51 protein-coding genes, 1 tRNA gene, 2 pseudogenes and 1 riboswitch (1 of these 55 running past the window's edge) are annotated in these 57,671 nt (G+C 36.0%); of the genes and pseudogenes, 8 read left to right on the forward strand and 46 right to left on the reverse strand.

The genetic code is table 11. From position 1 onward, the window contains the following. Positions 1–58: 58 nt before the first annotated feature. From FC57_RS03385 to trpS, 16 genes are all read right to left on the reverse strand, one after another. Positions 59–1,033 carry a ribose-phosphate diphosphokinase gene (locus tag FC57_RS03385; RefSeq protein WP_007126721.1) on the reverse strand — a complete coding sequence of 325 codons (975 nt, stop codon included), beginning with the start codon at positions 1,031–1,033 and terminating at the stop codon, positions 59–61. Positions 1,034–1,277: 244 nt separating this feature from the next. Then, complete coding sequence (locus FC57_RS03390) at positions 1,278–2,990, reverse strand: SLAP domain-containing protein (RefSeq protein WP_007126720.1); 1,713 nt, start codon at positions 2,988–2,990, stop codon at positions 1,278–1,280. A gap of 133 nt (positions 2,991–3,123) precedes the next feature. After that, positions 3,124–3,924 (reverse strand): SLAP domain-containing protein, encoded by an 801-nt coding sequence (locus FC57_RS03395; RefSeq protein WP_007126719.1) that lies wholly within the window; start codon positions 3,922–3,924, stop codon positions 3,124–3,126. A gap of 90 nt (positions 3,925–4,014) precedes the next feature. Beyond that, on the reverse strand, positions 4,015–4,233 hold the full coding sequence (locus FC57_RS03400; RefSeq protein ID WP_007126718.1) for an SLAP domain-containing protein: 219 nt from the start codon (positions 4,231–4,233) through the stop codon (positions 4,015–4,017). A gap of 35 nt (positions 4,234–4,268) precedes the next feature. Continuing rightward, positions 4,269–5,081: an SLAP domain-containing protein gene (locus FC57_RS03405; RefSeq protein WP_236695704.1), complete on the reverse strand. Its 813-nt coding sequence runs from the start codon at positions 5,079–5,081 to the stop codon at positions 4,269–4,271. Positions 5,082–5,450: 369 nt separating this feature from the next. Beyond that, complete coding sequence (gene glmU / locus FC57_RS03410; protein ID WP_007126716.1) at positions 5,451–6,836, reverse strand: bifunctional UDP-N-acetylglucosamine diphosphorylase/glucosamine-1-phosphate N-acetyltransferase GlmU; 1,386 nt, start codon at positions 6,834–6,836, stop codon at positions 5,451–5,453. A 48-nt stretch (positions 6,837–6,884) separates the two neighbouring features. Next, the gene (gene purR / locus FC57_RS03415; protein WP_007126715.1) at positions 6,885–7,715 is read right to left on the reverse strand and encodes a pur operon repressor; all 831 of its coding nucleotides are present in this window, start codon (positions 7,713–7,715) and stop codon (positions 6,885–6,887) included. 105 nt (positions 7,716–7,820) lie between these two features. After that, positions 7,821–8,069 carry a Veg family protein gene (locus tag FC57_RS03420; RefSeq protein WP_007126714.1) on the reverse strand — a complete coding sequence of 83 codons (249 nt, stop codon included), beginning with the start codon at positions 8,067–8,069 and terminating at the stop codon, positions 7,821–7,823. 61 nt (positions 8,070–8,130) lie between these two features. Further along, complete coding sequence (rsmA, locus tag FC57_RS03425) at positions 8,131–9,015, reverse strand: 16S rRNA (adenine(1518)-N(6)/adenine(1519)-N(6))-dimethyltransferase RsmA (RefSeq protein WP_007126713.1); 885 nt, start codon at positions 9,013–9,015, stop codon at positions 8,131–8,133. After that, positions 9,005–9,571, reverse strand: coding sequence for a ribonuclease M5 (rnmV, locus tag FC57_RS03430; RefSeq protein ID WP_007126712.1), 567 nt, complete (start codon positions 9,569–9,571; stop codon positions 9,005–9,007). The genes rsmA and rnmV overlap by 11 nt, the downstream gene beginning before the upstream one ends. Next, positions 9,558–10,325: a TatD family hydrolase gene (locus FC57_RS03435; RefSeq protein ID WP_007126711.1), complete on the reverse strand. Its 768-nt coding sequence runs from the start codon at positions 10,323–10,325 to the stop codon at positions 9,558–9,560. The genes rnmV and FC57_RS03435 overlap by 14 nt, the downstream gene beginning before the upstream one ends. Beyond that, positions 10,325–12,301 carry a methionine--tRNA ligase gene (metG, locus tag FC57_RS03440; RefSeq protein ID WP_007126710.1) on the reverse strand — a complete coding sequence of 659 codons (1,977 nt, stop codon included), beginning with the start codon at positions 12,299–12,301 and terminating at the stop codon, positions 10,325–10,327. The genes FC57_RS03435 and metG overlap by 1 nt, the downstream gene beginning before the upstream one ends. A 101-nt stretch (positions 12,302–12,402) precedes the next feature. Then, positions 12,403–15,066, reverse strand: a complete 2,664-nt coding sequence (gene mgtA / locus FC57_RS03445; protein ID WP_007126709.1) for a magnesium-translocating P-type ATPase — start codon at positions 15,064–15,066, stop codon at positions 12,403–12,405. Positions 15,067–15,149: 83 nt separating this feature from the next. Beyond that, positions 15,150–15,313, reverse strand: a riboswitch (M-box (ykoK) riboswitch). Positions 15,314–15,369: 56 nt separating this feature from the next. Further along, entirely contained in the window at positions 15,370–16,011 is a 642-nt protein-coding gene (locus FC57_RS03450; protein ID WP_187364789.1) for a TPM domain-containing protein, read from the reverse strand. After that, complete coding sequence (locus FC57_RS03455; RefSeq protein ID WP_007126707.1) at positions 15,968–16,447, reverse strand: deoxycytidylate deaminase; 480 nt, start codon at positions 16,445–16,447, stop codon at positions 15,968–15,970. Before FC57_RS03455 ends, FC57_RS03450 begins: the two co-directional genes overlap by 44 nt. Positions 16,448–16,471: 24 nt before the next feature. Beyond that, positions 16,472–17,494: a tryptophan--tRNA ligase gene (gene trpS, locus FC57_RS03460; protein WP_007126706.1), complete on the reverse strand. Its 1,023-nt coding sequence runs from the start codon at positions 17,492–17,494 to the stop codon at positions 16,472–16,474. Positions 17,495–17,626: 132 nt separating this feature from the next. On the opposite strand from trpS, the gene FC57_RS03465 reads away from it, so the two are divergent. Together FC57_RS03465 and FC57_RS03470 are read left to right on the forward strand one after the other, a co-directional pair. Further along, positions 17,627–18,226 carry an SOS response-associated peptidase family protein gene (locus FC57_RS03465; protein ID WP_007126705.1) on the forward strand — a complete coding sequence of 200 codons (600 nt, stop codon included), beginning with the start codon at positions 17,627–17,629 and terminating at the stop codon, positions 18,224–18,226. Between the two features lie 41 nt (positions 18,227–18,267). After that, positions 18,268–18,338, forward strand: a tRNA-Gly gene (locus tag FC57_RS03470). A 55-nt stretch (positions 18,339–18,393) separates the two neighbouring features. On the opposite strand, the gene FC57_RS03475 is transcribed toward FC57_RS03470, so the two are convergent. Further along, complete coding sequence (locus FC57_RS03475; RefSeq protein ID WP_040529954.1) at positions 18,394–19,056, reverse strand: CPBP family intramembrane glutamic endopeptidase; 663 nt, start codon at positions 19,054–19,056, stop codon at positions 18,394–18,396. A gap of 78 nt (positions 19,057–19,134) precedes the next feature. Further along, positions 19,135–19,596, reverse strand: a complete 462-nt coding sequence (greA, locus tag FC57_RS03480; protein WP_007126703.1) for a transcription elongation factor GreA — start codon at positions 19,594–19,596, stop codon at positions 19,135–19,137. Positions 19,597–19,811: 215 nt separating this feature from the next. On the opposite strand from greA, the gene FC57_RS03485 reads away from it, so the two are divergent. Both FC57_RS03485 and FC57_RS03490 read left to right on the forward strand, forming a co-directional pair. Beyond that, a complete protein-coding gene (locus FC57_RS03485; protein WP_007126702.1) occupies positions 19,812–20,237 on the forward strand; it encodes an Hsp20/alpha crystallin family protein in 426 nt (141 codons plus the stop codon). Positions 20,238–20,382: 145 nt separating this feature from the next. Next, on the forward strand, positions 20,383–21,699 hold the full coding sequence (locus FC57_RS03490) for a C1 family peptidase (RefSeq protein ID WP_007126701.1): 1,317 nt from the start codon (positions 20,383–20,385) through the stop codon (positions 21,697–21,699). Positions 21,700–22,357: 658 nt separating this feature from the next. Here FC57_RS03490 and FC57_RS11140 read toward each other — a convergent pair. The 4 genes from FC57_RS11140 to FC57_RS03505 all read right to left on the reverse strand — a co-directional run bounded on the left by FC57_RS11140 (position 22,358) and on the right by FC57_RS03505 (position 26,716). Continuing rightward, on the reverse strand, positions 22,358–22,534 hold the full coding sequence (locus FC57_RS11140; RefSeq protein WP_007126699.1) for a hypothetical protein: 177 nt from the start codon (positions 22,532–22,534) through the stop codon (positions 22,358–22,360). Between the two features lie 198 nt (positions 22,535–22,732). Beyond that, positions 22,733–24,535: an FtsX-like permease family protein gene (locus tag FC57_RS03495; protein WP_007126698.1), complete on the reverse strand. Its 1,803-nt coding sequence runs from the start codon at positions 24,533–24,535 to the stop codon at positions 22,733–22,735. Between the two features lie 12 nt (positions 24,536–24,547). Continuing rightward, entirely contained in the window at positions 24,548–25,297 is a 750-nt protein-coding gene (locus FC57_RS03500; protein ID WP_007126697.1) for an ABC transporter ATP-binding protein, read from the reverse strand. 147 nt (positions 25,298–25,444) lie between these two features. Then, positions 25,445–26,716 (reverse strand): TcaA 3rd/4th domain-containing protein, encoded by a 1,272-nt coding sequence (locus FC57_RS03505; protein WP_007126696.1) that lies wholly within the window; start codon positions 26,714–26,716, stop codon positions 25,445–25,447. Between the two features lie 86 nt (positions 26,717–26,802). Here FC57_RS03505 and FC57_RS03510 point away from each other — a divergent pair, with 86 nt between their 5' ends. Both FC57_RS03510 and FC57_RS03515 read left to right on the forward strand, forming a co-directional pair. After that, positions 26,803–27,492: a hypothetical protein gene (locus tag FC57_RS03510; protein WP_007126695.1), complete on the forward strand. Its 690-nt coding sequence runs from the start codon at positions 26,803–26,805 to the stop codon at positions 27,490–27,492. Positions 27,493–27,680: 188 nt separating this feature from the next. Then, the gene (locus tag FC57_RS03515) at positions 27,681–30,323 is read left to right on the forward strand and encodes a calcium-translocating P-type ATPase, PMCA-type (RefSeq protein WP_007126694.1); all 2,643 of its coding nucleotides are present in this window, start codon (positions 27,681–27,683) and stop codon (positions 30,321–30,323) included. 50 nt (positions 30,324–30,373) lie between these two features. Here FC57_RS03515 and FC57_RS03520 read toward each other — a convergent pair whose 3' ends face one another. From FC57_RS03520 to FC57_RS03535, 5 genes are all read right to left on the reverse strand, one after another. After that, complete coding sequence (locus FC57_RS03520) at positions 30,374–30,766, reverse strand: PTS sugar transporter subunit IIA (RefSeq protein ID WP_007126693.1); 393 nt, start codon at positions 30,764–30,766, stop codon at positions 30,374–30,376. Positions 30,767–30,869: 103 nt separating this feature from the next. Beyond that, positions 30,870–31,007, reverse strand: a complete 138-nt coding sequence (locus tag FC57_RS11095; RefSeq protein WP_007126692.1) for a hypothetical protein — start codon at positions 31,005–31,007, stop codon at positions 30,870–30,872. A 95-nt stretch (positions 31,008–31,102) separates the two neighbouring features. After that, positions 31,103–32,095 carry an asparaginase gene (locus tag FC57_RS03525; protein WP_040529951.1) on the reverse strand — a complete coding sequence of 331 codons (993 nt, stop codon included), beginning with the start codon at positions 32,093–32,095 and terminating at the stop codon, positions 31,103–31,105. Between the two features lie 15 nt (positions 32,096–32,110). Beyond that, positions 32,111–32,881 (reverse strand): MurR/RpiR family transcriptional regulator, encoded by a 771-nt coding sequence (locus tag FC57_RS03530; protein ID WP_007126690.1) that lies wholly within the window; start codon positions 32,879–32,881, stop codon positions 32,111–32,113. Between the two features lie 129 nt (positions 32,882–33,010). After that, positions 33,011–34,348, reverse strand: a complete 1,338-nt coding sequence (locus tag FC57_RS03535) for a family 4 glycosyl hydrolase (protein ID WP_007126689.1) — start codon at positions 34,346–34,348, stop codon at positions 33,011–33,013. Between the two features lie 880 nt (positions 34,349–35,228). On the opposite strand from FC57_RS03535, the gene FC57_RS03540 reads away from it, so the two are divergent. Both FC57_RS03540 and FC57_RS03545 read left to right on the forward strand, forming a co-directional pair. Continuing rightward, the gene (locus tag FC57_RS03540; protein ID WP_007126687.1) at positions 35,229–36,068 is read left to right on the forward strand and encodes an SEC10/PgrA surface exclusion domain-containing protein; all 840 of its coding nucleotides are present in this window, start codon (positions 35,229–35,231) and stop codon (positions 36,066–36,068) included. A 496-nt stretch (positions 36,069–36,564) separates the two neighbouring features. Then, the gene (locus tag FC57_RS03545; protein WP_007126686.1) at positions 36,565–37,059 is read left to right on the forward strand and encodes a hypothetical protein; all 495 of its coding nucleotides are present in this window, start codon (positions 36,565–36,567) and stop codon (positions 37,057–37,059) included. Positions 37,060–37,107: 48 nt separating this feature from the next. Here FC57_RS03545 and FC57_RS03550 read toward each other — a convergent pair whose 3' ends face one another. From FC57_RS03550 to FC57_RS03640, 19 genes and pseudogenes are all read right to left on the reverse strand, one after another. Further along, positions 37,108–37,671, reverse strand: a complete 564-nt coding sequence (locus tag FC57_RS03550) for a GNAT family N-acetyltransferase (protein WP_007126685.1) — start codon at positions 37,669–37,671, stop codon at positions 37,108–37,110. Further along, positions 37,671–38,741, reverse strand: a complete 1,071-nt coding sequence (locus FC57_RS03555; RefSeq protein WP_040529947.1) for a CAP domain-containing protein — start codon at positions 38,739–38,741, stop codon at positions 37,671–37,673. Before FC57_RS03555 ends, FC57_RS03550 begins: the two co-directional genes overlap by 1 nt. Before the next feature lie 356 nt (positions 38,742–39,097). Then, positions 39,098–40,078: a serine hydrolase domain-containing protein gene (locus FC57_RS03560; RefSeq protein WP_236695705.1), complete on the reverse strand. Its 981-nt coding sequence runs from the start codon at positions 40,076–40,078 to the stop codon at positions 39,098–39,100. A gap of 172 nt (positions 40,079–40,250) precedes the next feature. After that, positions 40,251–41,126, reverse strand: a pseudogene (gene galU, locus FC57_RS03565) (UTP--glucose-1-phosphate uridylyltransferase GalU). A 145-nt stretch (positions 41,127–41,271) separates the two neighbouring features. Then, positions 41,272–41,979: an MgtC/SapB family protein gene (locus tag FC57_RS03570; RefSeq protein WP_007126681.1), complete on the reverse strand. Its 708-nt coding sequence runs from the start codon at positions 41,977–41,979 to the stop codon at positions 41,272–41,274. 215 nt (positions 41,980–42,194) lie between these two features. Then, complete coding sequence (locus tag FC57_RS03575; RefSeq protein ID WP_040529944.1) at positions 42,195–43,022, reverse strand: hypothetical protein; 828 nt, start codon at positions 43,020–43,022, stop codon at positions 42,195–42,197. 223 nt (positions 43,023–43,245) lie between these two features. Then, positions 43,246–43,626, reverse strand: a complete 381-nt coding sequence (locus FC57_RS10605) for an SLAP domain-containing protein (RefSeq protein ID WP_338043451.1) — start codon at positions 43,624–43,626, stop codon at positions 43,246–43,248. Further along, positions 43,617–44,333: a hypothetical protein gene (locus FC57_RS11220; RefSeq protein ID WP_040529941.1), complete on the reverse strand. Its 717-nt coding sequence runs from the start codon at positions 44,331–44,333 to the stop codon at positions 43,617–43,619. The genes FC57_RS10605 and FC57_RS11220 overlap by 10 nt, the downstream gene beginning before the upstream one ends. Beyond that, entirely contained in the window at positions 44,273–44,893 is a 621-nt protein-coding gene (locus FC57_RS03590) for a hypothetical protein (protein WP_040529938.1), read from the reverse strand. Before FC57_RS03590 ends, FC57_RS11220 begins: the two co-directional genes overlap by 61 nt. A gap of 375 nt (positions 44,894–45,268) precedes the next feature. Next, positions 45,269–45,534, reverse strand: a pseudogene (locus FC57_RS03595) (sugar phosphate nucleotidyltransferase); the annotation flags it as partial. Between the two features lie 183 nt (positions 45,535–45,717). After that, positions 45,718–47,223 (reverse strand): coiled-coil domain-containing protein, encoded by a 1,506-nt coding sequence (locus tag FC57_RS03600; protein ID WP_007126674.1) that lies wholly within the window; start codon positions 47,221–47,223, stop codon positions 45,718–45,720. After that, on the reverse strand, positions 47,223–48,371 hold the full coding sequence (locus FC57_RS03605; protein ID WP_148449490.1) for a hypothetical protein: 1,149 nt from the start codon (positions 48,369–48,371) through the stop codon (positions 47,223–47,225). The genes FC57_RS03600 and FC57_RS03605 overlap by 1 nt, the downstream gene beginning before the upstream one ends. Positions 48,372–48,566: 195 nt before the next feature. Beyond that, positions 48,567–50,360, reverse strand: a complete 1,794-nt coding sequence (locus tag FC57_RS03610; RefSeq protein WP_040529936.1) for a plasmid pRiA4b ORF-3 family protein — start codon at positions 50,358–50,360, stop codon at positions 48,567–48,569. Positions 50,361–50,990: 630 nt separating this feature from the next. Continuing rightward, a complete protein-coding gene (locus tag FC57_RS03615; protein WP_007126671.1) occupies positions 50,991–51,830 on the reverse strand; it encodes an ATP-binding cassette domain-containing protein in 840 nt (279 codons plus the stop codon). Positions 51,831–51,850: 20 nt separating this feature from the next. After that, complete coding sequence (locus FC57_RS03620; RefSeq protein ID WP_007126670.1) at positions 51,851–52,909, reverse strand: ABC transporter ATP-binding protein; 1,059 nt, start codon at positions 52,907–52,909, stop codon at positions 51,851–51,853. Positions 52,910–52,924: 15 nt separating this feature from the next. After that, positions 52,925–53,956, reverse strand: a complete 1,032-nt coding sequence (locus FC57_RS03625) for an ABC transporter permease (protein WP_007126669.1) — start codon at positions 53,954–53,956, stop codon at positions 52,925–52,927. Between the two features lie 8 nt (positions 53,957–53,964). Next, positions 53,965–54,894 (reverse strand): oligopeptide ABC transporter permease, encoded by a 930-nt coding sequence (gene opp3b, locus FC57_RS03630; RefSeq protein ID WP_007126668.1) that lies wholly within the window; start codon positions 54,892–54,894, stop codon positions 53,965–53,967. Positions 54,895–55,067: 173 nt separating this feature from the next. Then, a complete protein-coding gene (gene guaB / locus FC57_RS03635; protein WP_007126667.1) occupies positions 55,068–56,210 on the reverse strand; it encodes an IMP dehydrogenase in 1,143 nt (380 codons plus the stop codon). Positions 56,211–56,367: 157 nt separating this feature from the next. After that, a protein-coding gene (locus tag FC57_RS03640; protein WP_007126666.1) for a peptide ABC transporter substrate-binding protein crosses the window boundary here: on the reverse strand, positions 56,368–57,671 show its 3' portion. Its footprint extends 328 nt past the window's final position; the window shows 1,304 of its 1,632 coding nt (coding positions 329–1,632); its start codon lies beyond the right edge, outside the window; the stop codon is at positions 56,368–56,370.

The following is a 57,671-nucleotide window of genomic DNA, read 5'->3' on the forward strand; positions in this document are numbered from 1 at the left end:
CTACTTGACAGGGAATGTATCAATTTGGCTAGTCGCTTTTCTTATTTTCAAATATTTTTTACTTGTTCTTGTCAGCTTCGTATCTGGTATTGAACAATGGGCTAAGTGCCCTATGGTTTTGAATACACTTAATAGCATCCCCCATAAGTGGGCCAACAGATACCAAAAGCATCTTGTCCAACTTCTTTTCAGCTGGTTGGTTGATTGAATCAGTCAAAACCAAGTTCTTAATTGGTGAATCATTCAATCTCTTAATAGCTGGACCTGAAAGAACGGCATGAGTAGCACTTGCGTAAACTTCAGTAGCACCAGCATTAATCAACGCTTGAGCAGCCAAAGTAATAGTACCAGCAGTATCAATCATATCATCGATAATGATTGCACGCTTGCCTTTAACGTCACCAATAATGTTCATAACTTCAGCAACGTTAGCCTTAGGACGACGCTTATCAACAATAGCAATAGGACAGCCTAAGAATTCAGCCAACTTTCTGGCACGGTTAACACCACCGTGGTCAGGTGAAACAACAACTGCGCCTTCCTCAAGATGATTACATAAGAAGTAGTCAGCAAGAAGTGGAGCACCCATTAAGTTATCAACCGGAATATCAAAGAATCCTTGAATTTGTGGTGCGTGCAAGTCGAGTGAAAGGATACGGTTTGCACCTGCAGTTTGAAGCATATCAGCTACAAGCTTAGCAGTGATTGGTTCACGTGCACGAGTCTTACGGTCTTGACGAGCATAACCATAGTAAGGCATCACAATATTAATTGTGCGAGCACTAGCACGACGTACAGCGTCAATCATAATCAAGAGTTCCATTAAATTATCATTAACTGGAGCACTTGTTGATTGAATAAGGTATACGTCTTTACCACGTACAGTTTCATCAATATTAATTTGAATTTCGCCATCACTAAAACGCTCAACACTTGATTCTGAAAGCGGGATGCCCACGCGATCGGCAATCTTTTGTGCTAAAGGCACGTTTGAGTTAAGGGCAAAAATCATCATATCGTCTTTATAGGACATAATTTCCTCCGTAAAAAAATTTAACCAGCTCTATTTTAGCAAAAGTTGTTTCAAAAAGAACTACATACTCTTTAATTATAACAAGATTTTTGCTTCAATAGTAAAAAACCAACAAAAGCACTAACTATCAAGTCTTAAAAAAGCTAAAATATACTTGTACTTTCTAGTACAACGAAAATATCCTAAAAAAATAAGACGTAGCATCTTCTGGGTGTACGTCTTATTTTTGTTCAATAGTCAATTATTAATTTTGTGCAGTTTGAATCGCGTAATCGTTAATGTTCAAAGCTTGAGTATAACCGTTAGTAACAATTGATAAAGTAGTATTGTTGTTAGTAAATTGAATAGCAGTTTCAGGAACATTATTTACTGAGGCAGCTAACTTAACAATTGCAGTAACTTCATCAGGAGTCAAGTTATTCAAGTTAGCCACAGCAACCTTCTTACCACCAAGTTTTGCCTTAGCAGTAGTAATAGCAGCTATAGCTTCATTAACTTGAGCCACAGTTGCAGTGGCATTATTATTAACAGTGTTAGCATTAGCAATTGTTCTATCATAAGCATTCTGAGCATCTTGTGAAGCAAGCTTGTACGTATCTGAATTCTTAACAGCTGCTGCGTCATTAATGCTTTGAGTCAGCTTCGCCTTGTCAACTGCAGTAGCTACAGTAACATCAGCCTTAGCTTGTTCAATAGTATTCGAGATAAGCATTGTCTTACCACTATATTTAACATCAGAAGCCTTTAAGTATCCTCTACCATTCATTAATTTATAGAACAATTCTGGGGTACTGGTTGCAGAAGTAGCAATGTATCTTAATTCAGAAACTTGCTGTTTTTGGCCAATACCAAATGATCTAGTATTATCTGCTCGACCCTTAATGTTATAAAGTGGCGCAATTTTAATAGTTGTTACGACAGATGATGCATTTGAATCTTCATTACCTGATAAGTTGTCTTCTACAGTTGCTGCACCATCTGGTTCGTTAACTGGATCAAGTTTAGCACCTGAAACCTTACCTACATTAGCTGCCTTAACGAATTGATCATCGCCAATCTTGTAGTAAAGCTTAGTGCCAATGTATCTAGTTTCAGAAGTAGTTACCTTCTTGCCCTTCTTGACAGTCTTCTTCTTAGTATCACCATTTTCATCATAAATGTAGGCATTTTTCTTTAAAGTGATGGTGGCAGTGCGCTTCGCATCAACATTACCAGCCTTAACGAAGGCAGTACCATCTTCATCAAGTTGATAGTAATCCTTACCTTTAATAGTTTCAGTACCGTATGAATTTACAGTAGCACCCTTAGTAAGCTTTGCCTTACCCTTGTACTTCTTGATACGCTTGCCATTTTGATCATAGATATATGCATTGTGAATTAACTTAACTTTTACTGCATCCATATCTGAATCTGATAAAGACGATGAGTTATCGGATGAAGATGCTTTCTTGTTAGTAGTTGCAGCTTTATCGTTTACATTAGCTGCCTTGATGAAGGCTACTTTACCACTAGATTTATCTTTACCAATATTGTAGTAAAGTACACCATTAATCTTTTGAATTTTATTATAGTTAAGAGTTACACCCTTAGCAATCACAGCTAATCTGCCACCGCCTGCATAATTAGTAATACGCTTACCATTTTGATCATAAGCGTAAGCATTATGTGTCAAAGTAATGGTTTTAGCTGATGATTTCTTTGAAGTAGTAGTCTTTGATGAAGTTGACTTCTTAGTAGTTGTCTTCTTTGATGAGTTGTTTTTTGAAACTGTCTTCTTAGTTGAAGTTGATTTCTTTGAAGTAGTTTTGCTAGTTGTAGTTTTCTTAGAAGCAGTAGTCTTGCTTGATGACTTAGTAGTTGCAGCTTGAACGGTAGCATTTTGAGCAGTACCTAAAAGTGGGCTAACACTCATTAATGCAGCTGCTGATACCATGATCAACTTATGATTTAATTTCATCGATAATTTACCTCACATCTAAAACTAAAATTTAATTCATTTATATATTGTAAATCGAAATTGCTGTTTTGCCAATTTTAGGACAAAAAAAGACATCTTTTCTTAACGAAAAGGTATCTTTTTAAGTGAATTATTACTTAACAGTTACATCTGAAGCTTTTACGTAATAATGATTTGGTTGCAAAGCATAATATTTAACACCTTTAATAGTCTTAGTACCTAAGCCTTTAACAGTTACGCCTTTACCAATGTATTTAGTGTTTAAGTAATTCTTTACGCGCTTACCGTTCTTGTCATAAACGTAAGCCTTATTCTTCATGGTAATCTTAACTACCTTTATAGCCTTCTCAGAAGTGCTCTTCTTAGTAGTCTTATTTTCTTCTTTTTTAACTGACTTCTTAGAACTTGCTTTTTTAGTAGTTTTCTTGGCAGTTGACTTCTTTGAAATTTCCTTCTTAGCAGTTTCCTTTGAAGCAGTCTTCTTTAAAGTTGATTTCTTTGACACTGACTTCTTAGAAACACTCTTCTTGGTTGAAGTAGAAGTTACAACTTTCTTACCATTTGACTTAAGAGTGTAAGTAGTATTACCAGACTTGTAAGTTACTGTACCTTCAGTAGCTGCAGCTGGAATCCAGTACTTCAAATCAGTTTGAATACTGTAGTAAACTTGACCATTAATGTTCTTAACATTCCAAATGGTGTATTTACTACCCTTAGTTGCAGTCTTTGAAGTCTTCTTGCCATATCTGTCAACAAACTTCATAGTCTTATTCAATGTAACACGACTATTTTTACCATAGGTGTTGTAAACACCCTTTGCATGTGCAATTGGAGCAGCTTGAACAGAAGCGTTGCCTTCTGCCATACCTAAAACTGGGCTAACACCCATTAAAACAGCTACTGATACCATAACTAACTTATGACTTAATTTCATAATATCTTACCTCTTATTAAAAACCTTAAACTTAGAAATTAATATTACTTACTAACATAGTTAAATAACATAAAATTATCATATAATCTTCTATTTATTGGTAATCTTTTCCACATCAGTAATATTGACATATGCACCATTACCAATATCGTAATACATTTTACCATTAATTTTCTTAGTACCGTAATAATTTAGTACTGTTCCTTTTTTAATACAATTAAAACCTAAATAATTACTAATTCTATTACCCTTAGAATTATAAGGATAGGCAATATTTCTTAAAGTAATGGTATTCTTTCCTCGTGGCATTGACAATGAAGCTTTTACAGATTTTTTACTTCCATCTAATTGTGTAATCTTTTTTCCTTGGCTAATGGAACCCACATTAGAGCCTTTAACATAAGCATCATTACCGACATATAGTATAACTTACCATTAATTTTCTTTTTATTATAAAAATTAATAGTCGCATTTTTCTTAATATAAGAATAACCTAAATAATTATAAATTCTATTGCCTTTTATGTTATACAAATATGTATTTCTTTTTAAAGTTAAATTGGGCTTATTAAAATCTGTCGACATAGATAATGATGTTGTAGCAAGAGGTCTAGGAGATGATTCAAAATTGACATTAGTAACGTTGCTGGTTTTTATATATTGATCGTTACCTAAATTATAGTATTTCTTACCCTTAATAGTTCTTATACCATAAGAAAACAAAACAGTACCTTTCCTAATAAAATATTCGCCCACATTTTTATTAACGCGCTTCCCCTTTACATCATAAACATATGCGTTATGTACCAAAGTTATTTTTCGATTATTCGGTGTAGTAATATCATTTGATTTATTTTTATCATTAGTAATTGTATAGGTTAAATTATCTTTTTTATAAGATACTGTACCTTCTACATCAGAAGCAGGAAGCCAATATTTATTATGTTTTTGTACGCTTAAACATGTTATCCCATTAATATTCTTAACAGCATAAACCATATACTTTCCCCCTTTTTCAGCAACTTCTATTTTTTTGGCTCCTTCTTCAGTAATAAAATTATCATTTTTAACAGCCTTAACTATATTTTTTCCAATAGGTTTATATATATTATTAGTTGCAGCATCAACCAATGAAGTGTTTGTAACTGTAGTAACCAAATTTATCTCCATGAGTGTAATTATGGATATCATGATGACTTTAAAATTTATTTTCATATCTTTTTCCCTCGTTCTTAATTTTAAATATAACCATTAATGCATATTGTAAAGCTTCGTTTTATCGTTATCAACATTAATAGTTATTTAATTAAGATTATAAACAGAGTATTTTTTAGTTACCATATTAAATTATTATACCCAAACAGAATTATTTTTAATACTTATGTTATTTAATTAGATGATTTAAAATAACAGATGAAATTATAAGAACACACTAATCCTTCTATTTCAAGTTGCTTGCTATATACAAGCTATAACTAAAGATCAAAAAATAGCCTTAGTCAGAACGACTAAGGTTATTTTTTGATCTTATTCCCACTCTTTATCTTTAGAAAGTGGAAGCTTATGCCAATAATCTGGTTTATTAACTTGTCGACCACGAGCGATTGCCATATCGTACTTACCAACATCTTTAGTAATTGTTGAATCAGCAGCGATAAATGAATGGTCAGCTACGTTAATTGGAGCAATCAGTGTTGAACCAGCACCAACGAATGAATGATCGCCGACATTCGTATGGAACTTCTTTACGCCATCGTAGTTAGAGAAGATAGTACCGCAGCCTACGTTAATATCCTTGCCTAAAGTAGCATCCCCAACATAAGTTAAGTGACCTACCTTAGTGTTTTCACCAATTTCAGCCTTCTTAATTTCAACAAAGTTACCAATGTGAGCACCCTTACGGATAACTGCCTTTGGACGCAAGTGTGAGTTTGGACCAATATCAGTATTGTCATCCATTTTAGCTTCTTGCAAAGTTGAAGAAGTAATAGTGACATTATTACCGATCTTAGAATCAACGATTCTTGAACCATTAGTAATGTAACAATCATTGCCGATTTCAGTATTGCCTTTGATAACGACATTGCCTTCAATTACAGTATCATTACCAATTTTTACACCAGCATCAATATAAGCAGTATCGGGATCAACAAATGAAACACCATTACGCATATGCATTTCATTGATTCTTCTTTGCATGGTCTTAGTAGCTTGAGCCAAAGCTACACGATCGTTAACGCCTAAACTTTCACTGAAGTCAGGCATCTTGTACGCATCAACGCGTTCACTGCTATTACGCAAAATTTCAAGAACATCAGTTAAGTAGTATTCGCCTTGAGCGTTATTGTTATCAACATGCTTCAAAGCTTCGAACAACTTCTTGTTGTCAAAGCAGAAGACACCAGTGTTAATTTCCTTAACTTTCAATTCTTCTGGATTACCATCTTTTTGTTCAACGATTCTTAAAACGTTGCCTTGATCGTCACGAATAATTCTGCCATAGCCAAATGGGTTAGGAGCTTCTGCAGTTAAAACAGTAGCTGCATTGCCTTTCTTTGCGTGATATTTAAATAATTCATTAAAAGTATCAGTTGTGAAAAGTGGGGTATCACCAGTAACTACTAAAGTAGCACCATCTTTATCGCCAAGAGCTTCCTTGGCCGTCATTACAGCATCACCAGTACCCAGTTGCTTTTCTTGGAAAGCAAATTCAGACTTGTTTGCCAAAACCTTTTCCACTTCTCCAGCGCCCGTACCAACAACAGTAACAATTTTAGCTGGGTTAACGCCTCTAGCAGCGTCAACAACATGTTCAACCATAGTTTTACCACAAACTTTGTGCAAAACCTTGTACAACTTCGACTTCATTCTGGTACCCTTGCCCGCGGCAAGAACAACTACATATTTTTCCATGAATGTTTAACCTCTTAATAATCAAAACTTGAGTCTAGTATACCATTTTTAGAAACGGTCAAAGTCAGTTTCACTTAAGAAGTTTCCAGGTTCTGCCAAAATAAGTTTCTTAGTAGTGTCAATTTTACTGATTTTTACAAGTGAAAGATAATTTTTGATCAATTTTTCTTTATCAAAATCAGCTTCACAAAGCACGCAGACACCAGCAATAGTACCTTTGAATTCCTTAACTAGTTCTTCCATCCCGGTTAAGGTGCCGCCGCCCTTCATAAAGTCATCGACAATTAAAACCTTGGCTCCCTTTTCAAGTGCGCGCGTTGGCAACTCCATTTTTGAAACGCGAGACAGAGATGAAGAAATATAGTTAACTGAAACAGTTGCGCCTTCAGTAACCTTGGATCTCTTTCTTGCAGTAACAAATGAAACATCTAAGTAACGTGCAACAGCTTGAGCTAAAGCAATTCCTTTAGTCTCTACAGTCATTACAGCATCAACATCTTTATAAGCATAATGAGTTGCAATCAGTTCACCGATTCTACGCAAATCTTGCGTATTACCCAAAATGTCTGACAAATATACAAAACCACCAGCTAAAATTCTGCTTGAATCTTCAATTCTTGAAGACAAGTCAGACAAATAATTTTCAGCATGTTTTTTACCTAAAAATGGAATATAGCGTACGCCACCAGCTGCACCTGTTACAGTTTCTAAAATACCATCCTGATTGCTAGCAAGCGTATATTTCAAAATAGCTAAATCTTCCGAAATAGATGATTTAGCTGCACCATAACGCTTAGCAAAGAATGGTAGTGCAATTAATGTATGGGGACGCTCCATCAAATATTTGGTCATGTCCACCAATCTTTCTGAACGTTTCATGATATTTCCTTTCTAATGTTTGATTTTATACTTAATTAATATACTCTAAAGGGCAAAAAAAAGCACTAACATTTTAAAAATGCTAGTGATATTTTCTAATTGTGTTTAGGTTTCAGCTTTATCATCAAATTTTAATGCAATATTCTTAGTTAACAAATCTGTATAACTATAAGAAACATGCTTAAAATTATTCTGGCGTTGGTCTAAATCGACCACAAACACTGCAGGGAATGTTTCTCTCAAAACTCCCCGTCTCTTAGTAACTTTCTTACGACCCGCTTGAGCTACTACTGTTAAGGTATCACCTAAGTGAGAATCCAACTTGTGCTTTATAGTAATAATTGATGTTGGCACTAAGCAACAACTCCTTTGGTGACATTTTATCACAAATATATAATAAAATCAATATTATACACTAATTGCTAGGAATATTTCTAGCAATTTCAATAAATTGTTCAATTGATAAATCTTCTGGTCTGATCCTTGGATCAACATCTAACTTTTTAATTAAGTCTGCTCGTTGATCTGTATCGGGAATTAAAGTTTTTAAGTTGTTGTTAAGTGTCTTTCTTCTTTGAGAAAAGCACATTTTGACTACCCAAATAAAGTGTTTACGATTTTCAATTGCTGGCTTGTCTTTAAGCGGTGTTAAAACGACTACGCTGGAGTCAACTCTAGGCCGAGGCATAAATGAAGTATTTTTAACTTCCAAAGCCAATCTTACATTCATTTCAGTCTGCACCGAAATAGTTAGCGGACCATATTCTTTATTGCCTGGCTTAGCCTCAAGTCGTTCTGCAACTTCTTTTTGCATCATTAAGGTTAAACTTGTGAAATGCAAATCTGATTCAGCTAAGACAAAAATAATTGGGGTTGTAATATAATATGGCAAATTGGCTACAACTTTGATTGGCTTTCCCATGTCAAAAAAGCCAGTCAGATCTTTTTCAAAATTAGCTTTTAGCACATCCTTAAGCGTTAGCTTAAAACGTGCCTCCAGTGGCTCACCATCAATTTTCTTAGGCAATTCATTATGCAAAATTTCAGGTAAACTATCGTCAACTTCATAAGCAAATACCTTTGCTCCAGCTAAAAGGAGCTGCTCAGTCAAAGAACCAATACCTGGTCCAATTTCAATTACTTGATCACCAGATTGAATATTAGCTGCTTCAACAATACCCAAAATTGCATTTTGATCAACTAAGAAATTTTGTCCTAAATTTTTCTTAGCTTTAACAAAATATCGATTAATGATTGCTCTAGTTCTAACTGGTGAACCAATTGGAATATTATTTGCCATTTTTTGCCTCCTCAACCGCTCTTTTAAGTTCATTGAGTGAAATGCCAAAGGTATGCAAGCGGCTGTAGAACTGCTTGGAATTTCCATAGCCTACGCTCAATTTAATGCCAACTTGCTCGCGTAATTTACGCGAACCACTACCGCCTGCTAACCCTAATTTATGATACTCCAGTTCAGTCAAATCACTCTTTTGCGGAGCCACTTCGTGCAAATCGCTTAGCGCTCTTTCAAGTGCTTCTTTTGAAGCATGTTCTACACCAAGACTGCCCTTTTTGTGCGGCTCGCCTTCTTTGCGCGTGATAAAAGCTTGTTTTGCATTGGGCACTGCATTAGTAACAATTCGCCGAATACGCTCTCCATTAAAGTCCGGATCCGTAAAAACAATAATTTGTCTTGTTTGACTTAGCTTCTTCAACTGTGCCAATACTTCATCTGACACAGCTGAGCCATTGGTTTCAACTGTCTCAATACCTGGGAAAAATTGTTTCAAACGGATAGTATCGTCTTTTCCCTCAACAACGATTACCGCATCAAAATTCTTTTTATTTAAGACCATAAACTCTCACTGTATTTTTGTAGGTTGCATCTGCCACTTCTTCAAGTGGAATATTCTTCAACTTCGCAATCGCTTCTGCGACATAGCGAACATAACCTGTTTCATTTTGATGACCACGATATGGTTTAGGTGTCAAATATGGTGCATCTGTTTCAACTAAAATACGATCAAGTGGAGCAGCTTTGGCACTTTCGTGAACTTCCGTTGCTTTAGTAAAAGAAACAACTCCAGAATATGAAAAGTAAACGTTTAAGTCCAGGAACTTATTCAACCAATCAACGCCGCCATTGAAGCTATGCAAAATTGCACCATACTCTAAATTGCTATTTTTCAAAATATTGTAGCAATCAGGAAATGCATCCCGTGTATGAATATCAACCGGCATCTTCAAGTCGTGTGCTACTTCAATCTGACGAGCAAAAACTTGACGCTGCACATCACGCGGAGATTCATCCCAATAGTAATCCAGGCCGATTTCACCCATTGCGACAACTTTAGGCATTTTCAACTGCTTAACTAGCTCATCTTCTGCCTTTTGATCATAGTCTTTAGCTACATCGGGACAATAACCAACCATTGCATAAACATTATCAAACTTTTGTGCTAAATCCACTGCTCGCTTGTTAAAATCAGGATCTTGACCAGCACAAATTACCTTGGTAACGCCTAACGCTTTAGCTCGTTCCAGGTAATATTGTTCCTTGCCACGAAAAGGCTCATCATTTAAATGAGTATGGTTATCAATAATTTCCATTAACCTAATTCAGCTCCAACTGCGTGTTCTTCGCCAACGATTGCTAACTTAACCTTGCCATCTTTTTCACTAGACAAAAGCATACCTTCGCTTAAGTGACCCAACATCTTACGTGGCTTCAAGTTAGTAACTGCTAAAACTTTCTTATCAAGCAATTCACTAGCATCTGGATAGAACTTGCGAATGCCACTTAAAATTTGACGTTCCTTGCCATCGCCGAAGTCTAATTTGAACATCAATAATTTCTTTGAGCCTTGAACAGGTTCAACTGACAAAATTTGACCAACTTGGATCTTTACCTTGTCAAAGTCATCAATGGTGATCTCATTGCTCTTCTTTTGTTCGCTTCTAGTAGTCTTCTTTGGCTTAGCTTTAGCCATTTCGTCTTTGATATATTTAACTTCTTCATCAGCTTTAAGTCTTGGGAAAATTGGCTTTGGCTTTTCAGTAACCTTTACATTCCATCCAAAGTCACTAAAAGCAAGCTTTCTTGCAGCTTCATCGTCCCAGCTTAAACCGAGTTGTTCAAACATCTTAGGAGCAGTTTCTGTCATCACTGGTTCAATCATAATAGCAATCAAGCGTAAGCTTTCGGCTAAATTAGACATAACGTGTGATAATTCTTCCTTCTTGCCTTCTTTATTAAGCACCCAAGGAGTAGTTTCATCGATATACTTATTTGCACGAGCAACCAGTTTCCAAATACTGTCCAAAGCTTGAGAGAAGTGCAATGAATCCATGTATTTTCTGTATTCAGAAATCACATTGACTGCAGTATCTTGCAAATCTTTACCAAATTCATCTTGACTAGCGGGAACAGCATCAACATGACCATCTTGGTATTGATTAATCATTGAAACAGTACGGTTAAGCAAGTTACCTAAGTCGTTAGCCAAATCATAGTTGATTCTTTCAACAAAATCTTCTGGCGTAAAGATACCATCAGCACCAAATGGCAATGCACGCATCAAGTAGTAACGCAATGGGTCAACGCCATAGCGACTAGTCAATGATTCTGGGTAAACGGCATTTCCTTTAGACTTAGACATCTTGCCGTTCTTCATCAATACCCAGCCGTGACCAATAATATGCTTAGGAAGTGGCAAACCTAAAGCCATTAACATAATTGGCCAATAAATAGTGTGGAAACGGACTATTTCCTTACCTACCAAATGCACATCAGCTGGCCAATATTTCTTAAATAATGAATCATCATCTGAACCATAACCAAGGGCAGTAATATAGTTAGAAAGAGCATCAATCCAAACATAAACTACATGCTTAGGATCACTTGGGACAGGAATACCCCAGTCAACAGTGGTACGAGTAACTGAAAGATCTTCCAAACCTGGCTTAATGAAGTTATTGATCATTTCTTTTTCACGTGAATGAGGCAAGATGAAGTCTGGGTGTTCCTTGTAGTACTTAACTAAACGATCAGCGTATTTGCTCATCTTAAAGAAGTATGATGGTTCCTTAACTAAACGAACTTCATGACCACTTGGAGCCTTACCACCAATAACGTTGCCATTATCGTCCTTATAAACTTCGGCAAGTTGTGATTCAGTAAAGTATTCTTCATCTTCTACTGAGTACCAACCAGTATATTCGCCTAAGTAAATATCGCCTTGCTTCAAAAGTTTTTCAAAGATCTTTTGAACTGCCTTAACGTGTTGTTCATCAGTAGTTCTAATAAATTTATCGTAAGAAATATCAAGGCTCTTCCATAATTTCTTGTAAGAAGCGGCCATCTTATCTACAAATTGTTGGGGCTTAATTCCTTGAGCCTCAGCCTTTTGTTCAATCTTCAAGCCGTGTTCATCAGTACCTGTTAAAAAGAAAGTGTCATAGCCTTGTGCACGCTTGTAACGAGCCATTGTATCAGCTGCAATTGTTGTATAAGCATTACCAATAGTTAATCTACCGGATGGGTAGTAAATTGGGGTTGTAATGTAAAAAGTATCTTTATCAGCCATTAATTTTCATACTCCTTTATTGTCTAAAATATCTATTCTATATTACCATGAAATCAACGCTAAAAAAGGAATTGAGACAAAACTGCTCAATTCCTTTTTACTTAAAATCTTCCATCTTTCAAATATATTTTTTTGACAATTGTTGTTAACAAAACATAGATTAATTCTAAGCCAAAAATCACAAGCAAAAAGCTAAATGGTAAATCTATCATCCCTAAACTGGCAGCAATATTAGAAGATGGCAATGCTGTTCCCCAAATCGCTAAACCAAAGGTAACTAGAAAGACCACCGGTGTCGCATGTTGCCCAAAGAATGGAAATCTTTCATCCCGCAAAGTATGGATCATCATTTCTCTAGTCCACAAAGATTCAACGAAAATCCCTGAGTAAAACAGTGAAACAAAGACCCAATGATGATAATTTGGTCCAACTAAATGAGGACAAATCACGTAAAACATCAGTGCCATTGTAATGAAGTCAATAATAGCAGGAATAGGGCCAAACGCTATCACAAACTTAGGCCACTTGCGAATTGACCATTTTTGCGGCTTTTTAACGTAATTCTTGGACACGCTATCAAATGGAATAACTAGACAACTAATGCTATAAATTAAATCCAAGATCAATAATTGCAATGGTAACAGTGGCAAAAACGGCAAAACTAACGAAGCTATTACCATAGTAATGATGCTGCCAAAATTGGTAACTAAGAATGTCTTGATATATTTCATCGTATTAGAGAAGACCTTACGCCCAGTAATGATCATCTCTTCTAACAACTGTAAATCCTTTTGCTCAAAAATAATATCCGCCGATTCTTTTGTAATATCGACCGAATTGTTAGAAGTAATTGTAACGTTAGCAACTTTCATTGCTAAAGCATCCTTGTTGCCGTCACCCATATAGCCAACAGTATGACCATTATTTTGCAAAGCTTTAATAATCTTAATTCTAAGCTCTGGAGTTAAATGAACAAAGATATCACATTTTTCAACAATATCTGCTAATTCTTCTGGACTAGCCTTTTCAATTTGTTCACCATCGTAAACAGTATCGACATTTAATCCAACTTGCAAAGCAATAGCACGCGTAACGGCTTCATTATCGCCTGTAAAGATCTTAACGTCTACATTGTCATTTCTAAGCTCCTGTAGAGCTTCTTTCGTGCTTTCCTTTGGTGGATCAAGATATGCCAAGTAACCGATAATAGTCAGATCATTTTCATCTTTAGCAGAAAATTCACCTACTGGAGCAGGATTTAGTTTGTATCCCACAAGAAGCACACGTAAACCATCATCATTTAATTCATTAATTTGATTCAAAATCTTCTTGCGCCAATCATCAGTTAAAGGTTCAATTCTGCCATTGATTTCAACTTTGCTTGAAATATTAAGCATCCCTTCAGCCGCACCCTTGGTTACCAGCAAGTGCTGACCGTGATGTTCATCGTTATCAACCACAACGACGCTCATTCTTTTACGCGTATAATCAAATGGAATTTCATCAATCTTATTGTAGTCACGTTGGATTTCATTAACGTCAAGCTCATCACCAGCAGCATCAATAACTGCCTTATCAATCAAATCTTTCATTCCGGTTTGATAGTAGGCATTTAAATATGAAAACTTTAAAATTCTTGGCGTCTCGTCCATATCCAAATCATAGTGCCGTTCTAGCACAACCTGATTTTGCGTTAAAGTTCCAGTCTTATCAATACAAAAGACATCGGTTGAACCCAGATTTTGAATGGCATTCATTTGCTTTACCACGGCACCTTGCTTGGACATTTCCAACGCACCTTTGGTTAAATTGCTATTAACAATAATCGGTAAAACTTCAGGTGTTAGGCTAACAGCAGCAGCTAAAGCAAAAATTAAGCTTTCGCCCCAATCTCCTTTAGTTACTCCATTAATCACAAATAAAAGTGGAATCAAAACAGCTGCAGTTATAATTAGAAGCTTAGCTAGCTGCTTCATTTCGCGATCAAATAAAGTTGTCTTTACTTTCTTACGAGAAATCTTCTGAACCTTTTTACCAAAAACGGTATGATTGCCAACTGCAAAAACTATCCCACTACCGGAACCAGAAACAATGGTTGTACCTTCGTACAAGATATTAGGATAATTCAAATAATCTTGCATCTTTGGCTTCAAAGACACATTAGCCATCTTTTCTTCCGGTTCAGAATCACCGTCTAAATAACTAGACGAACAAAAGAGGTCTTTACTCGTCAGCAGCTTCATATCAGCTGGAATCATATCACCAGCAGATAAGTTAATCACATCGCCAACTACTACTTCATCAGTTGGCAATTCTACATTCTTGCCATCTCGCCGAATGTTAGTAGTAACGGAAACCATATCCATTAGCTTCTCATTGACTTTAGCAATTCTAATTTTTTGAACAAAATTTACTAATACAGAAATGATCAGCATAATGACCATCACAATGACCGTTTCTAGATCACTGTTGCCTTGCGGTACCAGAATATAACTGGTGAACAAGGTCAAAATAGTCAAACTAATCAAAACAAGAGTAAATGGTGTAGCGATTGACTCCCACAGCAAACGCCACTTGGAAGCATTAGTATTTGTCCTAATCTCATTCTTGCCATATTCTCTTCTATTTTCTTCAGCCTTATTTGTTGAAAGTCCTTCGGCACTTGCCTGCAATCGCGCTAGCGTCTCGCTGCGTGATTCATGCGCAATTCGCTGAATCCTTTGAATGTCAACATTTGACTGCTTTTTGCCAGCTGATTTTAACATCCTTTGCTTCCTCTCATTTCGATTGACAAGCAAACAAAAAAGCCACCTGTATCTCTGCAGGTGACTTATCGCCAAACAAGGCTTCGTCATACTCGTCGTTCAGTTTTAACACTACGTGACGTAAGCACATGCTAGCTATCTGGATCTCGCCTTAAGTCGACGACACCTATTTAACCCGTTGGCATCTCTGGATGTTTCTGGGCGATAGCGTGTGTTCACGTAGGAGTCTCACCTAACAGTTCAATTTTTACTAACTATATTCTACAAAAAGTGTAAGGATTTAATGAGCATAAGTCAAGCCAACTACTTGTGCAATTTAACATTATTGCGTTCAGATTTTTTAAGGAAATAAATGATCCCTGTAATCAAAAATGCTAATGCTAAAGCAATTGGCAAGGCTACACTGTGTGGGTGAGAAATTTTATTTTGTTCGCTAGGACTTAAATCATATTTATCAAGCGCATATTGATATTGTTGATCAACCTTGGTTGCGCATGCTCTAAAGACAAAGTGAATTCCTTTATTAAAAGTCGCATTATTGTGACTACGCAACTGATTTACTTCAGCTCGTAAAATATTGGCTCGTGTATCAGCAGTAAATGCTCCATGTAAGTCTTTCGTTGAATAAATCTGTACATTACGTTTTTTGCCTTTTTGCCCTACCACTATAAAAACTGTACGTTTAGAAAACTCTAAGGCTTTTGGCGTTAGCTTATTCAATTTCTTTACTGTAATTACAGTAATTTGTGGTTGCTCTTTAGTTTGCAAATACCGGTTGTTTTTTTCATTAATGAGAGCTTTAGTTTCTTTATCCAAAATATGGGCATGATCTTCTATATTTGGTTGCACAAAACCAGTAGTTGTCAGAAAAACAGCTAACAGTCCCAGCAACCAAACTATATTAATTTTCGTCTTCTTCAAGTTTATGAGCCAAGCCTTCCACATATTTTCGATCGATTTTAATTTGCTCATATGGTACCCCACAATCATGAAGCAATTTCATTGCCAGTGGATTATCACGATAGTCAAAATAATAGTTTATCTTTTTTACACCAGCTTGAAGCAATGATTTGCAGCAATTATAACAAGGGAAGTGCGTAACATAAATTTCAGTATTCTCTGTTGAAACGCCAAATTTGGCACACTGGATAATTGCATTCATCTCTGAATGTATTGTTCTCACACAGTGACCATCTACCATTTGGTGCCCCACATCATCACAGTGTGGCTGCCCTGATACGGAACCGTTATAACCAGTACCAATAATGCGGTGGTCTTTAACTAAAACACTACCTACTAATGCTCTATTACAAGTAGAACGCTGAGCAATCACTAGCGCCTGTATCATAAAATATTGCTTCCAAGGAATTCGATCGTGCATGAATTTACCTCTTATTCGTCAATATTATCTATTTTTGAAGTAGTTCAGACCAATAGCATCGCGAACTTCTTGCAAAGTTTCGTTAGCTACCTTATTAGCTTTCTTTGAACCTTCTAAAAGCATCTCGTAAACTGCATCTTCATCTTGAATGAATTTTTCACGACGTTCACGAATTGGTGCAAGTTCAGCTTCAAGCACTTTATTCAAATAGCGCTTGATCTTAACATCGCCTAAACCACCTTTTTGGTATTCTGCCTTAAGTTCAGCAACTTTGTCCTTATCTGGATCAAATACATCAAGGTAAGTAAATACAGTATTGCCTTCAACCTTACCTGGGTCTTCAACATGGACATGGTTAGGGTCCGTATACATTGACATAACTTTCTTTTGAACTGTCTTAGCATCATCTGAAAGGTAAATGCAGTTTCCAAGTGACTTAGACATCTTTGCATTACCATCAAGACCCGGAAGACGGCCTTGACCCTTAGGTGGAAAATAACCCTTAGGTTCAACCAAAACATCGGTATGGTAAACGCGATTGAAAGTTCTTACGATTTCACGGGTTTGTTCCAGCATTGGTTCTTGGTCATCCCCTACAGGAACAATAGTTGCTTTAAAAGCAGTAATATCAGCAGCTTGAGAAACTGGGTAGTTTAAGAAACCAACTGGAATTGAATCTTTAAAGTTCTTTTGCTTAATTTCTGTTTTAACAGTTGGATTTCTTTCCAAACGAGCAACAGTTACTAAGTCCATGTAATATGCAGTCAATTCAAACAAAGCTGGGATTTGTGATTGTACATAAATAGTAGATTTACTTGGATCGATACCAACAGCTAAGTAATCTAAGGCCACTTGAATCAAGCTGTTACGGATTTTTTCTGGGTTACGAGCATTATCTGTTAAAGCTTGAGTATCGGCAATCATAATATAAGGATCATACTTGCCTGAATTTTGCAACTTTACTCTGTTCTTTAAAGAACCGATATAGTGACCAATATGAAGTTTGCCAGTTGGGCGGTCACCTGTTAATAAAATCTCTTTTGTCATAATTCTTACTCTTTTCTATAGTTAATTTTTTATTTCTTATATTCATTAATTACCTAATTTTAACAAAATTTAAGCTATGATTAAACTTCTAGTATAAGCAAAATTCTATTACAATAGATACAGGTGATTAAAATGTGTAATCAATTTCGTTTGCCAAACTTGGCTCAAATTAAACAATATCTACGCGAAGAATTAAACTTGCCACTTGTTGATCCTTCCAGCGACTACAAGGCTAAAGACATCTTCCCTAATCAAACAGCTCCTGTTCTGCTTTATCAAAATAACCAATTACAATTAGTCAACAAAAACTGGGGCTACCCGAGTCCTGTCGATGCTAACAAGCCACTCTTCAATGCTAGAATTGAGCGCTTTTATGAACAAAAACCTTCTATGTGGGATGAATCTTTTGCTAAGCAACGCTGCATTATTCTGAGCAGCAAATTCTTTGAATATGCTAAAAAGACTTATCAGGCAGGAAATGGTAAAAGATATCATGAACGATACAGCTTCAAAGCCAATCATCCAATTACAATGATTGCAGGTATCTATGACAAAAATAATTTTGCCATGGTTACTACAAATCCTAATCGAGATATAGCACCTATTCACAATCGAATGCCGCTTGTCATCGAGCCTAGCGAATTGCGCCGCTGGCTATTTCAAAACTTTACTAGCTTAATCAACCGCGATAGCATTAATCTTTCGGTCACAAAACAGCCTAATAAAAAATAATTGTTTTATTAACCCAAAGCATGATAAAATAGGTTCGTATTGCGGGTATAGTTAAATGGTAGAACGACAGCTTCCCAAGCTGTAGATGCGGGTTCGATTCACGCTATCCGCTTTTTTTATACACAAAAAACAGGGATGAGATTTTTCTCATCCCTGTTTATTTTTTATCAGACCATTATCACTGTTAAAATACCACTTAAAACTGATAAATACATTGGTAACCAGAGCGTTTGTGAATACATATAGCTCCAAGCAAAGAGCATACCGTAGAGTGCTTCAATGATAAAGTTTAAAATTGAACTTTGATAATTTAATACGCTAAAAAGCAATCCTGAAACAATAATACCAATAATCGCTACCTGTTTAGTACTTCTCCGGAAAGCATAATTGAACAAAAAGCCTGTAGCCAAAAATTCTTGCAAGATCGGTAATACAATTCCCTGTACCAGAACTAAGAACCAAAACATATTTACCGACTGATTACGAAGATAGATCGTTTGAAAGTCATAATAACCGATCTTACCGTAAGACTGTAAATACGAAATTGAGATACGTGTAGCAGTAATTACCAGTGTCATTAGAACTACCGCGGAAAAATTCCCTAGCCATGGCAACTTAAAGTCACGAGCAAAGAAACGATTTTCACGAATATAACGATATCCATAAAATAATAAAACCATCGCTGCTGTAATCGCAAATAGAATTAAATCCCAAACATGCAATGGCGACTTTCTGGTAACCAGCTTCACTACAGCAAAGACCATGACATAACCGATCAAATATACCGCGTAGCGAATGATGTTGCCCTCTCTTGATTCTGGCGTATTCAAAACCTTTCACTCCTACTCTGGATTGTATCCTACAAAACCAATATTATACCAAAAAAATACAGCTTATTGAAATAGAAGCTACTTTACTTCCACAATCGTTACCTTATATTCTCCAGCAGGTGCTTCAACTGCTACTGTAGTTCCAGCCTCTTTTTTCATAATCGCTTGTCCCAATGGTGAATCAAAAGAGATTTTTCCTGCCGCTAAATCGGCTTCCATTCGACCAACGATTTTATACTGCTCCGTATCATCGTCATCATCAAACTTCAAGACAACGCTCTTGCCTAAGTCGACCTTGCCATCATCTTTAGTTTTTACAATTTCCGCATATTTTAATTGCTTACCTAAATAACGCAAACGACTTTGTAAATGGCCTAGATCACGTTTAGCTTCTGTATATTCAGTATTTTCGGAAAGGTCGCCCAATGCACGAGCAGCTTGCAAGATCTTAATTCTACGTGGCCGATCCTTCTTCAAACGTGCAATTTCATCTTCAATTTGTTTGTAGCCTTCTGGCGTCATCTTTTGAAAATATACCATAGTGTACTCCTTTATTTTCTAATTATACAAAAGTTATCCACAAGTGTTAATCCTTGATTTGATCAACTTTTTTATTAATAATTAGCACTATATACTTTTGAGTGCTAAATAGTTTAATTTTTATTGAAAGGTACTACAATAATCAGTGTAAGGAAAAAGAGAATGAGTCCTTACGAGATAAGAAAGCAAATAAAAATGAAAGGAAGTTTTAGTATATGGCAAACGATATGATGAATCGTCGTAATGATATGATGAATGCAATGAACGACTGGTTTGGTTTTCCAAGAAACTTCTTTGATGACACTGAAATTGAAAACATTATGCAATCAGATGTTGCAGAAAATGACAAAGACTACATGGTTAAGATTGATATGCCTGGTATGAACAAAGACGACATTCAAATTAACTACAAGGATGGTATTTTAAGCGTAGCTGGTACTAGAAAGTCATTTAAGGACACCAGCGATAAAGATAGAAACATCATCCACAAAGAGAGAAGCGAAGGCAGTATCTCAAGAAGTTACAGATTACCAAATGTAGTTGCAAGTGACATTCATGCAAAGTATGATAATGGTGTATTGACCATCACCTTGCCAAAGCAAACTGCTGGCGATGATGGCAATTCTATCAAAATTGATTAATTTATTAGATTAGTTGCAAGAAATCTAATAAGTTGCGGATAATATAATTCTCTAAAGCAGGTTCAGTGATTGAACCCGCTTTTATTTTGGCTTAAAATATAGTTAATTTAAGAAAAAATTAAAATGATAAAAGGAGATTTTTTTAATGGCTCATGAATTAACTGTGCAAGAACTCGAAAAGTTTTCTGCCAATTTTAATAAGAATCCAGAAAACAAAGTTATTGCCCGTGCTGCTCAACGTAGCGGTGTACTTGAAGCATCTTACAACGATCGCGTACAAGGCAAATTAACTCGGGTTTTCTCAACTGAATTAGATACTGACAATGTCACCAATCAAAAGCACTCAGGTCGTTGCTGGGAATTCGCAACTTTAAATGTTCTGCGTCACGCTTTTGGTGAAAAATACAAGGCTAAGAACTTTACTTTCTCTCAAGCTTACAACTTCTTCTGGGACAAGATTGAACGTGCCAACATGTTCTACAACAGAATCATCGCTAGTGCCAACATGCCACTCGATTCACGTCAAGTAAAGACTGACTTAGACTTTGCTGGTACTGATGGTGGTCAATTCCAAATGGCAGCTGCCCTAGTTGAAAAGTACGGTGTCGTTCCTTCATATGCAATGCCTGAAACTTTTAACACTAATGACACTACTGGCTTTGCTACAGCTCTCGGCGACAAGTTGAAGAAAGATGCTTTGGTATTACGTGAACTCAAGCAATATGGCAAAGAGGACGAACTTGAAAAGACTCGTGAAAAGTTCTTGAGCGAAGTTTACCAAATGACTGCTATCGCTGTTGGTGAACCACCTAAGAAGTTTGACCTTGAATACCGCGATGACGACAAGAAGTATCACTTGGACAAAGATTTGACTCCACTTGAATTCTTGCACAAGTATTTAGGCGATGTTAACTTTGATGACTACATTGTTTTAACTAATGCACCTGATCATGAATACAACAAGTTATATGGTTTACCAGCTGAAGACAACGTTGCTGGTTCAATCAGAATCAAGCTTTTGAACGTACCAATGGAATACTTAACTTCTGCTGCAATCGCTCAATTAAAGGACGGCGAAGCTGTTTGGTTCGGTAATGATGTTCTTCGTCAAATGGATCGTAAGACTGGTTATTTGGATACTAACCTTTACAAGTTAAACGATTTGTTTGGCGTTGACCTCAATATGTCAAAAGCTAACAGATTAAAGACTGGTGTTGGCGAAGTTTCTCACGCTATGACTTTAGTTGGTGTCGATGAAGACAACGGTGAAGTTCGTCAATGGAAAGTTGAAAACTCATGGGGCGATAAGTCAGGTTCTAAAGGTTTCTTCGTAATGAACAACGATTGGTTCAATGATTACGTATACGAAGTTGTTGTTCACAAGAAATACTTAACTGATAAGCAAAAAGAACTTGCAGAAGGTCCAATTACCGACTTGCCAGCATGGGATTCATTAGCTTAATGTAAATATTAATCCTCGCCCCTCTTTGGGTGTATGTTTTCGTATCCGGAGCTACATTTGTAATTATTTATAAGATAGGTAATATTCCAGCGGATTGTCCAGTATTAGTCGATCCGCTTTTTTTATCCCTGATACTTTAAAACAAGCAAAAAGTTAACGACATGTTCAGTACTATGTTTATATCAACCTAAATGTGTATTAGCTACTTTATGAATATCTTTATCGCCAAAGTTACATTTTCTAATAAAGATATTACAGTTATCGGCGAGCGTAGCGTACAAAATGTAAGTCTCTTTGCTCCAGTTACTTGTCCATTTTATCTAAGTAAATATTGGACAGTATTGGGGAAAGTGGTCCGCCTTGGTACACCCTTAACTAAATCCTCTTCCATAATCCTGGCTTTAAGAAAAGCGCGGATTAAATGGAGAATAGTTTTGTCATTTACTCTTTTTCTGACTATTGAAATTATTTGTCGTGATTTACTGTATCAAAATACTTCTCAATATTGAGATCATTCACCCATTGAAAACTATCGTTCAAGTATACCAGAACCTACTTGATAGTGGCATGGGCAATGTAGGTCTAAATGGATCATAGCTCTTCATTAGCATTTGAGTGATTGATTGCTGAATTACTTGGTCAACGACCAATGGTATTCCTACTTAAAGGTTGCTTTTTGCCGTTGACTTTCGGTATGTAGACTTTCCTCACAGCTTGCAAACGATATTTCATCTTCATGATTGCATCCTTGAGATTGTTTTAATTTAAAATCTGACCAATTAATTCCATTTCCACTGGTAAATTTATTCATAATCGTCCCGCTTGCTTTCGCCATAAAAGAGTTACGTTCTCTTTGTACTGGGCTATCCTCTTATTTGAATTATCTGACGGGATATACTCTTACAAACATTAGATCAGCTTTATTGCCAACCTTCATCTCTACTATGACCTCAATTGACTTATCATATATTAGATGAGTGCTATGCTTGAGTCATAAAAAAGCTTTCCTCACGGAAAGCTTTTTTCATATCTATTATTTTTTCAAAACAATATTTTCATACAATTTTACCGTTACTGCATAGTAGATGAAGTAAAGTACGATGAAAATCAGGAACGGTAACCAGATACCCATGTATGGTTTAGGCAACAGAGCTTTGAATAAGCGTAACCCGAATAGAACATCAATAATCCCAAGTACGCCAGGAAGAAGGAACAACACGCCAATTTCATTTCTAATTGATTGTTTTAATACCTTTCTTCTCGTGCCAATCTTATAGAGCATTTCGTAACGCATCTTGTCGCTGGCGGCGCCGCTCAAAACCTTGAACATGAGTGTTGATGCGAGCATGGTGAGGAATGCAATTCCGAGGAAGAATCCCATGAATTCGAATCCGCTGATAAAACCCAACATCATTTGATACTGAAATGGTTTAGTATTCATTAATACATTGGCCATCATTGGAACTGCTGCAATTTGGGCTTTTTCAATCTTCATCAAAGTTGGATAGTCCTTGGCAAAGTTTTTTACCGTTAACAAAGTAATATATTTCTTTTGCCCTTTAACTGCGTTGAGTTTGTTGGCAGAAACTAATTTAATCTTCTTTTTACCTGCACCCACTAATAATCCAAAATGCATATTAGCATACTTCTCAGGATTGCTTAAATCCTCAGTCTTCAAAACAAATGGCTTATATGTTGGAAAATTGTTGCCATGAGGGATAAATTTAATATCTTTTATTGAATGTTTTTCTAATTCTGTTTGATTAAAGTAAAGGTCATTTTTAGTTTCTACATAATGATAAGTAGTTTTGGTCTTAATATCGATTTTAGCGATATTTTTCTTAACAGCCGGATTGTTTTCAACGATTGTGGCATCGTAATATGTGCTTTTAACTGCTTGATCTTTTAATGAATTGAAGTTAAGACCAACAGTAATTGCACCAAGCGCTAATGCGAAAAGTAGTGAGATGACTGAGAGAATACGCGTGTAATCACGAATTCTGAATTTTAATTGGCCCAGTGTGAAAACGCGGATGCCATGGTAAACATAGCCTTTTCTCTTAAGCAAGAAGTTGATGATGAGCGTGAATAATGAATCAAATGTGAAGTATGAACCAGCTACGATAGTAACTAAGGCTACAGGGATGATCATGAAAATGTTGCTGGCTGGCAAACCCATGACATAGTAGCCAACTGCTAACAATGCCAAGCCTAAGATGGCTTCAATAACTCTCCAAAAGCTCTTATGACCCAACTTAATTGGCTTTTGACTTTCATGAAGCAAGTCAATTACCTTACTACGGACAAGTTTATGCACGTTTCTCAATGCAGCCAAGAAGAAAATAGCTACAAAGAAGATCAGTGTCCACAAGATGGCGTTAGGTAAAATAATCTGGAAATGCGTAATATGTAAGCCTAAACTGCTAATCAAAAGTTTAGAAACAAGAGCGGTTAAGCCAAAACCAATCACAATTCCTAATATTGTCGCCACAATACCAGTGAGTAGGGTTTCACAGAAGATCAATAAACCAATCCGTGAACTCTTCGCCCCCAGCATCATGAACATGCCGTAATCGTGCTGCCGCATGCTTAGCAGGAATGAATTGGCGTAAACCAAATACACAAACGTGATAATTGCCAACAAAACAATACCGAAGCCAAAGATAAAGCTTAAATATTGTCCAGGTGCGTTAACATCCTTACTCATAAAACCTGGGTTAACGGCTAAAGACAAGAACATGTAAAAAATCATGCTTGCTACAACTAATCCTGAAAACAGAACCGTGTAGTCTTTCAGCCGGCTTTTAACCCCGGTTAAAGATAATTTCCAAATCATGATTTTCTCCCCCTATTCTTCAGTACCTAAGTGAGCAATCAATTCATGGTAGAAGTCAGTCCGTGACTTGTCTCCTTTAATCATTTGTTCACCGATTTTACCATCCTTGATAAACAAGATCCGGTTCGCAAAACTAGCAGAAAATGGGTCGTGCGTAACCATTAAAGTAGTAACACCGTCTTGTTTATTCAAAGTTTCCATCGTGTTTAGCAACTCGCGAGCACTCTTAGAATCAAGTGCTCCAGTAGGTTCATCTGCTAGTAAAATTGCTGGTTCGTGAACCAAGGCACGGGCTGAAGCCACACGTTGCTTTTGCCCACCAGAGATTTCTGCAGGATACTTTTCCAAAATACCTGAGATACTCAACTTAGCTGCAATCTTATCCACAAGTGGATTAATTCGATGAGCTGAGATGCCACGTAAACTCAATGGCAAAGCAATATTTTCACGGTTAGTCAAATTTTCCAATAAATTAAAGTCTTGGAAGATAAAACCAATTTCTTTGCTTCGGAAATCAGCCATTTGGTTAGCATTCAAATTGCTGATGTCTTTATTATTGATAAAAACTTGCCCTGTCGTTGGCTTATCCAGCGTAGAAAGAATATTCAATAAAGTAGTCTTACCAGAACCTGAAGCACCCATGATAGCTACAAATTTACCCGATTGTATCTTAAAATTGACACCTTTCAATGCTTGATATTGTTTTTCGCCCTTTTTACCGTAAGTTTTGGTGATATTGTCCACCACAAGAATTTCGTTCATTTTAAGTTCCTCTTTCTCCGCTTAATATGTTTTACTGTCTTGTTTACTTAATACACTAATATGATATTAAAGCTTTGTCAATCTGTTTTTAAAATAAAAAAGGCCTTTCCACTTTTAAACAGGTGGAAAAGCCTTTTAAATCAAGCTTTAGTTACTAGTTTTAGTTTTTATTAATTTACATTTTCCGAGCGTTTGAATTTCTTGTTTACCATCTACCGCATGGAAAATAGCGTTTTGATAAGACAGTTTTTCTTTCTTTTTACTCTTATCTTGATATTTTCTAATAAAAGTTACTTCATAATCAACGTTACTGTAATTGCGTTTACCTGGAAAAACAGATACTACTTTAACCTCAACGCTGTATTTCTTTAAATCTTTTTTCTTTTTCCATGTCTTAACTTGCTTAGCAATCTTCTGATAGTCAGCATTATCTTTGCCATTTTCAAAATCGTCTGCATCCGGTTGCTTGAAATTATCATAAAGCAGCTTAGCTGCATCCCCTACCTGAACCAGACCTGGCCAGATTGGGTTAACGATATAATCACCTTCCGCATCCTGATAGACATCTTTTTCATTATTGCCTTGATAATTGGCCGTACTGTCGTAATCAGTTACATCATCTTCACTATCGCTAAATTCAGAACTAATCGATTGCGACAGATCAGTAACTTTTTCTGATTTAATCGTTTGACCATCGGCCTTACTCTTAATGTAGATTTCCATTCTTTTAGCAATTGGATAATCCTTAAAAGTATAATTGCCATACTTATTCAGCTTGGCTACTTTACGGTCGTTAACATAAATAATACCATTAGGCACGCTACGTACCTGGAAAGTAGCTGTCTTGATATTCATATCGACAGTCTTGTTTGACCAAATATTAACAATTGAGTCCGCATCTAGCTTACGACCATTTACCTTGGACTTTACCAAAACATGGTAACGGCCTGGGAATACTAATCCCATATCCTGATAATAATTCTGATCGCCACCGTCCATCTCGCCGTAATTTCTCTTATTAATCATTAAAGTTGAACCAGCATGGTTGGTTTTAATCTGTGGCCGATAACATTGCACACGCAGCTTGTATTTGGTAAAAATCAAGAAGTAACGACCTGATTCAACCAGTTGAATTTCCTGACTATCGCGATTATGCCGCAAGTTATAATCTAATCGTTCAGTTGCAGCCTTGTGTTCCTTGAAATAATTCTGCAGTGGCTTTAAACTGGCGTCAGTTACGTTCATGTCCGGCGTTGAAGCTACAACGTATTTGGACATATCTGTATGCGGATCACGTAGATTAGTCACGATCCGGCTGATTTGCCGATCTTTTGTATAATAAAAATTACCTAAAGTGATTAAGGCGCCGAGTACAACGATAATGATCCCCAGCGTCCAGATTTTCTTATGTTTTTTCATGTTCACACCCTACTCATGAATGTCTTTTCTATTAGATTAACAAGTTAAGCCAAAATAGCAACTATTCTTTTTTATTGAGGCTAATTATGGAAATTAATTTCGATTTTTTAAAAAATAGCAAATTTTTTAACGAACAATATCCAGCTGCAGACAAGATTCACAAGTTATACACAATTGATGATTATCGCGATGTTATCAGTAATTCTCGTCTTTTACTAGAGACTATTACTAAAAAGATTTTTAAATTAGAAAATATAAATCAATATTATCCGCTTCACGATGGCGAATACCGTAATCTGCGCAATGATACTCATTATCTACGCTCTGAAGTAAATTATCCGCTTAGCATCATGGATCTATTCGATGAAGTCCGCCGAATGGGCAATGCTGCCATTCATGACAGCCAAATTGAACCGGACAAAAAACAAGCATGGCGCTGTATTTGCGATCTCCATGATATTTTAGTTTTCTTAATTAACAGCTACGAAGGTCAAGATCTTTATTACATTAGACCAGATATCTCAATGGAAGCGCAGACTGATTCCCAGCATTATTTTAAAAGACAAAACCAAGCTAAAAACACCACTCACATAAAACTGCGTGATTATCGGACTGTTAAGAATGGTGATCATTCTCATGCGCAACATAATCTGAAAAAAACGAAGCATTTTTCTTCTTCAAGCCCAAAACCAACTACGGCTTCTGCTCCTGTCCATAAAGCCGCAGAAAAGAAAAATTTCTTCACTAAAATCAAACAACTTTTCCACAGAAATTAACTCTTTCTTAATATCTGTTTTATTGACACTGTGTCACTATATGATAAACTATATTATAAGATTTACATATTGAGAAGCGCCTCCGACGCTGCCAATACGCAAATGAAAACTGAACAAGTTTCTCAAATGGGGAATGGCTTACGTTAGGCCATTCTCTATTTTTTTATGAAAGGAGTGATATATCCTTCATGGATAATCACAGGCAAAAACCTTGGACTAACAATCAGGCCCAAGTGCTTAAACAAACTAAAACTGAAGAAACAGGCTTAACAGAAGACGAAGTTCGAATACGCCAACAAGCAGGTTTTAACGAACTGGCAGCTAAGCCACCTAAAACTATTTTACAAATGCTGAAAGAGCAACTGATCGATCCAATGATCATGATTTTGCTCGGAGCAGCCCTCTTCTCCGCCATTTTAGGCGAATATACTGAAGCGATCATTATCTTTTCAATCGTAGTTCTCAATACTATTATCGGCATTGTTCAAGAGAAAAAAGCCCAATCATCTTTGGCTGCCCTGCGAGACATGAGTGCACCAATGGCTCATGTAGTTCGTAACGGTAAAGAACAATTGATCCCAGCTAAAGAATTGGTCGTAGGCGATATCGTCAACTTGCATGACGGCGATATGGTGCCAGCTGACATGCGTCTTTTGGAAGCAGCTAACTTAAAAATTCAGGAAGCATCCTTAACCGGTGAATCCGTTCCTGTAGAAAAAGATGCACAAACAATTTTGAAAAACGACTGCAGCTTGGGTGACCGGATTAACATGGCTTTTAGTTCATCGATCGTAACTTACGATCGAGGCCGCGGCGTAGTAACTGCTATCGGAATGAATACCGAGATGGGTGCTATCGCGAGCATGCTAGAAGATCAAACCGAGATTGAAACGCCACTTAAGCGCAAACTTGCTCGTGTTGGTAAAATACTTACAATTATTGGTATCATTATCTGTATTCTAGTTTTTGCAATTGGGGCTCTTTACCAAAGACCACTCTTACCGCAATTCTTGGTAGCAATTTCATTAGCTATTTCAATTATTCCAGAAGGTTTACCAGCAACAGCCACTATCGTAATGGCTCTTGGCGTAAAACGAATGGTCAAGCGCAATGCGTTAATTAAAAAATTGCCAGCAGTAGAAACATTGGGTAGTGCTACCGTAATTTGTTCTGACAAAACAGGTACTTTAACTCTGAACAAGATGACGGTTACCCAAGCCGCTACTAGTGATTTCCGTAAAACAGTCGCTGTAGAAAACATTCCGCGCAATCAGGCATACCAAGCTTTAGCTTATGCAGGTGCTCTTTGTAACGATGCTCACCTAGATCAAGAAAAGGCCATTGGTGATCCTACCGAAGTTGCACTGATCCCCTTTGCTCAAAAATTAGGCATCGATCAAGCAAAATTAAAGAAGACCTACCCTCGCATACTTGAACAACCTTTTGATTCAGATAGAAAACGCATGACCACCGTCCACCAAATTGATGGTCAATATATTGCCTTCACTAAAGGTGCGGTTGACGAAATGTTGCCGTTATGTACGCGCATCATGACTGCAGACGGTGTTCGTCAAATTACCGCTGAAGATAAGCAACAAATCCTGAGTTTGACTCATAAAATGTCTAGCGATGCTTTACGCGTATTGGGATTTGCTACAAAGAAAATCAACAGCATCCCTCAAGAAAATGCAGATTTAGAAAACGAGCTGATTTTCATTGGCTTAAACGGAATGATCGACCCACCACGTGAAGAAGTAGCGGAATCTGTACAAACCTGTCGCGAAGCTGGCATCCGGACAATTATGATTACGGGAGATCATAAGATCACGGCTTTAGCAATTGCTAAGAAATTAAAAATCTATCAAGATGGTGACTTAGCTATTTCAGGCAATGAATTAGATCAAATGTCCGATGCAGAACTTGATCAAGTTGTTAAAAACGCTACTGTTTTTGCTCGTGTTTCACCAGCCGATAAATTGCGCATTATTCAAAGTTTGAAGCGTAACGGCGAAGTAACGTCTATGACAGGCGATGGCGTTAACGATTCACCTGCATTAAAAGCTGCCGACATTGGTGTAGCTATGGGTGTTACAGGTACTGATGTAGCCAAAGATGTAGCTGACATGATCTTGCTTGATGACAGCTTTACTACGATTGCGGATGCGATCAAAGAAGGACGTCGCGTTTACCGCAATATTCAAAAGGTAATTCAATTCTTACTAGTCGGAAATATTGCTGAAATTACTACATTGTTTGTAGCCACACTCTTCAATTGGGATGCTCCATTGCTGGCCGTTCACATTTTATGGGTAAACTTGGCTACCGCTACTTTACCTGCCTTAGCATTAGGCGTGGATCCAGCAAGCAAAAACATCATGAAGCATCGACCAGTTAAAACAGGTACGCTTTTTGAAAAAGAATTGGTTAATCGAGTAATCAGCCAAGGTATCTTTGTAGCAATGTTGACTTTAACTGCCTACTTCATTGGAGCTGCTACTGGCAATCAGATAGCAGGACAAACTATGGCATTCAGCGTGCTAGCTTTATCACAGATGTTGCGTGCATTTAATCAACATTCTAATACTGACCCAATTTGGAAAAGAGCAACCGGCATGAATATCTGGTTAGTAGTTTCATTCCTCGTTTCTGCCCTCTTCATGGGTGTTATTCTCTTTGTCCCAGCTATTCAAAAGATATTCTACTTAACTAGTTTGTCAGCTGGACAATGGATCGTAGTTATTGCTTTAGCAATGCTTTCAATTGCTCAAGTTGAGGTAATTAAATACTTCAAAAAACTACACAGACCAACTGCTAATCTAATCAAAGAATAATCAAGACAAAAAAGGACGATAGAGCGTTCTCTATCGTCTTTTTCTATGTTCTAAGCTAATTGCATCTTGTCAACATCAATCTCACGTCTACCAATGTCCAATGCTTTTTTGGCTGATTCATCGAGATTAGCACTAATTAGTTTATGGCTTAATTCCAAAACCATAGGCAAGTTAACGCCACTAACTACTCGTACGCTAGCTGGATGAGCTTCTTCATATTCTTCAGCAACCAAATGCGGTGTGCCATTCTTTAAATCAGTTAAAATCAAAACTTGGTCATTTTGATATCTTTCCATCAATTTAGCAAAACGAGCACGGAAATCTCTAATGCCAGTATCCGTCAATTCAATCGTCATAATTTGGTCATTTTTCCCAGCCAACATATCATGTGCTGAAACAAGGCCTGAAGCTAGACCTTCATGAGTCGCAATTACAAGTTCCATAAGTTATTTACCTCTTTTTGCATTATAAATGTAAGCGATTTCTACAGAACTAATTTTAACATATTGGGCAAACAAAAACAGCCATCAAAGATGGCTGCTCAAATCACTTTCGAATAATGGCACTTGAAAAATTCTCGGCATTAGATTCAATCAGTTTATTTGAATTATTAATGAAAAGGGAAATTCCGATGCCTAATGCTGCTAGTGTAATCCAAATCTTTTCTAAAATTTTAGTTTTCATTTGGTCCACTCCTTTTATAAAAACATTATACAAGAGGTCTGTCACTGCAGCGATGATTACGCTTACAATTAACCAAATTGTAACATTTTTTAAGCTTATTTAAGAGTTACTTCGCCTGCAACATTAGTATCAAAGAACTTAGCTACTTCATTAATGTCCATTCCTTGACCAAGTGCCCACATTAACTTGGTAATTGCACTCTCTGAAGTCATGTCACGAGCACTAATCGCACCTTCTAGCAGCGCCTCGCGTCCTACTTCATACTTAGTCAGGTCACTACGCTCATACAAACATTGGCTGCTGGCTACTACAGGGATGCCCTGTCTAATCAATTTACCAATTGCTGCCACCATGTTGCGCCGAATAAAGTTCATCCCACCCAAGCCATAAGCTTCAATAACGATACCACGACAACCACTATCTACCATCGCAAATAGCAAATTAGGATCAAAACCAGGAAATAGCTTAACCAGCGATACATGAGAATTCATCTTAGTGTTCAAAGTAGGCGCACCATCATGCTTTTTCTGAAAATTCTCATCATTAAAGACCAAGCCATCTGAAGAAACAGTGGCAACTGGGGGCACGTTCACGCTCTCAAAGGCATCAAAGTTAGTGGTTCTGACCTTCACTGAACGGCAACCCAACATTACTTTATTATGGAAAGCCAAGTAAATATCAGGCGGACAAGTTGCAGCGGCAGCAAAAGCCAAACGTAGATTATCATGAGCATCACTTAGAACCACGTTGATTGGCACCTGACTACCAGTTAAAACCACTGGAATATTAATATTTCTCAACATAAAGGAAAGCATAGAAGCCGTATAAGCCATCGTATCCGTACCGTGCGAAACTACAATGCCATCATAATCATTGCGGTATTTATAAATATTCTGGGCAATAAATTTCCATTCTTCTGGTTGAATATTTGATGAATCCAGCTGCAAAATATCGCGGACTTTGATGTCATAGGGTAATTTCCCCAGCATCTTAATCAACTCTTCGCCCGTTTCCTTAGGTACTAGACCAGCATTAGACGCAACAGAAGCAATCGTGCCCCCTGTCGATAGCAATAGTAATTTTTTCATTTTCATGTCCTCTTTTTACAATCCGCAATGCTTGCCATATTCATTCATCAATAAATCAATCAAAACATAAACCGAACTAAAAGTAACTGCGTTTTGATTGCTGATTTGAAATGGCGTTGTTTTGAAGAAAAAGCTGTAATCGCTTAGTGAAGCAATTTTTCCTGGCTGCCAGCTGGTGAGTGAAACAAATTTAAGCTTGCCGTTCATTGTATCAATTTTCTTGAGCTCATCAATAATCGTTTTATTAAAACCACCAAAAGAAATAATGAAGAGTAGATCATTAGCTGCAACTGACTGTGCTAGCATGGAAACTTCATCACGCGCACTTGGTAAAATAATTGCTTTTTTACCAATTAAGAAAAAGGAATGGGCCAAATATTCAGCAATAATCTGTTGCTGCCAACCGGTGGAATAAATGTAAATCGTATCGGCATTGTCCAAATCATTAAACAAATTTGTCAGATTCAAGCCTTTAAAATACTTAAAAGTGTCATCTATCACCTTTTGCAAGTTGGCATCAAAATCCAATTCTTGCGCATACTTTTCCTGTTGCTTCTTTTTCATGGTTAATTCCGACAACTCAAACTTTAGCTCACTAAAGCCACTAAGCCCTAGCTTTTTGCTTAAACGAAAAATAGCTGACTTAGAAACATACAGTTTCTGAGCTAGTTCCATTAAACTCAACTTGCTGGCTGCTTCAGGATATTGCAGCAAATAGCTAACAATCGCTTTATCAGTATCATTGAAGCTCTCTTTTTTCTTCATGACTGCTGTTTCTAAATCCATCTTTTCCCTTTCTATTCACAAGTTTTTACTACTAAAGAAAGAATAGCATGTTACACGCAAAAAGGATAGCTATCACGTATATGATAGTTATCCTTTTCTAGAGGTTTTCATAGGGTTAAGTTATGAGGTTTATTTTAATTCTGGCCAATATGGAGCATTGACTGGAATCATGTCGTCCAAGATCTTCTTAGCAACTGAAGCATCTGGAACGGTCTTGTTCAAAGCAAAGGCTTGGAGCATCTTTTGGTATGAATGTTGTTCATAAGCATCAACTACCAATTTTTCACAGGTTTGTTGTTCCATCATCAAACCTCTTTGGAAGCGACCGGCCTTGCCTGTAGCCATTGGTTGGATACCATCTGCACCAAACAATGCAGGAACTTCAACGATTGAATCTGGATCCATGTTTGAAATAGCACCATTGTTAGGGCAGTTTGCCAAGAACTTTTCATGGGTGTTGTAAGCAATGGCGTGAATAATATCTACGATATATTCTGAGTGTAAACCTGAAATGTCCCAAATGTTGTTCTTAGCAGTACCAGCCTTAACGATTCTTTCACATTCGCCGAAGACAATCTTTTGACGGTGTTCACGAATTTCATCAGTACGGGTGTGTTTTGGATCAGCATTAGCTACTTCATATTGTGGGAAGTAGTAATACTGCATGTAGTTGTTTGGCAAAGTTTCTGGATCCATCTTGTAGTCGTCAGCAACTTTTCTAAAGGTTGCTTCCCATGAAGGTTCAGTATCCTTGTCATAGTCGCCGCCTACCCAGTAACCGTGATCCTTGACGTATTCCTTAAGCTTAGGCATCAAGTCTTCACCGGTCTTCTTGTTTCTAACTTCTTTCCACCAGCCAAAGTGGTTCAAGCCGTAGTAATTGAAATCAATGTCATGCCAGCTGTCTAAGCCACAGATAGCAGCCATTCTGTCCATATCGTCAATTGGCATATCACAAATGTTAATTACTTTAGCATTTGGACGAAGACGACGACAAGCTTCAGCAACAATCGCAATTGTGTTGGAGTAGTTAATCATCCAAGCATTTGGTGAATATTCTTGCATCCAGTCAATAATTTGAATGATTGCAGGAATTGAACGAAGACCGTAAGCCATACCTCCGGGTCCTGTAGTTTCCTGACCATTTACACCATATTTCAATGGAATCTTTTCATCCAAACTTCTCATGTGATACTTACCAACACGAATTGAACCCATTACAAAGTCAACATCAGTAAAGGCTTCTTTTGGATCAGTAGTATAGGAGAACTTAATTTGTGGGGCTCTCTCCTTCATGATGATCTTAACAGCTTCACCAATCTTTCTTTGACGTTCTTCATCGTTATCGTAGAACTTTAATTGTCTCATTGGGAATTTGTCTTGACTCTTAATCAAATCGAGTACAAAACCTGGTGTAAAAGTACTACCACCACCGGCAATAACTACTGAATATTTTTTACCGTTCATATTAACTCTCCTTCTAAGTTTTTATCTCTTAAGTTCGTTTCATTTACCTTACAGTTCTATTTATAGCATGAATTTCTAAAAATGTATTCGTTTTCGGACGTTTTAAACTTTGTTTCAAGGCTTGGAACGCATTTCAGTTACTGAAATATTTTTTGAGTTATTAAAAGACAATCTACACAAACAGGCAGAAATAATTGAACCTTTAAATATAGTAGGAAAAAAGATTGTTTATTTCGTCTAAATTATTTTTATACAAATATCCAAGTCTATACTATGTACTATTTTTGATTTTACTCCTGTTATCATTTGCAACGCAATATTATTCAAATCAAATATAGTTTATTCAAAACAAATGGGTATATTCCATATTGTGTATAGTATTTTCTCAATATTTAGGCAAAAGAGAGTGCTTTCTCATATATTGTGGGGTTATTTTGAATTTTTAGGATAATACTAATTATTAGCTATTCATGAATAGTAAATCTACTAAAAGTAGATTAATTTCCTATAATCATGGGATTCCCTTGATTTAATTTCTCAAGATTTTTATATAACTTACGTTATATTTATTTATTTTAATATATATTTGTACTTTTTACAAATAAATTTAAAATTATTTATTATATGTATAGGATTAAAAATATTGGAGTAAAAATCGCATAATAACAGTATTTTGAACGTAAACGTGTATACTTTATTTTTATTAAGCGCGTTATTAAATCTCTACGCATATAGACTTTCATTTTTATCCTGTTAATCTTATTCATCGAAGAGACTTATAGCGGACTTGAGAAATTGACTATTTCTTAAGGAATGAGCTTAAATATTAGGAACTTTTATATAGAATAATTAGATTTTCAATTTATAGGGAATTAAGAAAATGAAAAGGACTGTTAAACTTTTATCAATTATCAGTACTACTGCTATTTTAGTAAGTGGGGTAATTACTACATTAAACAATAATGAAACTCCCTCAACTGCTCAAGCTGCATCAATTACATTACCAGCTGGTTATACAAAGAACGCTGTTATTAAATGGAATCAAACTAGGAGAGTAAGTAAAACTTTAATTAATGCCTCAAAAAAAGGTATGAAAGAAAATAATTACAGCGATGCTGGTTCAGATAACACTTTGGTTAACGTAACTAAGCTAAGCCATAGTCAAAAAGTTGAATTAAGCAGATATGCTTTAAGTTTAATCAATTCTGCTCGCCATCAACTCGGCAAGAAATCTTGGACTTACAAGAGTGGTGCATTACACTTTGCTGATCGTGTAGCTAACCAATACTACTCACACAATAAATCTTGCTGGGATGCAGATCACTACGTTCCCGGTATTGAACGTGCGGCAAAGGCTTCTGGACTTAACTCAAGGATAGGTCAAGTTTACGAAGATGAAGCAGGCTTACCTATTTCTTCAGAATATCACACCAACATGCGTACCATGTCAGCATTGAAGAATCAAATTTACTTCAACATTAAGCAAATGCTTTTCGGTGGTTTCTCTGGTTCAGATAGTCAAATGAATGACTCATCAAGATATACTGAATGGGAACACGCTGGTGACTTACTTGGCTGCCGCACTAGAAGTTACGATGCTAAGACTAAGTATTTCGGTATTAGCTTCAGTGGTTTAAAGAGTGACCAAAGTAAAATTAGTGTTCATATGATGGGCGTTGCAAAGCGTTACATTCAAAACTATAAGAAATTTAGCCATTAATTTCATGACTTTGTAGTTTAAAATTTAATACTGTTTCCTAATCCAAAAGCTCAAATGGTTCAGTCAATCATTTGAGCTCTTTTAATTTTGCTAAAAAACTCATACAAAAAGGTCAGATTGTCCTACTCTTTCAGACAATTTGGCCTTTTTGTATCTATTATTAGATAAAAATAATCATTGATATCTTTTTTATGTAAGTTATATATGTATCCCACTTAATATAGATATAAGCATGACTATCTTTCGAATGCTTTTCCAAAAATCTTCGGTAGCTGTTTTTTAATCAATAAAATAAATTTTTGTTATATTAAAATGCGTTAAATCTCAATATTCATGCTTACATGCAGCTATATAGCAATTATTATTGAAAAAATATATTGCTATATTTTGTAGTACTTGATATATTTTTTAAAGATAATTTTTACTTAATAACAATCTTAATTATTAAAAGGTGTTATTAAAAATATATATTTATTTTCATAGGGAGGATAAGATAATGCAAATGAGACTTCATAATGTTTTACGAAAGGAATTAGCACATAAATTACTTAACAACTACTCTGTTACCAAATTTTGTAAGGCCGCAGGCATAGGAAGAGGATCTTTTTATAATTTATATGCAGGACTGGGTGATTTATATTTCAATTCTATTGAACAAGACTTAAAATTGCACTTTAGAGAATATCGTGCTTCTAATTTAAAACAATTGGTTTATGCCTTTTTACGAGAAATCGGCAATAATCGTGTCTACTATACAAACCTTTACCACTTGAGCAAAAAGGATGAAGACAAACATATCTGCGAAAAAATACGTCAAACTTTGTTCAAAGAAATGCAGAATCATCTAATCGAGAGTAACTTTTCTAATAAACATATTCGGAGCATGTCTTATGTGATATTCTCTCATGTGTCTAATTGGCTTGCACATAAGTGTTCACAGCACGTTAATGATATTTACAATGAAATAGTAATTGTTTTACCCGAAAATTAACAAAAGGGATGCTGTCAAAAGCATCCCTTTTCTGCTACTTATTTTCTATTAAATATGCTTAATCATATGGCCATAAGTACGATCACCAATTGTCATTGTCTTCTCCGCTTGATAACCTTTATGTTCATATAAGGTTTGAGCGCGCGGATTCTCTTTATCTACGTTCAGACTAATGATCTTGTAACGATGCTTTTTAGCAACTTCTTCTGCCTTATCCATTAAATGACTGGCAATCCCTTCACCCCAATGATCGGGATGAACAGCTAACGCATCAATATACCATTCATGGGGCCAGGCCTCCTGATCATCAAAGATTACAGTTGAAATGGGTAAACCTGACTTAGCATAGGCATGACGCAATACAATATCAATAATCTTTTGATCTTTATATGGATACATATCAAGGATGCCAACAACCTTGCCATGCTTTTCAGCAACCCAGATACGGCGGTAAGAATAACGGTAATCCTCTGAGATAAAGCCTAATTTCATCAGACTATAAAATTGATCTTCAGGTAGAGACTCGATTGATTTCATCTGCATTTCGTCAAAAATTTGTTTCAAAATTGGATATACAAATGGAAAATCTGTTTTTCTTGCTTGTCTAATCATTAATTTCTCCTATTTCTATTATGACGGCGTACGCGTCTGTAATGCTTTTTAGCTTTAGCTCTTCTGGACTTAGCTTTTTTACTTTGTTTAATAGCACTTTGCAAACTCTTTTTAGCAGCCTTCACTTTGGCTTTAGCAGCTTTAACTTGATCTGGCTTTTCAATTTCATTGTAGTAATCAGTTACAGCTGTCTTATATTCAGCAATTGAGTAACTTGCATTTGCATAATCAGCATCAAAAGCTTCAGTATCATCATATTGATTCTTTTGAGTATTCAAAGCATAACCAATGCTTTCCATCTTAGGGGCAATCAAATTCAAATAGTGACCAACCTTTTCATAATAACTAGCATCGGCCTGCATCATACCATAAGGATCATGCTTGTATTGTGCAAGTGATGGATTCTTGGCAACAGCTTTGTTCCAAATTGACTCTTCTGACATCCAAGCACTGTTAGGATCTTCAGGACTATTCCAAGCTAAGTTTTCACTACCGTCAAAATGACGTGCATGATCCATCACATGACTACTATAATCAGCGTCAAGCATAGCTGCAGCAATAGTTGACAAAGATACATTTGGTACACTTAGACCATTTTTTTGACGCAATTTGATAAATTGATCATAATATGGCAATGCTTTGTAAAGATTTTGTACGCTAGTTGCATCAGTACTTTGTCCTAAACGTACATACTTGCCATACCAATTAGGGGTATCTTCTGCTTGTCCTGTTAATAAGTTGTAAGCATAGCCAGCATCTTGTTTCTTAGCATCATCGCTAGAACTTTCTGCAATTCTTCTAAAAAAACCACTCGCACCACCAGTAGCTAATTCTTGACCCTTAATCTTAGCTTGTAGTTCACTTAAAGCATTTTCCGCATTTATTAATGCCTTGCGCTTCGCATTAACTTTGGCACTTTGCTTAGGATTTCTTACAAAAACCTTTTTATTAACCGTTACAGTATTTTCCGCAGTCATGCCCGCTGGCAAATTATCAGCTTGCACAACACCAGCTAAATTACAAGCTACTAGCATTGCAGCAGCTGCACTAATCATCCACTTTTTATTCAAAATCTTCAACCTCCACAATTTTAATATTTCAATTTCATTGTGTAACAAATCAAAATAAAGTCAATTGCTTTTTAGGATTCGAAATACTATAAAAGTTACATCTTATATGATATATTATAGGTAGACAAAGTAAGCGCTTACTTTAAAATGATAGTTGTTAGAAATGAGGTGTTGTTGTGATATTAACTATTGAAAATACTAAGCTTTCTTTCAATGAAAATATAAAAAATACCACATCCCGAGACACCTATCAAGTAAGGAGTCACGCGTAAAGGCGCTTGATTCGTGTTTCTAGATATGAAAGACGAGGATTACAATAGTAATCCTCGTTTTTTTATTATGTTTGAAAAACAACCTCACTTACCAAACAAATCCGCATAAATGCCATCGGCCGCATTGCTTAAATCACCATAGCGACTGCTATCCATACTTTGCAAAATAACGGCAACCTTTCCATCCTTAGAAATACGTAAAAAGTTGCAATATCCACAACCATTACCGTTAGATTCATAGTAATCGCCTTTAGTATAAAGACCGCCACGATAGTGAGAAGGATTATTACCAGGTGCATAAATAATCGCTTTATTCTGTGCGGACAGCAACTTTCCATTCAGCAAGTCCGCACTCACTTTATACAAATCATCGTTCGACATCGCAACACTGCCCGCACCCAATAAACTGTGAATCGCATTCATGTCAATATTCTGTCCACTAGGGAGAAAATTTATTTCTTTCAGCTTTTGCTGATCCGCCCACACAAAGTCAGTATGCTTCAATTTCAGCGGATAAACATACATGTTGTCAAACAGCGTTTCATAACTTTGACCGCTGACCTTTTCCAAAATATGACTAAGCAAAATATAATCGAGATCTTGATAATCCCACTTGCCAAAATTCTGCTCATTATAATGCGTATCCTGAATCATCTTCTGAGCATTTGCATCGTCATTATTGTAAGGTGCATCCCCCATCGGACCAGCCGGATCCAGCCCACTAGTCATCTCCAGCAAATTCAACACACTAATATTCTGTGCATTTGGGACATTCGGATAAAACTTATTTATCTTATCATTCAAACTGAGCTTACCCCGACTTACCGCTTGCATAACCAAGCCACCCGTAAGCTCCTTCTGGACAGAATTAATTAAATAGGAAGAATTAGCATCGCCTACTGTCGAATATTGCCATATTCGCTGCCCATTTTTATATATTGTCAGGTTGCCTTTCAAGCCAGCATTGCCCAATAATTTTTGATATTTCTGTACCTTCTCTGATTGCAGTGAAGGCTGCTTGGGTGTGATGTATTTATTTTTGATAAAAAGAAAGCCGCAAAACAAAATATATGCCAGAAATAAGCCAATTGTGATCTTCTTTTTCATCCTTATCACTCCAAAATTATGCCACATACATTTACAACCAGTTTAATAGAAAAACGAAGTTAATACAAAAGACCAGCGCCAAACTTACGCTGGTCTTAATAATATTTTGATCAATTCCCTAATAGTTAGATTATTTTGCTAACTTTTTACCTAATTCAATAATGTACTTCCGCAAAGCATCACGCGTTTCAGGGTGCTGCAAGCCATATTGAATAGAAGTCTCAAGATAGCCTTCCTTGTTACCAACATCGAAACGTTCGCCCTTGAATACATGAGCGAAAACGCGTTGAGTTTCATTCATCTTGCCAATGGCATCAGTCAATTGAATTTCGCCACCACGACCTGGCTTTTGATGTTCAAGAATATCAAAAATTTCAGGTGTTAACAAGTAACGACCAATAATAGCCAAATCACTTGGAGCCTTATCTACTGCAGGCTTTTCTACAAAATTCTTAACATTGTACAAATCGTCTGCAATTTTGCCATCAGGCGCAATCACACCATACTTTGAAACTTCCTTGTGTGGCACCTTCATTACTGCCAAGGCAGGTGCATGAGTCTTGTCGTATTCATTGATTAATTGCTTGGTCAAAGGAATCTTGTCCTTCATCAAATCATCGCCAAGCATAATCACGAATGGCTCATTGCTCACGAAACTACGGGCACGGTAAACGGCATCCCTCAACCCAGCCAGGTGTGGTTGACGAGTGTAATACAAGTTGATTCCTAAATTGATAATATCTTGAGTCAACTTCAATAATTGTGTCTTACCAGTCTTAGCCAAATCTTGTTCCAATTCTGGGTTAGAATCAAAGTGGTTTTCAATCGCGCGCTTGTTCTTTCCAGTAACGATTAAAATATCTTCGATACCAGAAGCCTTAGCCTCTTCCACAATAAATTGAATCGTTAGCTTATCAAAATATTTCCTTAGGCATTACCTTGGTTGCAGGTAAAAAAAACGCGTACCCAAGCCTGTTGCGGGAATCACGGCCTTTCTAACTTTCATTTTTTCTCTCCCATCAACTAGTAATATAAATATATTTTACTATGTTTACGTATATTTAGCCTTGCTTCCTTCATATTTGCAACTAATTATTTTCATAAAATAATTGGGTTGATTTACATATCAATCCTTTATTAAATCCAACTTTTTATCTAGCTACTAAATTCATCTGCACGATATTTTCATTAGCTGAAAGCTGGTCTAGCATCTGATCGTACGTTAATGTTTTAGGCAATTTAAGCGTATAAACAGTAGTATAAATCCGCTCGTCGCCATCCATGTCTGATTTGTTAATATGAAAACTATAGTGCTCGATCTTGATATGATTTTGATGGAAATATTTTCTCAAAAGTTTGGTCGTCTGTTGGCGATGATAATATTTAATCTCTACCTGATGGATCCGTTTAATTTTTAGCAAACGATTGAGCAAGATAACGACGATAATTACAATGATTGATCCGGGAATGGCAATCTCGTAATAACCCATACCGATGACGATGCCTAAGGCGGCGGTGACCCAGAGGGATGCTGCAGTTGTTAGTCCAGTTACAAAATGCTTGGTTACTACAATCGTGCCGGCGCCGAGGAAGCCAATGCCACTAACTACTTGGGCGATTAGCCGTGCTGGATTGGCTGTGATTACCCGTGTTAAAAAGGGATGCAGCTGCGATATTTTTAAAGCTTGCAAACAAATGGCGATCTGACATAAGGCTAAAATACATGAACCAATACAAACCAAGATGTGCGTTCTAATCCCTGCAGGGTGATTACGCTGTTCACGGTCCCAGCCAATTATCCCAGAAACCAGCGTTGCAAAAAGCAAACGGAAAAATACATCATTTAAAGTAAGACTCATTTTTACACACTCTCTTCTTACACTCTATCTCAAATGGTAGATTGTTCGGAAGGAGGTTGCAATTAAATGCATTCTTCAATCTTATTTTAAGTAATGCTAATTGGTCAATACCTTCTTGATCTAGATTCTTGCTTCTAATAGATGTCAAAATAAAAAACAATCCTCTTATAGTCAAAACTACAAGAAGATTGCTTTTACAATTAACTTAACGTTCCTTACTTTCTTACTTGTCCAAACGTTGCTTTAACATCAGATCTCATTTTGTAAGGGCCAATGAGGAATGCCAAAGGCCAGAAGATCATAAAGTTAAACATAAAATTAAATACTGGAAACATAATCATACGGACGAATAGTACTTCCAATGCACCAGCTATCTGGTTGGTCTTTAAACGCAACTTGAATTCCAGATAACTTTCTTGATAGTACTTTTTCGTAAGAAAATACGTTGTACGAGGTCTTTGTACGGTAGGCCGCTTTGCGTAAACATCGTATTGATCACCGTATTTTCTCTTAATGTCTCCTCTAGTTTGATCAAAAACATCTGCTGGAGTGGCATTAGAATTACCGTTATTCCGATAAATATCATAATTACTACCATATTTTGCTTTCAATTGTTGACGAACGCTGTATGGTACATCAGTTGGTACGTCTTCTGGCACATTCTCCATCTTAGTTTCTGAAGAAATATCATAGGTAGAATACTGACGTGGACCTTCATTCAAAGTGTCCTCGTATTCTTGTCTAGCACCATCTTTCATGTCTTCAATAATTGACATATTCTTGTGAGGATTCAAGTTCACCTTAGCCCACGGGAAAAATCTAATATCAGCGTAAGCCAAAATACAAATAATTGGAACAATAATTATCAGTTCTATTATATTTTCTATTATTCCACCCAGTGACATACCAGCGAAACCAGTAAATATTGAGTCAAGGATAGCGAAAGCTAATAATAATACCCAAGCAATTGAAACTAATCTAAAATACTGATACTTCTCCAAAGTGCCAGTAACTTTCCACGCTTTTTTATAATAATCGATCATTTTCATCCCTCTATACCTAATCACTATTATTTCATGCTTAAGAATAACATAAGGAATGGATTTTACTCCACTTTCTGCAAAATTGCAGGAAAAAACAATTGATTCTAATTATGGCTTAACCAAAAACGCCTTAGCAAAAGCTAAGACGTCATTTATTATCAATTTTTTTCTAAGCAGCTCTAGTACCTTCTAGACCGTAATTACTTAATAATCAGTTTGCTGGCTAGAATCCACCAATTCTTACCTGATAACTTGTAGTAGTCTTGCCTTTGATACCACGTTTAGCAGTAAATTTGTAACTTTTCTTGCCATAAACAAAGTGTCTAGTACGCTTCCCTGTTGAAGTATAAGTACGTACTTTAGCATTCTTTCTTCCCTTGACAACTACTCTTACATTAACCTTTTGAGATGATGTAATTACGTTAACTGCCTTAACGAATTGATTCTTGCCAATTTGATAAAAGGCTTTACCATGGATTTTCACTACTTTTGCATTATTCAAAACTTTACGAGTGGTAGACTTCTTTAACACAACTCGTTTGCCATTCTTCTTAGCTAATTTACCATTTTTAGTGTAAACATATGACTTCTTAATTAATTTAATTGTGGCTTTAGCTTTTGATTCAGGTGCTGGAGTTGGCTTGTCTGGTTCTTGATCTGACTTATTTGGTGTTTGCGTACCCTCACCTGATACTTTTTTAGGTGTGACACTATCACTTGATGAGTTTCCTTTATTAGCATCTGAAGTAACAATTGAAGCATCATTACCAGTACTACTTTGATCTCCCTGATCACTTGACTTTTTACCATTATTGTCTGACTTATTATCATTTTTTTGTGAACAGGGTCTTGGCTATCTGGCTTGGTTGCTTGATCTTTATTATCGCCAAGATAACCCTTGCCATCTTTACCAATGGTAAATCTAATTGCATTACCTAAAGAGTATTTTCCAGATTCATAACCCTTTGCATCAAGAAGATTACTAAGTCTATCATGTTTATAAAGATAACCATCTTCATCTGTTTTTAGTATTTCTTGTTTCCCAGCCGCATCAGTATACTTATACCAAGTATTTGGTGTTAATTGTGCAAGAAGTGGTCTAGAAAGTTCATATGTCCGTCCTACACCTAAACTATTATCCGTTGTAGGCAATTTACTATTTTCGGCTGCACTTACATCTACCAAACATGTACCACCAGAGAAATCATTAAATCGTGATCCGTTTTTAGTAAGTCTTTGACCATCAGCAATTATATACATATTTTTATCAAATTGGTCAGGATATGAAAGTCCAATATCACCTGCATGCAACTAGAAGCATCTAATCCCCAGGTTAAATTAATGGCTGTCTCCTTAGTGTTAGTACCGCCGTTAGGTAGACTTGGATCAACATGGTCTTTTTCACTACCTGCAATAAAAGTGTAGTTGATTGGAATTAAAAAGTCATAGCTATTGCTAGGAGTCTTGATAAGATGATCTAGCCCTGATGCATCTCTAATTTCATACCATGTTTTCGCAGCTAATTTACAACCAACTTTCCGTAAAGTTACCTTAGTTCCTTTAACGACAGTCGGAGCACTATGTTCCTCTATTATTTGTTGAGGATCAATAGAAAGTTCTTTTCCATCTTGATAAATATGCAAATAACTATTTATACTGAATGTTATGCCATTCATAGCCGCTTTATTGAATTTGGCTTTATCAATCTTAATGGTCAGCTTAATTGGGTTGTCTTCTGATGATCCTGCTTTAGTGTCCGCCTTTACTGTAGTTGTTAACCCATTAGCTGTAGCAAATGTTGCGACTGGTGAAACAGCCAACAATGCCACAACAATAGCGCTACTATGCTTAATAAATTTACCTTTCTTCATCTCTGTACTCCTTATCACTCTTTGAGAAATTATATATACATGTATAATACTACCAAGACTCTTAAAAAAAGGCATTTCTAAATATTTGCAGGAGATTTTAGCAAAATTAATTTAAAACTCATTTATTATGCAAAGATTCGTTACTCTCCCTGTCTAAAAAAGCTGCTTCAGCTAAAACTGAAACAGCTTATAAAATCATTTATAACACTTCTATTTTTCGCCGCTGTGGCTATGCTTTTTGCGCAATCATATTAATTCTTTGTGTGGCACTTTCTCATTAAGTCATCGTCCCATCTAACGTCCATGGTAAATCGTATTCCCTCGTAGTTAACGCATGTAGTACAAGTTAATGCCAAGATTAGCGATCCCTTCTTAGGTCAACTTAAGCAACTCTGACCTACCGGTCTTTTGTAAATCTTGTTCCAACCCAGAGTTTGAGTCAAAATGGCTTTCAATCGCACGTTTATTCTTACCCGTAATGATCAAAATATCTTTAATACCTGAAGCCTTAGCCTTTTCCACGATAAATTGAATCATCGGCTTGTCCACAATTGGTAGCATTTCCTTAGGTAATGCCTTAGTTGCTGGCAAAAAACGCATACCCAAACCGGTTGCAGAATAACCGCTTTTCTTACTTTCATATTATTCTCTCCTCATATCAATCAATTTGACGATTATGTTTTACAATGGTTAAAAGCATCGAATCTTGTTTTCTTCAAAATCGTATGTTGTGGAAGTTGTAAAATAATCTGATGGGTTACAATCGAGGATGAGTTATGTAGCTTTATTATTTTACGCTCTCAATTACTACACGTAATCATCAGCTACTCTGCTTTTAATTTCTTATCTTTAGCCGTATTTTCTTGCAATAAACCTAAATCAGTATCTTCAAAAATTTTATTCTTTATTTCAATTTTTTTCTTTCCTTTTAATTTGTAATCATAAATTGAAGCTATGATGATTTGATTATCCTCAAAATACTTATTTAAGATATCAATGACTTTTTTTATATTAGATTGTGTAACTTCCCTACCACTAGGTGAATCTAAAACAACTGGAAGTTTAACATTAGTATACTTTTCAATAACTTTAATATATGCCATTTTGAATGAAAACACTACTTTATAATATTGAGTACCACTAATTGATTTTATATCATGTGTTAGTAAATAATTAGTATGTGATTTTATTACGTCTTCTACTCCTAAAATCTTCGCAAATCTTTTTATCCAGTTTTCTGTTTCTTCAATTATTTCCTTATTTTTATTAAACTCTGTATTAATATCTTTATTTAAAGACTCTAATTCATATTCAATATTTTCCTGTTTTTTTTCAATAAGATCTCTATTAATCTTAATTTGTCCTAGTGCATTTAATGAACTTTCAACTACGTCCTCTGTGGAAAAAAGAGTATTAACATCTTGATCTAATTTTTTATTGAGCTGCGCCTCTTTTTTTTCAACTTCATTCAAATCTAATTGCAAGCTTATTAATTCTGTTCTTAAGAAATCTATCGTATCCTTAAAATTTATTAAGTTATTTTGTTTTTTACTTACTACAATTGGATGATCTTCATTTTCTGGATTTTTCACGAGTAAATTCAAACTATATATATAATTTTCTAAATTATCTGTACGTTTTATATATTTTTTTAACCTACTAATTTTGTTTTGTAAGAACTGCTTTCTTACCTTTATATTTTTATATTCTTTAAGATCTTCCTCATTCACCTTTGAATCTGAATCATTTGTTCTATTTGAATCTCGTGTAAATTCTTCTAATTTAAGAATTGCTTTTGTCTCATCATGGATTTTTCTTAAATTATTTTGTTCATCTATCATACTAATTAAATCTTTATTTTCACTAGATAAACCAATTAGTAAGTCTCTAACATTAAAACTAATATTTCCTATTACTTTTCCTCTATTTAACAAAGTCCATCCTTTATCTTGCTCTAAATAAATAGCACCTATCAAATTCTCTAAAGTTGCTAATGAATCTATTCCCCATATTAAGGAATACCATTCAGTCAAATTAGCTGCAACAGGATCAGTGTAAAATATTTCTCCATCCTTTTTTAATTCTAAATAGTCAGAATAACGATATGCCTCATAAGTGTTTCCATCACGCTCAAAAGTTATCCAAATTTTTAAATTTTTGAATTTTAACTTATACGTACTGGGAATCGGATATCCTAAACCATAAAATAATATTCTCAAAATAGTACTTTTCCCTACTGAATTTTTTTTACTATTTATTATTGTCTTTAACGAAAAGGATAAAACTCTAATTCCTTCAGATGATACTATCTTTAACTTCTTGATAATCATTATATACTGAATTCCTCCCGCGTATTTTTGATAACACGTTGCTTATACAAAATTTTATATGTAAGGTACTTTAAACAACCTTTTTGTATCTCTTCATCTTTTTCATCCATTGGAAAATAAGATTTTAATTGTTTATCTTCACCTTCTTGATCAATAAAGGCATTTAATTTTTCATCTTCATTATTATATTTTGACGCATCAAATTCATAAAAATCTGCCAATATTTTATTTATTACTTCAATATTTTGTGACTGTTCATCAATAAATCCTTTAGCATATGTCTCTACATCTGCTTGTTCAAATATAGGAATATTTTTTTCTAAATATGTTTCAGGTGCTCCCTGTACAATCTTATAAATAAATAAACTACAAATTTCATTCTTTTTTATCGTTAACTTAAAATTAGTAGCATTGTTTCCGTATCTTCGATATAACTCTGCTTCAATATTATCTCTTAATACATTAGTATCTCTTTCTAAAATCTCATCTACCAATTTATTCAAGGCTGCACATTCTTTGATATTATCTTCAAGATTTTCCTCATTTTTTCTCGAAAAGATTAAAGTAGCAACCGAAACCTTATTCCAATCAAAATAATAATCAGTACTCAAATATCCACCTTTTTTTAATTGATTTTTTGCTTCATCTGCCCGCTCATTTAAATAATCTTTTCCCTCTTTAGGAATATCATTAGCATAATTTTGTACTAATAATTCATCTTTATTTGGTTTCCACAAAGCTCGCCAAACTTCGTCTGTTAGCTTTAACGGATTAAGAAAGTTACTAATATATATTAATTGTGAATAATTATTCTTTTTAATATTACTAGTATTTATTAACGTATTTAAAGCAGCTGTACAATGTTGTGTAGCATTAGAAGTATCTTCAATAGATTTACCAGTAGATTTAGCCTGAACATAAATTGGTTTTTTATTTTTGAAATATAACTCAATATCTTCCGTTTTCCCTTCTACTTTTATTTCTGTTAAATTTTTTCTATATTTTAATCCCATCACTATTGCAGCAGTAATTTGAAATAACCATCCCCATGCCGAATAACTGGCCTGTGTATTTTTCTCTTTGTCTTCAGGCTTTAATTCTTTAGAATCTAGATCATCAGTCGAAAATAAGCTTAACTGTTTTTCCATTTTTATCATCTTCTATAATTTACGTTTATACTTTCTTTATTAATGATATCAAAAAATCTCGGACTTTTAGACACTTGATATGGTAGAAAAAGAAACAAAATAACCGTCTCAGTATAACAGCAACTGGGACGATTTTTAAGTACACTATTTTATTTGACGCTTACATTAAAACTACAAGAAGATTGCTTTCCATATTTAAAACGAAGCATAAAGATAAGGTGGCTGCTCAAGCGCCTTATTTAGACCATCTTTATCAAACTCATCAAGATCTATGTCACCAATCCAATCAAGCAGGTCGGGATCCAATTGTGCTTTAGGCGTATCATAGTAGTCCTGTAAGCTCCAGACTCCTCCAATGTCTTCAATAATACCTAATCCTTTACCTGAAATACCTAATCCTTTACCTGAAATAATTTGCGGATACTTAAGCTGTACATTTTTATAAGAAATCTTCTTAACATTAACTTCGATTTCCCAATTATCCCCATAATCATATGTGAGCAACAGCTTATCGCCTTCATTTAAAGTAGATACTTTTACATCTTCAGAATTTACAGCATCCTCAGTCCGCCATTCACTCATCATCTCGATATTTTGCTGATTTTCATACCGAGTATCAGTTTTAGGATTATAAAGATCATACATATGACCTCCTGCTGCATTAAACATTAGTAAAAGTGCCTGTGATAAAGTTTCTAGACTACTATTACCATTGATAACAAACCTGCGCCAAATTAATGGCTTGAATCCTTTTAGCTTTGCTCGAATTTCATACATGGCAGCGTTTCGTTTTTTATTTTCTTTTATTTCACCTTTATTTTGAGTAAGTTTTGCCTTTTCACCAAATTTCATTAACTTCATGACAATATCAGCTAATTCTGCATCAGTTTTCTTATCATCAGGTTTTTCATTAAATTGCTTTATATCTGTTAAGAGGTCTTCAGTCATCTGCTTAACATTGCCATTTGTGTTTTCATCCGCATATTCATCTTCAGTAAAGGTTACAAACTGCTGTTGACAGATATCATTAACTCTATTTGAATCCGCTTGAGTAACTAACCCTACTCGGCTTAAGAAAATATAAAAATCATTAAACATCATTAAAAGACCAGCAATTATGGTCTTGAAGTGTTCATCAGAATGACCAAAGTCTGGCTTAATTCCATAAAAAATACACAGCCAGATATAGTAACTCACATCTCCTAAATTACTATTTACAAAGCGCAACCTTCTCGAAAGCAAAAAATTATTTGTAAAGTCTCTTAATTGATCTCTAGGATTTCCAGTAAAGACAGCAGAATCCATCTGTGCATTTTTCAAATATTGATCAATAATCTTTTCATTGTTTTTCTTGATTTCAGCAGTGATCTCATCATTTTTAGAAATATCTTTATTTAAATATTCTTCCCAATGAATTGGATCAATAAATTTCGGACTTAAATCGTAATACTTAACATTTGCTCGAGGACGTTTAGTCTTGATAGGAAAGACCTGATTAACTTGGAAAGCTATTGTTTCAATTAAACGTGACATATAATCTTGTGACAGGTTCATCAAAAGCAGTGACAAAACTAACGCTTTATCCTCAACAACCATATTTTTATTCTTAAAATTAAATTTTTGGTTTAAATCTTGTGAGTTATTCTGAATATAATTCATCAGATCCTTAGTTATTGAGCTATCAATTGAAGAGCTATAAACTAAATTAAATCCATCTTCTGAATTTGCATTAAAAATAGAATCTCTTTGCTGCAGAGTAATATATTCAAAACTATCTATGACGATAGCTAAATTATCTTGAAATTCATCTTTATCAATTTTCTCAGTAACTACCGTTATTCCTGAATCAATCTCTACAAATAAATAATACTTTTCTTTGTTAAAAGTAAACTTAGTTAATTGCCAATTATTAAAGGGCGTAATTTTCTTTCTTGAAGTATGTCTACCAATTTCATGATAGATATCTTGACCATATTGAATCATTGACATAATTTTCCCTCACTCGTATTTAAATGTAAATCTATTTTATCAAGCTTCAAATACTTTTGCGATCATAGAATTAGTAATAAATTTTTAATTTTCAAATTTAAAATAACTAAAAATAATAATCGAGCCAGAAGCTTAATAGAGGTTCAAGGCGGCTAGAGATTACAGTTTCAAACCATAATATCAAAAACTCGTAATTAGGCACGCTCTAGCCTTCCAAGAGATTGTTGTGCATTGCCTTTCCATGAAAATGGTAAAGCCACAAACAACATATCTAATATAGACAAATTAAATTCTTCACCTACATACTTAGTTGTAGACAAAATCACCCACGGATTTTCTAAGTATACGTTTTATTGGAATAACCTTACCTATTCCAATATATCAAAGATAAAGATATTTATATAACAGTACATTGTCTGCCATTATCTTTTTATCCTAGCATACAATGGGCCTTAACGTAGATACATAATCTCTTGAAATTCATCTTTCCTTTCAGGAGCTATACATTACTAAATTAATAATTAATTATAACAGGTTGTACAACAATGTAGCTTTCTTTTTACACCAAAATAAGCCTCAGAATTTCTGAGGCTTATTTTGGTACTTATTTAGAGAGTTTTGATTAAGAGATTAGTCTTCGTAACTAGCCGCTACTTGTTCATAGTGCTTAACTTCATCGTCGCTGCAGCGAACAAAGTGACCAGGACGAATTTCATGCATGCTGCGTTCCTTACCATCCATTTCTTCTTTTTGAGCATCGTAAGGAATACGAGTACGACTACGTTCAATTTCTGGGTCAGGGATTGGTACAGCAGAAATCAAACTCTTGGTGTAGTCATGCAATGGACGATCATATACATCGTCTGCAGGACCAACTTCAAGCAATTTACCGTAGTGCATAACCCCGATACGGTCAGAAATAAACTTAACCATTGATAAATCGTGTGCAATAAAGAGATAGGTCAACCCGCGTTTTTTCTGTAATTCAATCATCAAGTTAACAACTTGAGCTTGAATTGACACATCCAAAGCTGAAATAGGTTCGTCAGCCACAATGAATTTGGGTTCTACCGCTAAAGCACGAGCAATCCCGATTCTTTGACGCTGACCACCTGAGAATTCATGTGGGAAACGACTGGCATGACTTTCGTTCAAACCTACAGTTTCAAGCAGATCTTCTACTCGCTTGCTTCTTTCCTCTTTGTTTTTTACCAAATGGTGAATATCAAGCCCTTCAGCAATGATATCTTCAACAGTCATTCTTGGATTAAGCGAAGCATAAGGATCCTGAAAAATCATTTGAGCATCCCTAGTAAAAGCTAATTTATCAGCTCTACTCTTCAGATTTTCAACATTCTCACCTTCATAAATGTCAAAACTTACATCATCAACAGCTTTGGTGACATTACGGCCATTTTTAAAGTATTGTTTTAGATGTTTTACTTCCAAAATTTTCTTTTTTTCTGGCATAAAATTCTCCTTTGCTGCGACTACTTAACTCCTGGTAGTTTGTTTTCTTGTTTCATTAAATCATATTTCTTCCAGCGTCTTTGGATTTCTGCTGGTGGTTCCACCTTTGGTGCACCTGGTGCAAGCAACCAAGTTGCTGCATAGTGCGTATCTGATACTTTAAAGAATGGTGGCTTCTTTTCTACATCAATTTTCATTGCATATTTGTTTCTTGGGGCAAATGGATCACCCTTTGGTGGATCCAATAAGTTAGGTGGAGTACCCGGAATTGATTCCAAAGTATCACTTTCAAGTGTTGGCATTGAATTAATTAAGCCCCAAGTATATGGATGTTGTGGATCATAAAAGATTTCATCGACACCGCCGAATTCAAGGAATTCACCGGCATACATTACGGCTACACGATCAGCCATTCCTGCAACAACACCTAAGTCGTGTGTAATGAAAATAATTGAAGTTTTTACTCTCTTTTGTAAATCTTTCATTAAGTCCAAAATTTCAGCTTGAACAGTTACGTCAAGCGCAGTAGTTGGTTCATCGGCCAACAAAATTTCAGGTTCACAAATCAGAGCAATAGCAATAACAATTCTCTGTCTCATACCACCTGAGAATTGGTGTGGATATTGATTGATTCTTTCTTCAGCATGAGGAATTCCAACAGCCTTCATCATCTCCAGTGCCTTGGCCCAAGCTTCTTTTTTAGAAACACCTTTATGTTTAATCAAAGGTTCCGCAATTTGCTGACCAATCTTCATCGTAGGATCAAGTGAAGTCATTGGATCCTGGAAAATCATTGAAATTTCATTACCACGAATCTTCTGCATTTCTTTTTCAGGCAAGTCCAATAAGTTTTTACCATGGAAATCAATCTCGCCACCCTCGATTTTGGCATTACGTGCCAATAAACCGATAATACTACGAGTAGTAACAGACTTACCTGAACCAGATTCGCCTACGATTGCTAAAGTTTCACCCTTATTCAAGTGAAAGGACACATTGCGGATAGCTTTAACCTCACCAGCATAAGTGTGGAAATCAATTTTTAAATTTTTAACATCTAAAACTCTTTCTTCTGGCATTTAGGTTAGTCCTTTCTATCTTTGTCCTCTTGGATCGAAGGCATCACGCAAACCATCACCAAGCAAGTTGAAAGCAATCATTAAGATACATAAAACAATTGCTGGGTACCACATTTGATATGGCAAGAATTGGAAGTTCTTTTGACCTTCATTAAGCAATACACCAAGTGATGTTTCTGGAGCAGAAATACCGATACCGATGAAACTTAAGAAAGCTTCGAAGAAAATAGCAGTTGGAATAGTGTACATTGTTTGAATGATGATAATACTTGAAAGGTTTGGTACTAAGTGTTTCCAAGCAATCTTCCATGATGATTCACCCAATGAACGGGCTGCTAAAACATATTCTTCGTTCTTCAAACTCAGCGTTTCAGCTCTGACCTGCCGCGCCATTGTCGTCCAACTAGAAATGGCGATGGCTAAAATAATTGAGGTAATACCTGGCTTTAAAACAACCAACATTAAAACAACGATAATCAAGTTAGGTACGGAAGAGATGATTTCGATAATTCGCTGCATCACGTTATCGACTCCTCCGCCTTTCCATCCGGACACTATTCCGTACGCGACACCAATAGTTAAGTCAAAGAAGGCGGCAACTAAGGCAACAATTAAAGAAATCTTTGTACCATAAATAATTCTTTGACCAAGTGAACGACCTAAGTAATCTGTTCCGGCAATAAAGTATTTATCTTTTGGCACATTGTTTTCAGCATATGCATCAACCCACTTGCCATTTTGCTTGATCTTGCCGTTCAAGCCGTTAACTGCACTCATGCCAGGAACCTTAGCAGGTAAGTTGGCATATTGCGGATGTGATTTAACCAAGGTTGATTTATTAATAAATGGCGTTGAACCAAAGGAAACAACAATCATAATAATAACGATAATTGCTGAAATCACAGCTGCTTTTCTTTGTTTAAAACGAATCCAAACGTTTTGGGCAAAGGACAATGATGGACCAGCAATATTTTCATTATCTTGCGCTTCATCTTTTGGTAAAGGTTCAAAGGCATCTGCAGGAAGGTTTAATTTTTCTTCAACCATATTGTCTTCTAAGCCTCGCTTTCATCTAATCTAATTCTTGGATCAATCAATCCGTAGATAATATCAGTAATCAACAAAATTACCACAAGTCCGATACAGTAGACCATTGTGATTCCCATGATTGTTGGGTAGTCATTAGTCAAAATTGACTTAACGAACTGTTCACCAATACCAGGAATATTGAAGATATTCTCGATAACCATTGAACCGGTCATCAAAGCAACTGCATAAGGACCAATTAAGGTAACCAATGGAATCATTGAGTTACGCATTGCGTGCTTTCTAATAACTTCCATTCGGCTCAAACCTTTAGCCTTACCTAATTCAATGTAATCACTACTTAAGGTATCAACCATGCTAGTTCTAATGAACCGTGCCGTCTCGGCGAATGGTCCTACCGCTAGAGCAATTGTTGGCATGATCGTTTGAGAGAATTGACCCCAACCAGCTAATGGGAAAAGACCTAGCTTTAAACCGATGTAGTATTGTAAAAGTACTGCTAAAACAAAGTTAGGAACTGATTTACCGATAATGGAAATTACAGTTGCGGTTGAATCTACCCAAGTCCCTTGCTTCACAGCAGCAATAGCACCGACGATTACGCCAAGCACAACACCCAAGATCAAAGCCTGAATTCCCAATTGCATTGAAGCTCCTAAACGAGCACCAATCAATGAAGATACAGGTTGGTTACTGTATTGGAAGGATGTTCCAAAATCTCCATGAAGCATCCCAGCAATATAGATCAAATATTGTTGCCAAACTGGCTTATTCAATCCATATTGTTCATTCATAATATGTTGCTGGGTTAGTGTCATCTTCGCTTCGTTAGCGTAAGGTGAACCTGGCATCATCTTCATTAAGAAGAACGTTACCGTGGCTACGATAAACAAAGTGAGGATCATATAAAAAATACGTTTTAATAGGTATCTAGCCATATTAATTGCTCCCTCATTTTTCTTTTTATTTTATATTTTGTTTTTAATGTTGTTTTAATTATACCAAATGATTCAAAAATATCTAGGTAAATACTAAATAAAATTAAAAAAATAAGAGAAAAGCTTATACTTTTCTCTTATTTTTAATTTATTGAAGAAACTTTACTATGATTTTACTTGTAGTTAGGTGCTGCCTTGGTCATTTGTACATCATGTGGGTGAGATTCACGCAGACCGGCATTAGTAATTTGTACAAATTGAGCTTTTTCAATCAATTCAGGAATATTAGCTGCACCACAGTATCCCATACCTGAACGTAGACCACCATCAATTTGGAAAACAACATCGCTAACATCGCCCTTGTATTCTACACGAGCTTCAACACCTTCTGGCACTAACTTGTTAGCTTCGTTAACTCCACCTTGGAAGTAACGATCGCTTGAGCCGTGAGCTTGAGCCATAGCGCCCACAGAACCCATACCACGGTAACGCTTATACTTCTTACCGTTATCTTCAAAAATATCGCCAGGAGCTTCTGTAGTACCGCTAAGCATGCTTCCGAGCATTACAGCATTGCCACCTGCAGCAAGTGCTTTAACAACATCACCAGAATACTTAATACCACCGTCTGCAATAATTGGCTTGTGGTACTCACGAGCAGCAGTTACAGCATCATAAATAGCGGTAATTTGAGGAACACCAACACCTGCTACGATTCTAGTCGTACAAATTGAGCCAGGTCCAATGCCAACTTTAACAATATCAACGCCTGCATCAAACAATGCTCGAGTTGCATCCCCTGTAGCAACGTTACCAGCAATTAAAGTTTGCTTAGGGAAATGTTCACGGATTTCCTTAATCTTGCGCAAAACACCTGCTGAGTGACCGTGTGCAGTATCAATAACAATAGCATCTGCACCAGCTTCAAGCAAAGCTTCAGCTCTTTCAAAAGTATCGCTGGTTACGCCCACCGCTGCTGCACAAAGCAATCTATTTTGATCATCAACTGCAGCCTTGGTAGCATTGCTTGGTACCACTACGCTTTTAACATTGGCTACCTCGCTAGCTTGTGCTTGGATAGACATATTCTTATGTACAACGCCCAATCCACCTTGGAGAGCCATTGCAATAGCCATTGCACCTTCAGTAACGGTATCCATGCCGGCACTGATCAATGGAATATTTAATTTAATATTATCAGCCAATTTAGTACTTAAATCTACTTCATTTGGCAAAACATGACTTTCTGCTGGAATTAATAAAACATCATCAAAAGTTAAACCCTTTTTGGCAAATTTTGTATCCCAATTAGACATTTATGCTCTCCTTTTCTCATTCAAAAAAATTATTAGCTATACTTTACTAGCAGATTTACCATTTTTCAAGAAAAAATTAAAAAGCAGACTGAATTTTTTTCAGCCTGCTTTTAACTTAAGAGAGGAGTTTTTATTGTTTGGTTATTGTTGTTTATAGTTAGTTGGCAACATATGCACCTTTGAAGTTATAAGGAGCACCTGCACCATTGTAGATTACGTTTTTGACAGTTGGACGAACCATCCAAGCTTCTTCTGGGTGGTACAAAGGCGTTACGCCTTGAGTGGAAATGATTCTTTGTTCAGCCTTAACTAAATCATCCCAACGTTTGGTTTCACTAGGAGTTACTTTAGAATCAGCAACCAGCTTGTCGTAGGTTGGATCTGAGTACTTTTCCCAGTTTTGAGAGTTCTTAGATGTGTTCAAGTCTAAGAATGAAATTGGATCTGAGAAGTCTGCAGTCCAGCCCATTAAGAAGACATCGTAGTTGCCGCTTCCTGCATGGTTCAAGGCTGTCTTCTTAGGAATACTTTGTACTCTGACGTTTACACCCTTCAAGGTTGATTCAATAGTACTTTGCAAGTATTCACCAGCCTTCTTAGAAGCATCATCATCATAAGTCAAGATAGCAAAGTTGACACTCTTCTTGCCCAATTCCTGTTGAGCTTTCTTCCAGAATGCTTGAGCTTTACTCTTGTTAAAAGTATTGAACTGCTTGGTTGCTTCGCCTCTTACTAAGTCAGTGTAATCTTTGCCATTGACTTCAGTCATATTTTCAGGTGAAAGCGTGTCTGCTGGTTCTGCAGCACCACCAACTGAGTTAGCCAATTCTTTTCTATCGATAGCTAAAGAAATAGCTTTTCTGAAGTTCTCGTTGGTAAATGGTTTCTTCTTCATATTCATTTCTAAGTAGATAGTTGAAGAAGTCTTTCTAAGCGTGTAGCCCTTTTGATTCTTCAATTGCTTAGAAGCTTGTGGGCCAAGCAAAGCTGCATCTAGCTTGCCTGATTGATACAAATTGTAGTCAGTTGATGGGGTCTTTTGAACGCTGAAGTTGATAGTATCCAACTTAACGTTCTTCTTGTCCCAGTAATTCTTATTCTTAACAAGTTTCCAAGAAAGGTTTGAGCCCGTCCAACCTTTTTGGACGAATGGACCATTGTAAACCGTTGTCTTGGATGAGGTACCATAGCTCTTACCATATTGTTCAACCGCTTTTTGATTTTGTGGGAAGAATAATGGGAAGCCCATGAGCAACTTGAAGTAAGGAATACGTTTATCCAAAGTAACTACCAACTTATCCTTGCCTTCAGCTTTAACACCCAAAGTGTTAGGTTTCTTCTTTCCTGCTACAATTGCATCTGCATTCTTCATACCAGAGAACAAGTATGAATATTGCGAACCTGTGCTTGGGTCAACGGTTCTACGCCAAGAATATACAAAGTCTTGTGCAGTTACAGGAT

Origin of the sequence: Lactobacillus ultunensis DSM 16047, assembly GCF_001436305.1 — a bacterium.
In the GTDB taxonomy this organism is placed as follows: domain Bacteria; phylum Bacillota; class Bacilli; order Lactobacillales; family Lactobacillaceae; genus Lactobacillus; species Lactobacillus ultunensis.

Bases quoted from the DNA above. Each gene is read 5' to 3' on its own strand.
- rnmV (WP_007126712.1), bottom strand. From the start codon at position 9,571: ATGGTCTTAAATAAAAAGAATTTTGATGCGGTAATCGTTGTTGAGGGA.
- FC57_RS03530 (WP_007126690.1), bottom strand. From the start codon at position 32,881: ATGGATTTAGAAACAGCAGTCATGAAGAAAAAAGAGAGCTTCAATGAT.
- FC57_RS03385 (WP_007126721.1), bottom strand. From the start codon at position 1,033: ATGTCCTATAAAGACGATATGATGATTTTTGCCCTTAACTCAAACGTG.
- FC57_RS03435 (WP_007126711.1), bottom strand. From the start codon at position 10,325: ATGGAAATTATTGATAACCATACTCATTTAAATGATGAGCCTTTTCGT.
- FC57_RS03495 (WP_007126698.1), bottom strand. From the start codon at position 24,535: ATGATTTGGAAATTATCTTTAACCGGGGTTAAAAGCCGGCTGAAAGAC.
- FC57_RS03450 (WP_187364789.1), bottom strand. From the start codon at position 16,011: ATGTGGAAGGCTTGGCTCATAAACTTGAAGAAGACGAAAATTAATATA.
- FC57_RS03520 (WP_007126693.1), bottom strand. From the start codon at position 30,766: ATGGAACTTGTAATTGCGACTCATGAAGGTCTAGCTTCAGGCCTTGTT.
- FC57_RS03540 (WP_007126687.1), top strand. From the start codon at position 35,229: ATGAAAAGGACTGTTAAACTTTTATCAATTATCAGTACTACTGCTATT.
- FC57_RS03545 (WP_007126686.1), top strand. From the start codon at position 36,565: ATGCAAATGAGACTTCATAATGTTTTACGAAAGGAATTAGCACATAAA.
- FC57_RS03575 (WP_040529944.1), bottom strand. From the start codon at position 43,022: ATGATCGATTATTATAAAAAAGCGTGGAAAGTTACTGGCACTTTGGAG.
- glmU (WP_007126716.1), bottom strand. From the start codon at position 6,836: ATGGAAAAATATGTAGTTGTTCTTGCCGCGGGCAAGGGTACCAGAATG.
- mgtA (WP_007126709.1), bottom strand. From the start codon at position 15,066: ATGTTAAAATCAGCTGGCAAAAAGCAGTCAAATGTTGACATTCAAAGG.
- FC57_RS03605 (WP_148449490.1), bottom strand. From the start codon at position 48,371: ATGGAAAAACAGTTAAGCTTATTTTCGACTGATGATCTAGATTCTAAA.
- FC57_RS11140 (WP_007126699.1), bottom strand. From the start codon at position 22,534: ATGGCGAAAGCAAGCGGGACGATTATGAATAAATTTACCAGTGGAAAT.
- FC57_RS03515 (WP_007126694.1), top strand. From the start codon at position 27,681: ATGGATAATCACAGGCAAAAACCTTGGACTAACAATCAGGCCCAAGTG.
- FC57_RS03600 (WP_007126674.1), bottom strand. From the start codon at position 47,223: ATGATTATCAAGAAGTTAAAGATAGTATCATCTGAAGGAATTAGAGTT.
- FC57_RS03490 (WP_007126701.1), top strand. From the start codon at position 20,383: ATGGCTCATGAATTAACTGTGCAAGAACTCGAAAAGTTTTCTGCCAAT.
- greA (WP_007126703.1), bottom strand. From the start codon at position 19,596: ATGGTATATTTTCAAAAGATGACGCCAGAAGGCTACAAACAAATTGAA.
- FC57_RS03485 (WP_007126702.1), top strand. From the start codon at position 19,812: ATGGCAAACGATATGATGAATCGTCGTAATGATATGATGAATGCAATG.
- metG (WP_007126710.1), bottom strand. From the start codon at position 12,301: ATGGCTGATAAAGATACTTTTTACATTACAACCCCAATTTACTACCCA.
- FC57_RS03465 (WP_007126705.1), top strand. From the start codon at position 17,627: ATGTGTAATCAATTTCGTTTGCCAAACTTGGCTCAAATTAAACAATAT.
- purR (WP_007126715.1), bottom strand. From the start codon at position 7,715: ATGAAACGTTCAGAAAGATTGGTGGACATGACCAAATATTTGATGGAG.
- FC57_RS03455 (WP_007126707.1), bottom strand. From the start codon at position 16,447: ATGCACGATCGAATTCCTTGGAAGCAATATTTTATGATACAGGCGCTA.
- FC57_RS03510 (WP_007126695.1), top strand. From the start codon at position 26,803: ATGGAAATTAATTTCGATTTTTTAAAAAATAGCAAATTTTTTAACGAA.
- guaB (WP_007126667.1), bottom strand. From the start codon at position 56,210: ATGTCTAATTGGGATACAAAATTTGCCAAAAAGGGTTTAACTTTTGAT.
- FC57_RS03610 (WP_040529936.1), bottom strand. From the start codon at position 50,360: ATGTCAATGATTCAATATGGTCAAGATATCTATCATGAAATTGGTAGA.
- FC57_RS03615 (WP_007126671.1), bottom strand. From the start codon at position 51,830: ATGCCAGAAAAAAAGAAAATTTTGGAAGTAAAACATCTAAAACAATAC.
- FC57_RS03400 (WP_007126718.1), bottom strand. From the start codon at position 4,233: ATGCCACGAGGAAAGAATACCATTACTTTAAGAAATATTGCCTATCCT.
- FC57_RS03590 (WP_040529938.1), bottom strand. From the start codon at position 44,893: ATGAAGAAAGGTAAATTTATTAAGCATAGTAGCGCTATTGTTGTGGCA.
- FC57_RS03535 (WP_007126689.1), bottom strand. From the start codon at position 34,348: ATGAACGGTAAAAAATATTCAGTAGTTATTGCCGGTGGTGGTAGTACT.
- FC57_RS03570 (WP_007126681.1), bottom strand. From the start codon at position 41,979: ATGAGTCTTACTTTAAATGATGTATTTTTCCGTTTGCTTTTTGCAACG.
- FC57_RS03500 (WP_007126697.1), bottom strand. From the start codon at position 25,297: ATGAACGAAATTCTTGTGGTGGACAATATCACCAAAACTTACGGTAAA.
- rsmA (WP_007126713.1), bottom strand. From the start codon at position 9,015: ATGGCAAATAATATTCCAATTGGTTCACCAGTTAGAACTAGAGCAATC.
- trpS (WP_007126706.1), bottom strand. From the start codon at position 17,494: ATGACAAAAGAGATTTTATTAACAGGTGACCGCCCAACTGGCAAACTT.
- FC57_RS03395 (WP_007126719.1), bottom strand. From the start codon at position 3,924: ATGAAATTAAGTCATAAGTTAGTTATGGTATCAGTAGCTGTTTTAATG.
- FC57_RS03525 (WP_040529951.1), bottom strand. From the start codon at position 32,095: ATGAAAAAATTACTATTGCTATCGACAGGGGGCACGATTGCTTCTGTT.
- FC57_RS03550 (WP_007126685.1), bottom strand. From the start codon at position 37,671: ATGATTAGACAAGCAAGAAAAACAGATTTTCCATTTGTATATCCAATT.
- FC57_RS11095 (WP_007126692.1), bottom strand. From the start codon at position 31,007: ATGAAAACTAAAATTTTAGAAAAGATTTGGATTACACTAGCAGCATTA.
- FC57_RS03390 (WP_007126720.1), bottom strand. From the start codon at position 2,990: ATGAAATTAAATCATAAGTTGATCATGGTATCAGCAGCTGCATTAATG.
- FC57_RS03625 (WP_007126669.1), bottom strand. From the start codon at position 53,956: ATGGTTGAAGAAAAATTAAACCTTCCTGCAGATGCCTTTGAACCTTTA.
- FC57_RS03505 (WP_007126696.1), bottom strand. From the start codon at position 26,716: ATGAAAAAACATAAGAAAATCTGGACGCTGGGGATCATTATCGTTGTA.
- FC57_RS03620 (WP_007126670.1), bottom strand. From the start codon at position 52,909: ATGCCAGAAGAAAGAGTTTTAGATGTTAAAAATTTAAAAATTGATTTC.
- opp3b (WP_007126668.1), bottom strand. From the start codon at position 54,894: ATGGCTAGATACCTATTAAAACGTATTTTTTATATGATCCTCACTTTG.